We start from the raw sequence: 57671 nt of genomic DNA on the forward strand, positions 1-57671 counted from the left end.
TACTGTACCATTGAAGTTATCTTGTCTGAGTTGATGCTTGGTCTCACTTTGCCAATATTGTGCTGCTAAAAGTTGTAATCGATAGAGTTTTTCAAACAATATTTGCGGAGTGAAGAAACTACTCTCAAGAATGTTCTGTACACTATGAGAGCTAAAATCTATCGTGACCTCACCCGCTAAATAGTCCAATTCAAATTGGTTAAAGAATTCTTCTGAAGTTTTGTTTAATCTTGGTAATGTTTTAAATGAAGAAGAATGTATTCCACCTAAGCAATTGATTAATTTTGCTATATCTAACAATGCACCAGCATCATGAGTGAACTTACGTAAGTCATAACGAAGTGTAACTGAGTGAATTTTATTAAAGCGCTGTTTTCCTTGCCATATAGCCTTTTGCTCTATATCTGGCATCATTCCCATACTTGCCAACATTAATGCTGTAGTGTCTTGATCAAAATATTTAAGTCGAGGCAGTGTTGTTGATCTTAATCCAATATTAGGATTATCAGATAAAAATGACTCTTCAGGCAAAGCTGGAAACAAAGCAGGGTGGCGAGCTTGATAGTAGTGATATGCTTCATTAAGTTGCTTATTAAGTAGCTTAATGTCGTCTTCAGTTAGTCGCTTTCCTATGTTATTTTTTAATGTATTAATAGAAGCTAGTCTTTGTTCCCATGAACGCTTAATATTCATTACATCTAGGTATTGAATAGCATTTTTCATAAATGAGCGCTGCAGGTTTTCATTTAAACCGGACGAATAGCCAATAATTTGACTAGGTAAAATCTGTTCTTCGATATCTTTATTTTCAACAGACGTTAGATCTAACCAAGCATCATTACGATAGATATTCACTGTACCATTTTGTTCGATATTTATTGAATAATTATTTGTTTTGGTTTCCGAATCGTAAACTTGGTTGCTATAGCGAAGTTCAATTGCTAAATCAGAGAACCAGTTACGACATTTAAAGTCACTTCGTAAAAAACGTTCCAAATAGCCGAAGGATTCAGCAATCAATTCTAATAACTGAGATTTGCCTGAGCCATTTAATCCAATAAAGGCAATGATGTTTCCTTCAGCTGAATTAAAATTAAAGGTTTGATCCTTCAATCCTTTATATTGTCCTTTTAAGGATAGTGACAATAAATGCATCAGACATTTTTCCTTGTTCGTGTTTTTTTCGCTGCTTCCAGTGCCTTACGTTCAGCTTTAATTTTTTCTAACAAGGATTCAGCACTATTTTCACCACTAACTAAATCTGGATTAGCAGTACGCCAGTCAGCAGTAAGTTCGCCACGGAATGCTTTGGCAAAAATAGATTGAGTGAGGTTGTTCACCCGTTCTAGTGCCACATTGGCTTTTTGCTCTATACTGTCAGCAAAGTCAAAAAACTTTTCAACGTACTGAACGATTTCGGCTTGTTCTTCGATTGAAGGCAAAACAAACTTGAGTGCGGCAAGTTCCTTAGAATTTATATTATTTACACCACTCGTAGATCTTGAACTAATCTCTACGACATCTCTTACTACTCTCGAGTTCATGATATTCAAAAGAAAACTAGGCAATATTTTTTTCTCATTGCATCGGATTCGAATTAGATAACCAGCGTATAAAAAACCTTCATATTTTTGTTCAACTAATGCAGGTTTTCCTACTAAATCAAGGCTTCCATTCGATCTAATTACTAGTATATCTCCAACTTTTAGAGCTAAGGTTTTCAACTCTTTTTCTGTAAAATCAGCATACTTTAGATCTGAGGTATTTAGTTTTCTGTCACTAATATTTGGAATTCTTATAACGGGGGTTTGCCCGCCATTGTAGTCACATTTTTTAGAGGTTCCATACCGTATATCAGTGGCTATTTCTCCAACTGTAACTGTAATGGGATTGTTTACTGAAACTAATTTCCCACTAACTGCTGCGGATAGAACCGATTGGCGGAAAGCTTTCATAAGCTCGGAAATGCGTTCGAGACGAGCTTTGTTTTTTTCTACCTTGGTTAATAGGGCATCAAGTTTGTCAGCGATGACTTTTTGTTCTTCCAGAGGTGGAAGTGAGAACTTATAAGCTTGTACATCTGAAGATTTAGCCGCTGGATATAAGGCCCCTTGCACTGCGCCGCTAATCGAATCGATAAAATCTTTTGAGCGAGTTAATGCAAAAATATAACGGCTATCAACCCATACCGATTTAATAACTTCAAATCCAGTTGAAGCTATTTGGTCGTTTAGATCTTTTGGAACTAGTGCAACAGCATTTAGGTTGGGCCTTGTAAGAGAAACAAGAACATCTCCTGTATTGATAACTTTTCTAGCTCGACTTGGCGCATTTTTTCCTGTTATTTTTAGGGGCGATTCGATACATTTCGAGTCTCTATTAATACTTCCGATATCAACATAGATAAACTCCTTATCTCCTGACGGTTTCCGTTGTTCACCTTTGAAGGAAATCTCGGAAATTTTGGAAATACACCACCCTTGAGGTAAATGAACGTCACCCATTATTTCCCCCCTTCCAATGCAACTAGCAGCTCATGCAACTCACTTAGAGCGGCTTCCAATTCTTCTTTTGCTTCCTGCGCTAATATACTTGGTTCAGGTAAGTCCTCAGCATCCACACTGTTTTTATCTCTTAGCCAGCTAATATCCAGTGAATCATCTTTAGTTTTGGAAATCCACTCGCGGCTAAAACAGCGCCAACGTGAATAGGCTAGACGGTCATCGACACCTTGGTTCTCTGCTACAGTTTCTTTATCTACTTCGATCTCTTGGACATTAAAGCTATATTCACCTTCAGTTCGTTTACTGGTACCGTCTGAGTTGTCACCGAACACTTTTTCAAATGCCCCTAGGTGTGGATCTGTACCGAAGTCTTTTGACGTAAAGCCAATGTTCGAATTACCAAACGGAGTGCGTTTACCAAAGCTAGGCATATTAGTTCGTAGATCGTAGACCCAGACATTCTCAGTGCAATTTTCTTCCTGATATTTGTTTTTGACGGAACCTTTGGTGAAAAACAGAACGTTGGTTTTAACACCTTGAGCGTAAAATATACCCGTAGGTAAGCGCAGTATGGTATGTAAATTACATTTGTTCATTAAATCACGGCGTACATCTGTGCCCACACCAGCTTCAAACAAAACGTTATCAGGCAGTACCACTGCAGCGCGGCCACCAGGTTTAAGGTTACGATAGATGTGCTGCAAAAACGCTAATTGCTTATTGCTGGTTTTATAAGTTAGGTCATCACGGGTATTAGATGCCTCACCGCCTTTGCTGGTACCAAAAGGCGGATTTGCTAAAATAACATCAGCTTGTTTTAATGATTTACCTGCCTCACCTAAGGAATTCCCTAAGTGAACTACGCCTTCGTTATCGCCTTCCATGCTATGGAGTAAGCAGTTCATTAAAGCTAAACGTCGGGTGTTGGGTACCAATTCGACACCGACAAAGGCTTTGTTTTTTTGAAAATCGGCGTCTTTTGCGCTTAAATCCATATAGTCATCGGTTTGTTCACGCATGTAGAGATCTGCCGCAACCAAGAATCCAGCTGTACCTGCTGCTGGGTCTTGTATTATTTCTCCAACTTGAGGTTTGATACAACGCACCATGCTGTTGATCAATGCACGGGGTGTAAAATACTGGCCTGCACCTGATTTGGTTTCACTTGCGTTCTTCTCTAAAAGTCCTTCATACAAATCACCCAGACCGTCTTTCTGCGCGCTGAACCAGTCGATTTGGTCGAGAGTTTTGATCATTTGCTCTAAGTGACGAGGTTCACGCAAGCGTGTTTGTGCATCGGCATAAATAGCACTAATTAGTGGGTCTTCGTGAACCTGAACTTCGATGGTTTTACCTGGCTCGTTTGGGTCGGCTTCAGTACGCTTACCTGTAGATAAAGCTAATAGCATAGTTTTATAGTCATTGAGTAGGTTAATACCTGACTTAGCATTGATATCAGTCCAACGGCATCCTTCTGGTAATGGATGTTTTTTTAATGTCCCTGCTTCTGTATTTTCGTGTACCATTTTAACAAATAGTAAAAGTACTAATTCGGTTACATAATCACTGTAGTTGATTCCATCGTCACGCAGTACGTCACACAGATTCCAGAGTTTTTGAACGATGTCGTTGTTGGTCATAATTGTCTCTTCATTAAATTTTTATGTCTATTGAGCTTAGGCTATTTTCTGTGGCCAAATGGCATCACTGAGCTCATTTAATACGGTATCAAGTTGATTACCGAGTATCTTGTCAAATTGCTTAGCACCACCTTGCTCAGAAAAACGATTGTTCACAAACTCATGGTCAATGATAACTTCGTGTACTAGTTGTTTTGCCAAGCGATCGAGCCATTTACGCTGTGCAGGGCTCCAACTATGGCTTTGATAAATACATTGCATTGCTTTGGCTACTCGTTGGTCAAAGGGCACTAGTGGTTCCCCTAGAGCTGCTCGGCGGATATGACCAATAATACTGGCGGCAATGTCTTGATTAGTCTGATTACGTACGGCACTTTGTAATTTGGCTTCTGAGTAACCTGCGCTATCCAGCAATAATTTTATTTCCTTCAATTGCTCTCGGGTAAGATCTCTCGGTTTATTTATAATGACAGAAAGAGCAGCACTTTGGTTGAGCTGTTCTTTAATAAATTGATTGAAGCTATCCAAATAGTCTTCCGGTTTTTGGTGTACACCGTAGCTTTGTGTACGTTCACGAAGCTCATCAACGTGTTCTGAAATCAAAGGTTGGCGTTCACTACCCAGTAAATGATTAACTTCAGCCAATTGGTTTAGCAGGCCACTGTGTTGAGTGATAAAGATTGCGGCTTGTTTGGGACCTAGTTCCTGTAAGTGTTTATGCAGGTTTTTAGGCTCTATCCCCCATAAGTCTTGTAGCTCGTTCAGTTTTTGTTTTAACGTTGGTTTGTTTTCCGCTTTTTTCTCTGCTTTACGTAAAATGCGCATAACTTTTTGGCTGAGTTGACTAAGAACAACATCTGCATGGCTTTGCTCAGGTGTATCACCTGGTGCATTCAAAGCTCGTTCCAATAGTTCTGGGGTGGTAATTTCATCAATCAATTGTTCTAGTGTGATGTTAGGGTCTTTTACTAATGGTTTCATGGTATTGACATCAGCAAGGGCTGCGTATATATCAACAGGATCGTAGATACGAAATACAGTTTTCCCTATATCGTCACAGCGTCTCGTAGCACGGCCAATCATTTGCTCGTACAAAATTCGTGATTTAACGCGGCGCATAAAAACCAAATTACTAATTTTAGGTACGTCAATTCCGGTAGTGAGTAGATCAACAGTAATGGCGATATTTGGGTAACGCTCATTTTTGTACTGCCGAATTAGTTTGTCTACTTGAGGACTTTCACCTGTGATTTTGGCTACAGCCGCTTGATTATATTCACCGTTGTACAGTTCTTTAAAAGCGTAATCGAGTAAGCGCTTGACCATGTCAGCGTGTAGGTCTGTAGCACAAAAAATGAGGGTTTTCTCATCACCAAATGGGTCAAGCTCTTGAACCAATTGCTCACAGATAACTCGATTAAAGTTTTCGTTAATCACTCGCCGGTTGAAAGCATCTACCTCGAAATTAAGTTCATCATCCAGTTCCGCACTCTGTACTTCACCCGTTTGAGTATTGATTGCACTGACTTTTTCACCTTTGGCAAAAGTAATACCATTCTGGGTGAGTAGTGTTTCATAGCGAATTGGAGGTTCGTGGTCAATCAACCAGTCATCTGCGACAGCTTCACGGTAGGAGTATGTATAAACGGGCTTACCAAAAATCTCGCTAGTATGTTTTGCGGGTGTGGCTGTTAAGGCTATTTTGACTGCGTCAAAATATTCCAGTACTCGGCGATAGCTGGAAAGATATTGGCTGGTATCACGTGTGGCTAGCTCTCCATCAGTCATTTCTTGGTCCAGAGTATAACCCCTATGCGCTTCATCGATAATGATGCAATCAAATTGATCAACTGGTGGTGGAGTATCGCTGATAAAAATCCGATGAACCATGGCTTGTACTGTCGCAACCTGAATACGAGTTTCAGCCTCTGTAGCCATATCACCAAGCTCTGCTACATTATAAATTTTTGATAATGTATGGTTTTGCTCTAACGGTGCTTCGTTAAATGCATCAATCGCTTGTTGTCCAAGAGCTGTGCGATCAACTAAAAATAAAATACGCTTGAATCGTTCAGTTTTTAGAAAACGATACATTAAACCAATGATAGTTCGTGTCTTACCTGTTCCGGTTGCCATAGCCAATAATGCACTACGTATTTCTTTAGCTAATGTATTTTCTACTGCGATAATAGCTTTTTGTTGATAATCACGTAGCTTAAGGTAACCAAATGGCTCTGTCTTAAGTTTTTGCTGAGCGGCTTCCTTACTACGTTTAAGTTGGTCAATGAGGCCTTCCGGTGTATGGAAACCTGGTAATGCGCGCTTGGTATTAGCGGAATCGCGTACATCTCGAAACCATGTACCGGATTGCTCGGCTAACTGTGGTACATAGGGACGTCCGTTACAGGAGTATACAAATGGAATTTTATAGTGGCTATCATTCTCATCTGGCCAAGCAATAGTCTCTCCAGCTAGTTCCCATGCGCCTTGCATAGGTGCAGTTATGTTAAAGCCTTTACTGTAGCGTTCGGCTTGAGAGATCTTACCTGCGACATTAGTATTTTCTTTTTTCGCTTCAACGACTGCGATTGGTGTGAGGCCAGCAAATAGCACGTAGTCAGCTCGACCTTTTTCGTTCTTATGATTGGTTGGCCATTCGGCTATGGCGATATTTTTCCCTTTCTCAGGACGGGTGCCTTTTTGAAAGGTAAGAGCTTCGCTATTAGCTTTCCAGCCAGCTTCTGTTAATTGCTGGTCAATAAGAATCCGAGTTAAAGCTTCATCTAAGACAATATGTTGAGTTGCAGCATGTGTATTACGGTTCAGTTGTTGGCGTTGTGATGCTTGGACTTTTTGATCTTGGCTCGCTAATTGAGCGAGAAGTGTCTTGATTTTTGTTTCATAATTTTGTCGTTGTTGATTCAGAGCTTGTTCATTAGCTGCTGCTTGCTGAGCCAATTCACGAGATTCTTCATCCATTGCGTGAGCAAGGGCTTCATACTCATTTTTTTCTTGGGCGATGAGTTCATTAAGCTGTTGACTTGAATCAAGGTCGATGTTGGCTTGCTGCAATTCATTTTTGAGGCGTGTGATTTCATTTTGTAAATTGCGTAGCTGTTCGCTGGGATCTGTTGGGGGATGGAACGGGCCTGGTTTGAATTGGGTTCCCATTTTACCAAAAGACTGATGAAACCAGATAGCTAGTTTGCGAGCGACGATTAAACCATTAATAGCTTCCCGATGCTGAGTCTTGAATTGGTGCGTAGCCTTATTACCTTCTATGCGTAGAGTATGAAATAGTTCCCTTACAACTGGTTCTAGTTTCAGCTCACGATGTATTTTATAGAGTAGGTCAGCTTGTGTAGTTTGTGCATCGAAAGGTATTCCTGCCAAAGCTGCAATATGTTGAGCTAGAGCTTCTCCCAACTGACGAAGTTTAATGAGCGTTGTGTTAGGGTCACTAGAAAATGTTTGTTCTGCAGAGCGGGTTAGCTCGACAAATAATGGGTCATGTTCATCAAGGAATTCAAAGTTGCTGGTTTGATTGGGGAAAATCATAATACAGAAACTCCACTTTACTTATTGGCCAGTGTCACTTGGGATTCGTTCTAACAGGTCACTCAATTGGCAATCGAATAGTTGACACAATTTATCAAGTACTTCCAGATCCACTTTTTGAGCAGTCTCTTTATAGAGTAATGTTACTGTAGCGCGACTAAGCCCCGTTTCTCTGGCTACATCTGCAATTCGTAGCTTATGTTCACCCATCATGCGGGCTAGGTGGCAGCGGATCATGGTTGCGGCTCTTGCTGAATAGTTCAAATATAGGAAGAATATAAATGTATCACAAATTGCTAATTAACGTGGTAATTTGTAATTTTAAATTATATTTTTTAGCTTAAACTCTCATTTTTAATTGCTGGGGCTAAATTAAATATTCAAGAGAGAGCAGTAAACAAATTTTCCTCAATAATCTAATAACACATAATCATTCATTATCCTCGTCAGTCCCCAGTTCTCCATCTGCCTGCCAATTATCCATTCCACCAGCTGTTCTTCAGTTTTCATCTTTAAGGCATTCAGCCAATCATCTAACGGAAAACCCAACATCAAATCATACCAGCACAGCCACATCAATTTATGGCGTAGATCAGGGTCATTAAACTGGTTAAATAGGCTAATCAGCTTATTCGCAAATGAACGTTGCCCAAGGCGGACGCACTCGCTGAGAAGAATCCCTTCTAAAATGGGGTGATAACGCAGTAGGCGGTTATCAATCATTAAACTGACTCTATATCAGATTGTACCGATAAAGGCTCAGGAAACGTCCTACAGTGGATTAAGCGGTACGGACATGAGAGGAACTACAGCGGGTACGCTGTCGTTATCTGGAAAGCGTATATCCGCCACCATCAGCTGGTGGCTATTCTTGATTAAGGGATGGCATACTCCCTGGAAAACGGCGAGTTTGGTAAAGCTATCCAGCCAGTATTAGTAATGATGTAGCAATACCTCATGGCGGGCATGATACTTCTTTATAGTTGAAATTCCGATGTGATTTAAATGGTGGTGTTGTCAGCGCAGAAAGGGTAGTGGTGTGATGGTTTAGCTCTGGATTGGCAATACGCTCCTGCAATCAATTTTCAATTTCACTCTTCAGTCATCGAGAACTTTGACCCTGTTTTATTGGCTTTGGAAACTCACATCTTAGAACCACTTGCCCCAATTATGGGGCTCATATTACATAGCTACATTCTTAATATGAACAGTTTTTGGTAAATTGATCTGTATTAACGATCGGTTCATTTATTTCAATAGATTAAATCTATTAAAAGTTGGTTATCAATCGATTTATTGATAGGTTTTACAGATCGATTCTATAATTTTGATCGTTTATAACGATTTTAATTCTAGCTCTCGTTCCTTTATGCTACTTGCGATAGTACATATCACTGTTTAATTAAATCAAGGCGACTCATCATAGAGGAAGTCATTATGTCAGAGCGTTTCGAAGATAGTCCAGAATATGAAGATTGGGTTGAAGAAACTGGCGGGTGAGATGAAGAACGCTCAGATTATTACAATAAATGGATGAGAAGAAAACAACGAGAATCTTAGTCGTAATGACGTCAATTTTATTAATAGAGTAGAGCTATAAATTTGACTGGCTCTTTTTCTTTGAGTCAAGACTATTACCATGCAAATTATCTTATTTTTATTATTCATTTTTATTGCTTTACCTATTGTTTTTAAATTTCCCAATTTAATCAAATCACTCTTAAGTGGTGTTTTTAATTTCGCTATTTATTTTATTAAACACCTTCCTGAAATATTAAATAACAATAATAAAAGAAAATAAAAAATAACTTTATAAGTTACTGAGTTAATACCAGAGAAATTTTTATCCTTTAAACAAGGATATCTTCTATTTTTCTATTATCTCTATACAAGGATTTTATAATGAAATTGATTAATTATGTTCGTGCTGTATTGCTTGTGGGTAGTTTTCTATTCTGTAATTCAATGGCATTTTCCGCTAATCCTCCAATTAAGGTCGATGCGAAAGGCGATAGACTTCGAGCCGGACAAGCTTCTTTTCCAGTATGGCGTTATACGATTACTAGCCTTGATGACAATATTACGTTGCAGTCATTAGTGTTGAACCGTGGTAACTGTGTTATTTCGACAAATGATAGAGGAAATAATATGAATGCTAGATTGAAATTTGGCCAGTCTTACACGTTTACCACTCCAAGTAATTCATCCTATACTGAATGCAAACCACTTGAATTGATTGTAAACACAGACAAAGGGGAATACACCTTTACATGGTGATAGTACTAATATCGTTAGTTCCATAAACTGATTTCTATTCATCAATGTGTTTTAAAGGGCTTGGGGTGATAAGATACTCTTTAATAGATTAACTATTGAACTACAGAATCCTTCAAGCCCTCTATAATTATTTAATGATTACTTGGTAAATCAAAAATATGCTCTCTAAGATTATCGACTACAGTATTAGGTATACAATTTATCGTAGTGATTAATTTATCTTTTTGGTACACATCTACTTGTGCTTCGTGTTTTGAATCAAAATAAGAAGAGGAAATGGTGTAAGTATAATTACCATTTTGAAAATCCATCTCATAGATTTCAGCAGCTCCATTATCTCCTTTCGGAGTTAAATAGCGTCCCTCTAATTGATCAGGTTTTTTCGTGAGGGTTATGTCAGGTTCTTGATTGAGTTTACCAAATTGGTAGACATATTCTCCATTCACAAGACTAATATTAACTTTTTTTTGGCTTTTATTGACACATTGAAAAACTGTTACAGTATAGTTATCGGCAAGAGCAATGGGAGAAAGTAATCCCGTAGAGAAAAGAAAAAACAATGTATTACGAAAAGTTAGCATGATGACCTCTTAATATCATATTGTAACCAATCTACAATTATTGTAGTGCAGTTTATTTCAATTGTCATATTGATACATTTAGCTTTTTTACTAAAGCATAATAACCTTTCATTTTGTGATTATTGTACGGGTCTATCTATACTAGTATCGCCAGTTCCACTTCTAACCAACTTTTCCTGTGTTATACAAACCTGTGACATGTATCGTGAATCCAATAGTGTCTGATGGACATCCTGTGTCTACAGCACCTATTCTTGACTGCCATCACAAATGAACTAGTACTTTGAATCTTTAGCAAATGACGTAAAATCTTCCCGTAATAGAACAGTACTAAAGGTTTTGACCATAAATAATTCCCTTCAGCATTTTATCTCTTCTTAACTGGCACACGAAACCTGACGGAGTGCCGTCTAATATGTAGTTAAGTATGCCGTTAAGTGCTATATGATGAATGCAGAAAAAAGATGATTAGCAAGTAAGTGGAGAATTAAGCGCGAGATTCTAGAATACGGCTAGTTAGCCACAGTTCTACATCACTTTTAAGCCATCGTGAACTACGCCCGAATTTAATTGGTTTTGGAAACTCACCATCTTGAATAAGTTTATAAAACCATTTATCTGTTAGACCTGTTAATTGAGTTATAAATTTCATATCAATAAACTGATTATCAAGAAGAGATATAGGTGAAGGCATTGAACTTGTCATGATGAATAATCCTGTCTTTAATGGATAAAGTCAGAAGTGATATTCAATAAATAAAATTGATATCACTTCTGTTCATGACATTCCATCTCCAGTAATTAATTATCGACTGCATCCCACTACTCTATGCCCATCGTTATAAGGTTTGCTAAAGTCCTTAGCTAAATAGGTTAAAAAATCAATCCATTTATTCTTTTTTTCTTTAAACTCTGGATCTTTTTTATTTAAATACTTTATTTCAAAAGGCACATAATGGACTAAGCCTGAAGTAATTCTATCAATACCTATTGCGCTAAACCAAGCCGAGTTAATCATTGAGTAAAGGTTATATGTATCTTCAAAACTACCGAGAGAAAAGAAAGCATCTTTATTAAAAAATAAGACACAATGATAATGCTGATGTTTATTAATAGGACCAATTTCTCTGACCCAAACATATTTTAGTTTATTAGGATATATTCTTTTTTTATCTTTTTTGTTCCGTTTTTCGTGAGCTTTTAGCTTTGATTTTAATGATTCAAAGAATCGAGATATAACACGGGAGTCGTTTTTATGTTTAACCTTTAGAGGAAACCTTAGATCTATCCTAACGATAAAATTTCTGGAAGATTGTTCTAACACAGAGTCTAACGTCTTAATTATCTTCTCTTTGATTTCTAAGTTTACCGAGGTCATTTTTGGATTAGTTAAATGAATATTTATTTTCATGTACGCACCTTTTAGTCATGAGATTTCATAGATTGTAGAGATACGTATTAATTTATTTTTTCTAGATTGTTATTTTTTCGTTTCATTATCTTTAAACTAAGGGTAGTAATATAATTCTAATACTACATTGCGATGTAATAGCCTATCTGTAGGTATGTTAGATATATATAATACTATACCAACATGCTTTTATATGTATGGGTATCTAATTTATTATAATCATTTTGTCTATTTCACTCTGACATTAAATTGATTTGTAAGTGTATGGTAACTCTATTGTATCGCTTGTTTTATTTTATTTTTAAATTAATATTTACTTATGATACATATGTTTGTATGATTTTGCATTTTTAAGGATTTTAATATGAAGAGATTTACCGTTAATGTTGAATCAAAAGAAATAATTGATTATTTGAATTTTAAAAAAAGACTAGATAAGAAATCATATTCTGAAATTATTGAAGATGCATTAAAAATGAAAATGAATGCAGACATTGATTCTAGTAATGTTTTCGATAAGGTCAGGACTAAGAAAACAATAGATTTAACTTGTGGATTGAGGCGTTGCGGTTTTCGTGATAGAAATGGCGATTTAGTTGAACATTATAAAAGACCACTAGATAGAGTGATTGATTTAATAATTAGCGTTAATGCTTTTAAAAATTTAACTGAATTAAGAAAAAATATTCCAAAGTTAAATATCAAAGAGTATATTTTAAAGTATCTTAAAGAATATTCTTTAGAGTTGCCTCATAGCAGATATATAGATATAAATTTAATACTAATATCTAGTATCTATGTTTCTGTTGTTAATATTTTTTATAAAGATGATGAATCTCTTCCTTCTTTTGAAGAAAAATATAAAGTTATAGATAATATTAATTCTAATGAGAAGGTTAAGGTGTTATTGAATATTAAAATAACAGGGATGGTTTATAGAGTAGATGCATTCAATGATGGTGTATTAAATTATGATATTTATAATGTAAAGTATATTCGCTATCATGATTTAATTAAGCTTAATGAGGAAAATGATATAAGTAATAAAGTTTTTCTTTTGCATTGTAGGTATGGTGGATTTTTTGTAAAAAAACACAAGAGCGAACCTCATAATTTTAAAATAAAAGAAGATAAAAAAGGAAATGTTGAAATAAAAATAAATGATGAAGGGTTTAATATAAGAATAGAACCGGAAATAACTTTTAAAATTAAAAAATAACATGCATTATATTATAAATAAATATTATCTCTTTGTTATTACACAAGGAGATAATTTATTTATGTTAACATCAACGCTTATTTCTGCCACATTAACTAAAGTACTTCCTCAGTCCCTTTCACATTTACATTCTCAAATTGAGAGAAAATTATCTGCCCTAATTCATTATTCTCCCACCATTGGTTTAATGGGTAAAACAGGTGTCGGTAAATCCAGTCTATGTAATGCCTTATTTCAAGCCAACATTTCCCCTGTGAGTGATATTCACAGTGGTACACATGAAGCTAAATATTTTGAAATGCAGTTAAGCACACGAACATTAACTTTCGTAGATTTACCGGGTATTGGTGAAAGTATCGCAAGTGATGAGGTTTATCAGGTTCAATATAAACAACTGTTACCTAGACTTGATTTAATTATTTGGGTATTGAGGGCAGATGAACGAGCATGGTTATCTGATGAAATGACGTATCGATTTCTAACAGAGCAATGTGGTTATGATAAAACACAGTTTCTTTTTGTTTTAAATCAAGCAGACAAAATTGAACCTTGTCGAGAATGGGATACAGAGCATTGTAAACCTTCAGCGATACAACATCAGAATCTACAACAGAAAGTCGCCATTGTTCAGCATACTTTTTCACCTCTCCATCCTGTTATTGTTATTTCAGCGAAAGAATCTTATCAATTGAATTTGTTTGCTGAAGCATTGATATCAGCATTACCTTCACACGCTAGTAGCAGTGTAGTTAGTCAGCTACAACGGAAATATCGAACTGAGCCTGTTGAATATATCGCTCGACAGAATTTTGGCCAAAGTGTAACAGAAACTGTTGATTCTTTAATTCATGAACTTTCATTATCCACGTTACTAAAAACTGTATTGCTGAAAACAAAAGGCATCTTAGTTGATGCAGTAACTTCATTATGGCGATGGTTATTTTAGCGTTATTAAAATAAAGCAAATTTCCTTCAAATAGTATGTTTTGTACATATATCGTTCAATGTGACTAGACAGGGTGTGTCGTTCTTAAAAAATCCGAAGTGAATGGATTTAATATGCTTATAAATCAATGTATTATCGATTTTAATTTCTGAAAAATCTTTTCATTTAATTTTAAATTACGACATAACCTGTCTGATGCATTTCTTATACTGAGGCTTGTTTGATATGGCACAGGAGATGAGGGATATGCAGGGAAATGAAGCTCGCCATGACCGCTTAGCTATGCGGTTATCGCTAATCATTAGTCGGTTATTAGCGGGGGAAACATTATCTCTAAAAGCACTCTCTGATGAATTTGGTGTGTCAGAAAGAACTCTTCAACGAGATTTTAATCAGCGATTATCTCATCTTGATTTAGTTTCAGATAAAGAAGGATATCGTTTATCTGGGCGTTTAACAGCTTGGCGTCCACCCGATATTTTTACCTTTCTACAAAAAGTAGGGCTATCTCGTTATTTTCTGGGGTTAACACGTAAGGCGGTAAATCACCTGCTTAATAGTGATATTCATTACCCTTGCTTAGCTTGGCACACTTCCATTGAGACTCACCCCACCAGCGCTGAATGTTTTTATCGCATTATTACTGCGATTACGTCAACCGTTGATATTCGTATCCAGCAGACAGATAGCGAATGGCTACAACTCACACCTTATCGACTAGTTCTTCAAGGTGCCCATTGGTATCTCATTGCGTGCATTGTACTGAGATTAGTCGTTATTCCTTTGGATAGGATTCAAACTGTTCACATTACAGAAATAATGAGTTGTTGACGACAAGATATCTGTCAGTTATCACAGGAAGATGATTTTATTCAAGGATTACCTTATTTCGATAGTTTTCAACGAACAATGAAAGGTATTGATTATTAATACCTATTTTTCTTTATATTAATTAATGGAATATAATCATGATTTTTTCAAATGTACTAAATAAATTAAAAGAGTATTCAAAAACCTTAATAATATTGTTTTCCGTATTTGGGATTATAGTTCTCTATAAAGGTTGTAGTGGGGAGGAAAGAACTTACTATCGTATAGGGGAGATTAGAGCTGTTAATTCCTGTGGGCAGTATGACTCTCGTAATTATCTTTGTGGCCTTGATATTTATGATACAAGTACAAAACAGTCATTATCAAACGAAATGGTAGGGCTTAAGTCTCAACCTTATGTCGGTAATGTGTTGTTTAGTCAATGCATAGTGAAAGGCTCAAGTGTGTCTTGTTTAAAAGAGTGGAGAGATATTCGCTCATAACTCATCTACCAATCTGATGTATTTATTTTCACATACTCATTCCTAGATTTAACTCTTTTCTATTTCAATGAATAAGCTTGTCGGTTATCCGACAAGCTTATTTGTCTTTATTTGAAGGAAATACATAATGAATTCAACAATGTTAGCTAAAGATGGTTTTGAATATATTCAAATCAATAAAGTATCTGTGTCAGAAAGGCTCGATTTCTGGCAAAGCCACTTTGGCACAGTTAAAGGTTTCGCCACGTTTGAAGTAGTAATATTTACTATTATGGGGCAGTTCTGTGATGAGTACACAGGCGGCTATTGGGAATACTGCACGTTACCCAATGGCGGTGCATTTATTTATCCTGATTTGGACCATGAAAAACTCACGCTCTTCAATATGCACAATGGCAACGAAGCGCTACTTAGTCCTGAAGCAGCTGGTGTTGCAGTTTGCCTAATGTTGTACAGCCAGTGGTCATTTAGAACGGAAAGTGAACTACTCGTCGAGCGTTTCTATCAGCTTCGTGACTATGCCATTCAACATCCTGAAAGTTCAGCTATTTTTCTTCTTATCGATTAACGCCTTTCTTAATTCATTCTTTCAGTTTTACCTATCTTATTTATATTCAAGGAAATTCATTATGACTCGTTTAGCTTCCCGCTTTGGTGCGGGGAATAGCATTCGTCGTGACCGGCCGTTAACCATTGAAGAATTATTCCGTACTGTACCCAGTGTTTTCTCTGAAGAAAAACATGAGTCGAGAAGTGAGCGTTACACCTATATCCCAACCATTACATTACTTGATAGCCTTCAAAAAGAAGGCTTTTATCCCTTCTTTGCTTGTCAAACTCGAGTGCGTGATGTGAGTCGTCGGGAGCATACCAAGCATGTGTTACGCCTACGTCGTCATGACCAAATTACAGGAATACAAGTGCCTGAAATCATCTTACTTAACAGTCATGATGGCTCAAGCAGTTATCAAATGTTACCGGGCTTATTTAGAGCAGTATGTCAGAATGGTTTGGTTTGCGGCGATACCTTTGGTGAAGTACGTGTACCCCATAAAGGAGATGTCGTCGGTAAAGTGATTGAAGGCGCTTATGAAGTACTAGAGACCTTTGATGCGGTTGCTGAAAAACGTGAACAGATGCAATCTCTCATGTTACCTCCACCAGCACAGCAAGCCTTAGCACATGCAGCTTTGACCTATCGTTTTGGTGAGGATTATCAACCGATTACAGAAGAACAAGTGTTACAACCTCGTCGTTGGGAAGATAAAAAAGATGATCTGTGGACGGTGTATCAACGTTTGCAGGAGAATCTAATTAAAGGAGGTCTATCAGGACGTAATGCTAAGGGTAAGCGTGCTCGCACGCGTTCTGTGAATGGCATTGATGGGGATATCAAATTGAATAAGGCGCTATGGGTGATGACTGAAAAAATGTATGAATGTTTTAGGTAGTGTGAATTGTTTATAATAACTCAGTGTTATTAGTGTATGCTTCAAATATATTGGCACCGAGTTGGATATTGAGTATCAGTGCCAATTCATTTATCGAAAAATTATATATTAATTTTTACGGGGTATCCTAATGCTCTAAGTGCTTTGTTTGTTCTTCCATTTCTAGGTGGAGTATCTTCAGGTTTAGCCCATCCTGCAACTTCAGCAATAGAGTTAATTCCATAATGAGCAAATTTATAATCTTCATCCTTTCCTGCAAGATATATTCGTTCCCATATGTTTTCAGCTTTATCGCCATATAAAACAAATTCAAGAAGTTCAAAAATATTTTGACCTTTTTGATTGCGTTGGCTTATCAACCATTTCGTATATAAAGGTAAACGTTCATTTCTTGTCAACGTTTTCTTGTTTGGTTCCCCTAGAGATTCTGAACTCATTTTTATCAAATGATCCATTGTCGCATGGGTAGAATGTATAATATTCAGAAGATCATTTTCTTTCAGGCTTTGAATATTACTACGCTGTAAGCTTTGACGTATTAGTGGTGCCTTGATTTGCAGATTATCATTTTCATTTGATGGTGGGGCAGGTAAATTTTTCCACCATGATAGCATATCTGTTAGCGCTGCCTGAGGATTTCTACTATTCATTTGGTAGAGTTCCTCATAAGGATAGGTATTATCATTCTGTTTTACTTTATTATAATAGTACGCATGTAGAAATTGATCTGTTTGCCAAAAAAGTGGTGTGTCTTCTGCAACCCAAGTAGGCCGGTACTTATCAATTTGTGCTGCAATATTTTTAATTATAAATAGTGCACTTTCCCATTCTTTTTTGAAATTCTCTTTCAATTTATCTTTTGATTTTTTTTTATCAATAAAGCTTACACCTTCCCAAAAAGGCATTTCTCTTTTTGATTTTATTTTTTCTTCTTCATTTTTTTTCTGCTTTTCAAGTTCTAAAAATTTTTTCTGTTCTTGAATTATATTTTCATTTAAATCAAAACATACATCCAAAGATTCTAGATTATCAAAAAATTCTGTTAATTGTTCTAGCATACCAGAGTTAACTAGATCACTTTCGGTAAAGAAAACACCAGCTTCTATATTTGAATACCATGCACGGTTAGTGAGATTCGCTGAACCTATATAAGCACCATATCCTTTCCACCAGATAATTTTGCTGTGTAATGCGTCCGGGACTAGTTTACAAAAAATATTGTTTTTTGTATTTTTCAGGAGCTTTGTTAGGAAACTGGGAGCAACTGGTACTGTGTGGTCATAACGCATCCAGATATCTAATCGAAACTTGTTATCTATGCAATGTTGCAATAGTTCTGTTCTATCATCACCATACGCAATTGCTGCAACGACACCATCTAGCTCAGTTCCTGAAGGAGGTAATAATGATTTGAAAAATTGCTTATTTAAGCCATTTGCAACTAATTTCATTTTGACCCTTAATTTTTACTTTGAATAAGTTCATACTGCCATATTTCGCTATAAATATCGGGTCTAAATAAATTATGTCTATCAGTGTCTGAATTTTTTCTTATCTCATGTAAAACCACTGAGTATACATTTAAGTATACAAAAAATTATCTTTAAATTTATATCAAATAAAAACAATGCATTGCCTATAAAAAGCGAGTCCGGCCTTCGCACCAAAAATCAGAGGTTAAAAGCGTCTTTTTTTATGCCTGAAATTTATGTTTTATAGAGTGTTACCTACCTTCCAGTTATTCAAAGTATCTCCAGTTGAACGTGAAGTGATATTAAGGAGTTTAAATACTCTCATTGAAGATCAAAAATATACACTCCTTATTTAGCATTTTTAAGCTGACAAGCTATTAAGATCTTAAAACACATCTATCAGTTCAGAAGTCTAGAACACCAATGAGAGAAAATACGGTGAACAATGCTTTATGTGTGGTGGATTATGATACTAAAACGGAAGTGTGTAGGTATGTTTTTAGAATCATGTAGTGTGTTTTATTACTGAATAAAATAAAATAAAATAAAATAAAATAAAATAAAATAAAATAAAATAAAATAAAATAAAATAAAATAAAATAAAATAAAATAGAAAAGAAAAATCAGTCATCAAAAGGTTAACTTAGTAAAAGCTACTTATATTCATAGAGTACAACGCGTTACGATAATTCTATTTCCACAATTAGTTACTCAACTAAACCCACATTAACAATATAATCCCTACTAAATTCTTTTGAGGCAACAATCATACTTGGATATGTGGCACCACCAATAGTGACTTTTATCATTCCAGCATTTGTCGGTGTTCCATATATTTCTACGCAATTATAATCATGAGTTATAGTGTCAGTATTACCTACGGTAGAAGATCTCGGGCGTTCACAATTACGAAGGAAAAGACCTGAATTATTGGGTGAGATAAAACCAATATTTCTGTGCACACCACCAATAACTGGTCCTCCTAATATAGTAATTTTTTGAGAATAAGGTACTCCAACCATAGCGTCATTTAATATCTCATTATCAGGAAAATAAGTTATTTTATTGCCTGAAAAACTGCATGAAGTTAGTAAAAAAAAATTAATATAAAAAATAATCGTCTAATAATCATAGTAATAAAGAAAAATGAGTAAGTTATTGATTAGTTTATCGTGACTTTATAAACATTGTCGATTTTTTACCTAAATACATAGTCTCTAAGGATGAGTGAAATACAGAGATTGTAATGACACCTTTTTTATAGGGGGTGCCATAAATTGTAATATTATGAAGATCTTTATCTTTTTTAACTTTACTTCCTCATTTTTGATAAGAAACTTTAGGTTTCCACTCTAAACCGGAGTTTTTTGGGGTTATTATAATTTCTACGCATTTTTTATTTAATGCACCACCAGATATCTGAATTAACTCAGAATAAGGATGATCCACAACTGCGTTAGGTAATTTATTAGGTATCACTTTAGGTGTTGGATTGCCATAACCAATTAATAAAAGGAATAAAATGTAAATAATAAATCCCATATTAGATTATCTTCTTAAAAATAAGTGCACCAAATATATGTTCTAAGATATATTTAATGTTTTTCCTTTTTTTACGTGCCATCTAACTTCCTCCCAAGAAAAAGATTTAAAATTAGCTATTGTATTAAGACTATTATCTAAATTTATATTTTTACCATTTTCATCAGAAATAGGACCAGCCAAAAAAACAATGATTCTTCCATGAAGTCTCACCTTAAGCTCTTTCAAACACTCCAGAAATTGGCGGGTCTTAAGTATTATGAATATTTAAGATGAATTGAAACTCTACTTATATCATGAAAAAGTTAAATTATTCATTCAACATTTATTTCATAAAGTTTATTAAATTCTTTTCCAGCATACATTGTTCCATAGGTAAATCCTTCGATATTAATTTTAATTTTTCCTTTTTGAATTGGTGTGCCATGAATTGATATTTGGTGAAAATTTTCACTTTTTTCAATATCATTACCCCATCTGTAGTAAGTGATTTTTGGTGTCCATGTTAAACCTGAGTTGCCAGGTGTTATGACTATATCTATTGTTTTACGATCTATTACTCCATTCGAAATATAAACTAACTCAGAATAAGGATGATCCACAACTGCATTAGGTAATTTATCAGGCGTCACTTTAGGTGTTGGATTGCCACAACCAATTAATAAAAGAGCCAAAATAAAAATTATATTTTTCATTTAAATTATTCTCTTAAATATTAAGGCGCCATAAGTGTGTTGTAAAAAGTACGCTAACGTTTTATATGGTAATACTTGTTTTTGTACCTCTCCCCAAGAAAACATATCTAAATTAACAAAAACATTAAGATCTGTATCTAATGTTACATCTTGTGTTCCTGTATCACGGAGTACATCATTCCAAACAATCCAATGATTCTTCCATGAAGTATCACCATCTGCCCTGTCAAGCATTCCAGCAGAAATTAAAGATACAATTGTATACCCATCTTTGAAATAGTTATTTAATTCTATAATATCTTCAAGATTGGAATGTGAGAGGGTGGTTTTATTATCTATTTTGGTATATCCAGCTTTTTCGAACCAATCAAATAATGTGGCAGGAAATGTGATACCAGCAGCTCGATCACTAACTTCGCTATAACTCATAATGCTATTTTCAGAATCTCGTAAACTAGCTAATGTAACCCAGTCCAACCCTTTGATGCCATTAATTTTTTCCCCTGAATGAAATCGACCTCTTGGCTTTTTACATCCTTTACTTGGTATTATTTTTAAGTTGCCAATCTTAGTTGTACCATATTGCCATAGCTCTTTTGCTGCTTGTTCATAGATATCAGGTCTATCTCTTAGCAGACAATAAAAAAATGCAGCAGGCCCACACAAGCTTGTTCCTCCTTGATTGGGATAATCAAAATGATCCATTCGCTGAAGTAATTCAAATTCAAATAGGCTTTTTTCAAACGGATCTTTAGTACTTCCTATGGGATATTCTTTTGCAATAAATTGCCTTTCAGGCACAGTAAGTTGCAATTTAATGGTGTTATCACCTTCATTAGCTGGTTTTGTTTGCCCACTTGATTCGAAATAACAAGCATTTTCTCTTTTTTTCTCTGAACAAGCTTTGCCTGATGCTAAATCGTCTAAGGTATATAACCGTCTAAAAGGTTCTTTAAGGGCTTGCTGAGTTAGAAGCATATTTTTTCTATATAGCATTATCTCAACGATATAAGTAGTAATAAGGGGATCGTCAGTATCCACTGTTTGATGTTTTAATGTCTCATAATTGGATTGCAGAGATTGTTGTGAAACGAGGGGAAGTAAATAAAATTTCTTTTTATTTTCATCCATTCGATAAATAGACAAATCATAAAGTAAATTATCGGCAGGAACATTTGATTCGATTTTTGTATATATAGAATATACGGCCATATTTAATCCTTTAATATGTGTATAAAGACATTATTGGCAGATTTTGTTTGATGCCATGAGGTATAACCTTCAGAGTCAGTGATACCTGTAACAGACTGATTGTCATCAAGGTAGAGGTGATACTCATAATTTGCTAATGGAAGATTGTTATCATCAGTACAGAGATACCGGATATGATGTGGCTGTTCTGTTGTCGTGTTAGCTTCATTGGTCAGACTGTTTTCTGTACGAGTGCTAGGTTTTCTTGATGATTCGGTTATATAACAATCTTGAATAGAATTAATGAGTTTTGCTTTGCAAGGGCAGGAACTAAAGCTGTCTATGGTTCCCGCAATACGGCGATTATTTCCCAAAACATAACTAATACCACCCAGTATTTGGTAAGTTCCAGAATGTTTACCACAGGTGACTAGATCGCCTTCGCGTGCTGCGGAGGCACCATAAAACCTAAAAGTATCATCACCTGTTATTATTTGACCACCACAGGTTGTTTTATCACCTACCCGTAAAAAATATCCAGTAGCCATGTAAATTCCTTTTTCTGACTTAAGTGAAATTTTATTATTGGCTGGATAAAGATAATTAACAAGTTATTTTTAACTATTTGGTTAAATAACACTCCATTTGAGTGAGTGGTTATTTCTAAATAATATAAATGATAGTGTTTAACATACAGTTAAAAATAAAACACCAACATAATTACTAATAAAAAAACGCCATTAAATCTAATTTAATGGCATTATTAATCTGTGCGTTTAATTTTTAACTTGGCTTGCTTATCGTGTATTTAATTAATCAAACTCCAACACAAAGTTTGCGGAAGCACTGAGTTTGCCGGGTTTTACCTCATCGCCATAGCGATAATATTCAGCTTTTAATGGAACGTTATTAATACCACTGGCTAAATCAGCAAGTTTTACAAACTGATTATTAATTAAGACGGTATCGCCACTGGAAGGAGATGAAACCACAAAACCGACACCTTTGGCATTATCACTATTACCTTCATTATCGGGTTTGATAATTGTCTTTTGCCCCTCATAACTTGTGGTGTTGTGAGCCATTAATTTTATTTTAGCGGAGGCATCACCTGTGCAATTTATTCTGAGATGATCTTCAGCATATTGATTATCGCGTGGAAAACCGATATCAGAAAATGCAGTAATAGGCATCTTAGGTAAGTTCATCTCAAGATCTGTATTTTCAGCACTGCAAGATGTTGGCGCACTAATAATATTTACAGATAAACGATAACTAAAACCAACTGCCGTTGTTCCACCACCAGAATTAAAGCGATTAATTAATATCGAGCCAATATATTGAGTCGTAAAACGCTGTGATTTAGGGTTATCTTTAGTCGCATAAACAATTACCGTAGCATCTCTTGTATTAAGTTTGGGCGCATTTACAGGGACTTCTTGTCCTGGTTGGCTTCTAAATGAAAGACCAGATTCATTCTCAATAAGAACATAAGCATAATCATCTAAACCGGTATTAGGTTTGCGTACAACATAATATGCAGGTCTGCCGTCAATATCCATATAGTAACTTGGTATAACCCCGCTAGCTTCGCTATATGTTGCATAAGCATAGAACTCAGCACCATCTGGGCAATCTGCGACTGCAACATCAGAGCCATCACGCTTAAATGTAAAACGAGCTACTTCTTGATTCTTTTTAATCATTCCTTTTAGTTCAATGGTGCCACCTCTGGCATCCATCGTGCCATGTTTAATCCCCCCGTTATTGACACAATCAGGAGCCGCATGGCTGTAAAAAGAGAGAGAAGATAAACTAAGAGTAAAAATTAGAAATAGTAATTTATTCATCTTATTTTTTAAGTTAGTCATTTTATTTCCTTATTTACACTCAGTATCTAAAATATATAAGCCATTAACGGGAGTTTTATTATCAATATCATAGGTTGCATGGCAGCTTTTTTGCTCGCCATTAATTGTCCATGAAACTTGAATATTGCCCTGCGGTTTATTGGCAACAAAATAGAGTTGATGGAAGCTTGCGACTAATTGCGTATCATCGTTATCAATTTCGGCTTTAGCTCCCATTGGGATGGTACTCTTATCCGGAGTTTGTAATGTCAGTAGGAATTTAAATCCTTTTTTAGCATCGAAATCTGCTAACACTAATGCCCCTTTAGTCGGAATAATATTACTAATAATATTGTTCGAGATTTCAGTATTACTTGGGATTGAATTAGTGTTAACGCTAATACTATTTTTTTGGTAAGGAGACATACCAGAAACAACAGCTAATCCAATATTATTAGTTTTAATAGATTGACCATTAATCACTTCTACACCTGAAGTATCTTTGGTTAAAATTAACGCATTCGTCTGTTGTAATGACGGTGCAAACACCGCGCCATATTGTGTTGCAACTAATGCACCACTAATACCATAGTTGATATTTTGCTTATCTTGCGTATATGAGTAACCGGCATTAACAACAGCACTTTGGGCTTTATAAGAGCCATTTAAACCACCACTATAATTAACACCTTTATTGCCATACCCTTGATAAACATCCCAATTTGCTTGGTTTTTATCACCATAGGTGCCACTTAAACGCGCGGTTTGTAATACTTGGTTATCATTATTGGTCGATATACCGTAATTTGCCCAAATGTAGTTCTCATGCAATGAAAAAGGAATGCTGATATTCATGCTTAAATCGTGGCTATTTTTATTATTATCGTTATAGCGACTGCCATCATAATAAGTGTAATAAACACTATAGTTAATTTTATTAATCGCGCTGTTAAAGCCTGCATTATAAGAATGAACAGTTTTGCCACTCACATACTTATAAATAACAGAATTTAAATTAATTGAAGCATTATTAGAAAATAAAGGCTGGTTAATAGAGAGTGTATACTCATTTTTCAATCCATCGCGTGGATTGTATTTTGTATCCTTGTGCTCCATCGCTTGCGCAAAGTTAAGAAAGTTAGCATCAAAATGACGATAACCAACTAACGAAAGCGTTGTATCGGTTATTGATATATTTTTAGAATAATTTACTCTAAATGCGTTGCCATGCAATGAATCATTGCCATTGTTAGTGGAAGATTTGGCGTATAGTAAATCGGTAGTGATCGCGCCATAGCTCCCTAAATTTACCCCTGTACCAACACCAACAGATTGATATTTTTCGCCGAGAAGTACACCACCATAAAGAGTGACGTAATCAGTTAAACCATAGAAAGCTTCGGTTTGAACAACATAAGCCCCATCACCACTGTTATTGCCGTCATATTTACCAGTTGAAAAGCTATATTTTATTTCACCTTTTCTTTCAAGATTGGCAATAGAAGAAAAAGGCACAATGAAATTCTTTTCAGAGCCATCGGCTTCAATCACGCTGACATATAAATCACCGCCACTGTTCATTGGGTAATAATCGGTGATATTAAAAGGACCAGCAGGTACGCTACGCTTATAAATCACTTGGCCATTTTGGGTGATAGTGACAACGGACTCTGTATTGGCAATGCCAGAAACACTAGGTGCATAGGTTCTGTTTTGTGTCGGTGTCATCAATCTATCAGTGACGAGTTTAATACCTCTAAATTTTACTGAATCAAATAGTTGTGAAGAGGAATAGAGATCACCAATCATTAATTCACTATTAATGCTGGTAATTGCTCTAGAAAGAACATTACTTAATGTATTCCATTTTTTATCGCCATTTTCATTTTTCGTCCATGTTGAATAATTATTAAAACGCCAAGGACCTAAATTAACTTGGGTTTGAATATTGCCATAATAACTGTCTGTTGTATTACCATGACTACGGCTATTGAATGAAGATAAGGCATAGTTAACTAATAATGCAGGAATACCTGAATCCCAATTTTTTATTTCATTCTCTTTTAATCTATCTTCGTTAACATATAACTGTGGCAGTGTTAAAACATACTGTTTTCTATTTAAATCTAAATAACCACTTGCATTGTTGATATCGTTGAGATTAATAAAATCACTATTTTTGTTTTTATTAATCACATCATGAGGAAGGTCTATGCCTGCTTTATACCACTCTTCAGCTGAAAGACGAGGGGCTAATATTTTATTATTACCCTCATCTTCCATGAGAATAAAATTAAGTTCACGGGTTGATATACGATTGTTATTTACAAAAAGTGTTACTGTATAGAGCCCTGGAGCGATGCTATTCTCTCTAAAGACATTGAGATCTTCATTAGTGACTTGTTGTGTGCTTCCTTCAATATTTAATAGGTTGGCTGGATAATAATCGTTTGCTGATATGTTAAAAGAAGCTAATAAAGTACCAACAACAAATAAATGAAGTGATGATTTTTTAAAATAATTATCCATTGTCTTTTTCATATTGAATAATATCTCTTATTATAATGAGAATTCCATTGTCAGGCTTTTTCCAAAATCATCGATATAAAATAATTTTATTTTTTCTTTACCAGAAAGTGTTTTATTTACGCTAATGGATGTTTCTGATTTTGGTGATAGAAAGCTAGGTATTTTTTCAATCTCTTTTCCATCAATAATAAGTTTTCCAATATTGATAAAATAAGGTGAGTTGTTTGATACCACAAGGCTATTATTTTTCGCGTTCCATTTTAACTCTTTGATTTCTTTTTCAATATTTACATCTTTAAGGGATTGAGGTCTGTAAATTAGCTTGATCCTATTGGTTAGGGAATAGCGAAGAACATTCTCTAAATTTTCATTACTTGGTGCGACAAATTTAACATTTATCCAATACATAGATTCAATATCATTAGGCAAAGTGGTATTTTTAGTCACTTGTAATGTATTTTTTTGCTGTGCCATTAATTTAATTAATGGTGGAGTAATAACAAAATCTTGAGTGAGTTTACCATTAAGATCTTCGACCCAAGACTGTAATAAATAATTAGTATTTTTATCGCCATTAAAGGCGACAAAACCTTCATTATTATTTGTTTCATTATAAACAACACGTGTTGTTTCTAATCCAAATCCAGCAAAACAAGATGTGATTGAGCTAATTATTAGCCCTAATCCTAAAAGTGTTTTTTTAAATAGCATCGATAAATACCTCTTTAATAGATGCAGGTTAATATAGTAATTAACCTGCATTTATTTATTATTGATAAGTCAGGGTGTAATTTAATGTTGCATCAGCACGACCTGCTTCAACGTCATCATCAGTACTAACATATTTGGCAATAAAAGAGAGAGTTTTGGATTTAAGATCGCCAGTATCTTTAATCTCATACTCTTCAGTAAAATTGATGCGGTAAGGATTAGCCAGATCGTCATAATCATAAAGATGGATACCGACATTTTTAGCGGTATTAGGATCATTTGGATTATCTAATGCTAAAATTTGATCGGAACTATCATCAGCTTTACCTGATAATTTTAATTTAACTTTACCTTGTGGTGGGCAATTAATTAAAGAGATATCTAATTTACCATTACCCGCTGTTCCACCAACTTCGCTACCTGCGTCATCAAATTCACTGGTCGCGTAACGCCCCATATTAACGTTACCATCAGAACCTGTGCCATTAATATCAATAGTACAAGTCGATGAATAAATTAAGCCAGTAAAAGAAATCTGACCAGTTTGTTCTTCAGCAGAAACTGTAGCACTTGCCGTTATTGCAGAAATAACGAAAGCCATTGGAAGTAATTTTTTTGTTAAAATAGGCATGTTAACCCCTAGTGATTGATATAAATAGTATTTAATAAATCATATTAAGTGCTATTTATTCTAAGATTAGTTTATTGTTACAGTATATAAATCCACTAAAGTCACCAGGTAATGCAAGCACTTTAAATAGATAAAACTAATAAAAATATAATCTTAAATAAAATAGCTTTTAGTATTAATCATAAAATTCACAGTCAATTTTTATTACTTTGTTTTTTATAATTAATACTAATTCTGGATATATAAAATGACTTCAATTTTGTGTACAAGCGAATTCTATGGTGTTTATTTGGCTATGTCTCATGCACAGTGTTACAAAATTCTCTTATGTAATAGGTAAAATTCATTAACAAGATAATAAAAGATAATTTTTTTCTTGTTATTTTTCATTTGATTATGTTTTTGAGGGGAATTAAGGATAAGAGGGGATAGTTTAAATTTACTTTAAGGAAAATATATTTTGTTACAAATAGAATTAAAATTAAATTGTATTAATGACAATACTTTATAAAAACCAATCATTAAAAGAAGAGTTCCTAATAATAATGAAAACAGTATTAGTGGGAATAATTATTATTAATAATTTCCTTTGTCCGTTTTTTATTTAACCCCATATTCGGTGTCTTAAATATGAAAACACTCATATTAAATACATTTTACTGAGCTTTCATTTTTCTATATAGAGTCGCAATGCTTATTCCTAAAATTTCAGCTGCTTTTTTCTTTCCTTCTAATGTTGTTCCCGTTTTTTCTAATATGCTCATAATGGTTTGATATTCTGATGTTAAGCTTTTAGTTTTGAGAAGTTCTTGTGTGTGTAATGATTGAGTTTTATTTCTATTGTCTGTTTTAGCTTCAGTATAGATACCACTGGTTTTTTCTTTTTCTAAAGGATCAGAATGAGGAGTTTCTAACAAATAAGGTGGAAGGTGACTGAGATTTAAATCAACGGTATCGCCTTGCATAACATACATATATTCAATCACATTGCGTAGCTCTCTAATATTGCCGGGCCAATCATAGGAATATAAGTAGTTAATAATAGAGTTAGGGATCTTCGCCGCAGGCCGCTGGTAAGTTAATGCTAAATCGTCGGCAAAAAATTGCGCAAGCTCTGCAATGTCTTCCCGATGATCACGTAATGCGGGAGTATGGATCGGAACAACATTCAGACGATAAAACAGATCTTCACGAAATTGCCCTTTATTTACCATTTCACGCAGATCTTTATTGGTGGCGGCAATGATCCTCACATCGATATTGATCATATTATTAGAGCCAACACGAGTGATACTTTTTTCTTGGAGTACACGTAAAAGCTTGGCTTGTAGATGCAAAGGCATATCCCCAATTTCATCTAGGAATAGGCTTCCACCATGTGCTAATTCAAATTTACCAATACGCCCCTTAGGATCAGCGCCACTAAATGCACCACGTACATAGCCAAAGAGCTCACTTTCTAGTAGTTGTTCTGGAATAGCTGCACAGTTAATGGTAATAAAAGGCTGTTTTGTGCGTAGGCTTTGTTGGTGAATAGTGTAAGCAACCACTTCTTTACCTGAACCGCTTTCTCCGGTGATAAGTACGCTGGCGTGACTAACGGCGACTTTGCTTAACATGCTTTTTAATTGAAGCATATTTTGTGAGTTACCAATTAAAGGGGAGTGGGGATTTTCATCAACAGAGAGGGTATTTATTTGTGTCATATAATCACGAGCATCATGAAAAATAACCATGCTGAGTTGGTCATTATCAACCGATGAAAACGTAATTTTTTTACACAGAACATGATAGCGTTGTTGGTTTAATATCAGCCATGCTTCTTCATCGCCATAAAGAATATCGCCTGTCATCTGAATATCGAGAGATTGACCAATCAATTCACAATCAAAAAAGCGCAAAGCAGAAAGATTGGCGTGCCAAATTTTGCCTTGGCTATCGATCGCAATAACACCTCTATCCATTACATCAATCAAGTTACGGAAAGTGCCAAATCGTTCTTGCTCTCTAAGCCTTTCAAGGCATTCAAAAACGCGACTTGAGATCATCTCTGAAAATTGTTCAATAAAGGTAATAAAAGCCTGTTTTTGTTTCATCAGAAATTTTTTTTGTTCCCGATTAGAGCAGATAATGCCAATAACACCAATAACTTGATTATTAAGGAAAATTGGCGCATTTAGATCAAGCTCTTCGGTACAAGTCAGGCGATTTTGACATAGTTGGCAGAGATCGTTCTCTTTTGGATCTTCAATTAGAATGGTTTTTTGAACTTGCAGTACATGGCGATAAATATACCCATTACTGGAGACATCTTGATTGAGCATATAGCGATAACGACCTGTACCAGCAATACGAATTAAGTTGTTATCAATAATTTCAACATCGGTACCAGTGATACCCGCAATGGCATCGGTGTATTTGCTAATTTCATCTTGTAGGGTACTGAGCAACGAGTGCATCACATTCTCACCTTAAATTATCAATATTGATAATAAATTATCATCACCTGTTTTGGGTGTTTAATTTAATTGTTATTTATTAATTAGTTATTTGATTTTTGTATAAAGCTCACACAGTTTATTATTATTGATAATTTATCACTTAAATAAAACCGCCTAGATCACAGCTTTTCTGCATGATTAATTTCATCTCTTAATCGTTAAAACAATAAAAATATTTAAAATCAAATTGTTATGTTTTTATTCAATGCTTTTTGAGTGAGTTGGCATACATATTGCGATATAGGGGATAACCCTATGTATTCCGATTAATCGCGATATTGGGTTATCGCGAATTTTAAAGTGTGATTAAGAGGTAATTCCATGCAGGAGCAATTGCAGTACCTGATTAACCAAAGTTCATTTACGCGAAAACCAACCGCTGAGCTTGCCCCTTTCCGTTATGAAGAGTTAGCCAAAGCGTTGGATTTTCACAGAACTATTCCAGGATACGCACCTACACCGTTATTTCATTTACCCCAGTTAGCCAAAACTTTAGGGGTTGGTGAGTTATATCTCAAAGACGAATCTTTCCGTTTTGGTTTAAAAGCGTTTAAAGCGCTAGGCGGTGCTTATGCGATGGCACGCCATATTGCTGACTTCCTCGAAATGGACATAAGTGAATTACCTTATGAGGTAATGATCAGTGATGAGATCAGGAAAAAGTTAAATGGCGTAACTTTTGCGACAACCACTGACGGGAATCATGGACGTGGTGTTGCTTGGATGGCAAGACAGTTAAAGCAAAAAGCTGTGGTCTATATGCCCAAAGGATCGTCACAAGAACGTTTGGACGCCATTTTGCGTGAAGGTGCCGTCGCTGAAATCGTTGATATGAACTATGACGATGCAGTGAGAATGACGGCTGAAATGGCTGAAAAATACGGCTGGATAGTGGTTCAAGATACTGCATGGGATGGTTATGAAGAGATCCCACTTTGGATCATGCAAGGCTACGGCACTTTAATGCTGGAATCTCTCGCACAATTACATGAAGTACCTCCGACGCATATTTTTGTGCAAGCCGGTGTGGGCTCTTTTGCAGGTATGGTGCAAGGCATGGTAACTGCGGCTTATGGCAAACAAGCACCGAAAGTGATTGTGGCTGAAGCGCGTATTGCCGACTGTTTATATCAATCTGCAGTATCAGGAAAAGCGGATGCTATTCCTGTTGGTGGAGATCTACAAACAGTGATGGCAGGGCTTGCTTGTGGTGAAGCGAATAGTATTGGTTGGAATTTATTACGCGATTATTCAGCGGCATTTTTCTCTTGCCCTGATGCCGTCGCGACTAGGGGAATGCGGATTTTAGGGAACCCTTTACCTGGTGATCCGCACATCATTTCTGGTGAATCTGGCGCAGTGACAACAGGCTTGCTCTCTATTTTGATGCAATCACCTGTTTATCAGAGTGCGAAAGAAGAGCTGGGATTAGATGAGAATGCAAGAGTGCTTGTGATAAGCACTGAAGGTGACACCGATCCTGAGCGTTATCGCGATATCGTGTGGGATGGCGAGTTGCCTAGCTTCAAACAATTTTAAAAAACAAATAAGTCTTTTGGAGTGAACAGTATGTTATCAGCAAACCGATTTGATGAAGTTATTAAGAATTGCCAATTATTAATCCAACAAAAAAGCTATTCAGGTGAAGAAGGTAACGTTGTTAAGGTCATAGAAGAGATGATGAAAAACTATGATTTTGATGACATTCATATTGATAAATACGGCAATATTATTGGCGGAATAATAGGTCAACACCCAGGGAAAACCCTTGTTTTTGATGGTCATATCGACACTGTACCGGTTAGTGAACGTGATTGGAAAGAAAAGCCTTATGGTGCAGAAATAAAAGACGGCAAGATTTATGGCCGTGGCACCAGTGATATGAAAGGTGCTGTCGCAGCCATGATTTCGGCGATAGGTTTTTACGGTCAAGATAATCAGCGTAATTTTGCTGGTCGCATTTATGTCTCTTGTATTGTGCATGAAGAGTGTTTTGAAGGTGTTGCCGCAAGACTCGTTTCTGAGCGCTATAAACCAGACTATGTGGTGATTGGTGAAGCCTCCGAATTAAACCTCAAAATTGGGCAACGTGGTCGTGCTGAAATTGTTGTTGAAACCTTTGGTAAACCTGCTCACTCTGCTAATCCAGATGCAGGGATCAACTCTGTTTATAAAATGGCAAAACTGATCGAGAAGATCAGAACCTTAACGCCATCAGTTCATCCTGTATTAGGAAAAGGGATCTTAGAACTAACGGACATTAAATCATCACCTTATCCGGGTGCTTCGGTTGTACCTGAGTATTGCCGTGCCACTTACGATCGCCGTTTATTAGTGGGTGAAACTAAAGAACAAGTGCTTGCACCATTACAAAAAGCGATTGATGAGCTTGCTTCTCAAGATGCTGATTTTAAAGCTAAAGTCTCTTATGCCTATGGCACTGAAAAATGTTACACCGGGGCTACTATTGAAGGTGAACGTTTCTTCCCTGGTTGGGTATTAGAAGAGAGCGATCCTTATGTACAAAGCGTTTTAAAAGGGCTGCATGAATCAGGCTTTAACCCTACCGTCACACAATATTCTTTCTGTACTAACGGTAGCCACTATGCAGGTGAAGCGGGTATTAAAACCATTGGTTTTGGTCCATCCCGCGAAAACTTGGCGCACACCATTGATGAATATATTGAAATTGAACAGCTAACAGGTGCTGCGAGTGGTTATTACAGCATTATGAACAGCCTTTATCACCTTTAATTCTTACGAAATAAATCCTTACTAGAAGAGTATCTGACAAAATCGTCAGATGCTCTTTGGAGAAATAACAGAATGAAAACAATATTTAAAAACGCCACTGTTATTGATGGAACAGGGGCAAGTGCATTTCAAGCTGATGTTGTGGTTAATGAAGGAAAAATAATAAAAATCGGTCAGTTTGATGCAAAAACAAATGATCAGATCATTGATGCAACAGGGAAAATAGTCTGTCCCGGTTTTATTGATACTCATACTCACTCTGATCTGTCTGCTCTGCTTAATCCTGCTTTATCCGCCAAAATCCGCCAAGGGATCACGACTGAATTGTTAGGGCAAGATGGTGTCGCGTTAGCACCATTACCAGAACAATATATTTCAGCATGGCGCAAGAATATTGCGGGTTTAGATGGTGATTCTGACAGCATTGATTGGCATTTTAAAAATACCGAAGGTTACTTGGGGATGTTGGAAGCCAGAGGCTCTGCAACGAATCTTGCCTACCTTGTTCCTCATGGCAACATTCGAATGGAAGCGATGGGATTAGAAGGTAATCCTTCTACTCGCGAAGATGTCGCCAAAATGTGTGAGATCTTAGAGCGTGAATTAAAAGCAGGGGCATTTGGTTTATCAACAGGATTGATTTATATGCCTTGTGCCTTTGGTGATACTGCTGAAATGATCGAACTTTGTAAGGTGACAGCAAAACACAATGGTATTTTTGTCGTTCACCAGCGCAGTGAAGCTGACGATATTATTCAATCGACTCAAGAACTTATTGATATCGCCAAAGCATCAGGTGTTTGGTTGCATATTTCCCATATGAAGGTTTGCGGTAAGAAAAACTGGGGATTAATTGACGAAATGCTCGGTATGTTAGAGCAAGCACAAAAAGAGGGTATCCGTATCTCTTTTGACCAATACCCATATGTGGCAGGCAGTACCATGCTTGGGGTAATTTTACCGCCTTGGGTTCACGCAGGAGGTACAGAGAAACTATTAGAACGCTTAGCTTCTCCTGAACTGCGTAAAAAGATGATTGAAGATATCGAAAAAGGCATTCCGGGTTGGGATAACTTTATTGATTTCGCAGGGTTAGAAAATATTTATGTCACTAGTTCTAAAACAGAAAAAAACCAAGATGCCGTTGGCCTTAGTCTTGTAGAGCTAGGCAAATTGAGAGGAAAAGATCCGTATAACGCAACTTTCGATCTGCTATATGAAGAAGAAAATGCGGTAGGAATGGTGGATTTTTACGGTACAGAAGAACACGTTATCAAATTCTTATGTCGTCCTGAACAAAACGTATGTACTGACGGGCTAATGGGCGCAGGTAAGCCTCATCCCCGTGTATTCGGTGCCTTCCCTCGTGTTTTAGGGAAATACGTCAGAGAAGAAAAATGTCTCACTTGGGAACAAGCTATCCGCAAAATGACAGGTAAACCTGCCGAAGTCCTTCGATTAACTGATAGAGGCTTAATTAAAGAGGGATATGCCGCAGATATTGTGATGTTTGATCCTGAAACCATTATTGATAAAGGCACGTTTGTTGAACCAAACCAATACCCAGAAGGGATCGACTTGGTGATGGTTAATGGTCGTATCGCATTAATTAATGGGATCGAAAGTTACGCTTGTAGCGGTCATGTTTTAAGAGCATAGCCGCACAATAGCGCTCTTAAACGTTAAACCTTATCTCTGTTTATCACGGTTGTTTTTCAACCGTGATGGTTTCCCCTTACCTGAGGAACAGGAAAATGAGTTCAAATATTATTCCAGACCTTCATCAGAAGAAAACATGGAAAGCTCGTTATACCGTTTTATCCTTAATTTGGTTAGCATGGTTACTTTCATTCTTAGATAGAATGGTAATGAGTGTTTCATTACCCTTTATTGGACGTGATCTTAATCTTGATACCACCCAACAAGGCTTAATAATCAGTGCGTTCTTTGTCGGTTATGCGGCATTCCAAATCCCCGGTGGTTTCTTAGCTGACCGCTTTGGTGCGCGTAAAATCATGGCGATCGGTATTGCATGGTGGTCAGTCTTCACCAGCTTAACAGGTATGGTGTTTACATTACCGTTAATGCTTGCTGTGCGATTCTTATTTGGTATTGGTGAAGGCTGTTTTCCATCCGCCTCTTGGAAAATGATCTCAACGTATTTCCCATCTAAAGAGCGTGGTCGCGCAACGGCAATTCAATCAACAGTAAATACCTTAGGACCAGCATTAGCTGTCATTGTTGCAGCGAGTATTATCGGTGCTTTTGGCTGGCATATGGTGTTTATTGTTTTAGGTATTCCGGGTTTATTAATTGCAGCCGGTATTTATTTCTTCACTCGTGATAATCCAAAAGATCACCCAAGTATTACTCAGCAAGATCTCGATGAGTTAGCGGCGGATGGTACATTAACGGATAAACCTGTTGAAGCGGTGCCTTTTAAAGACGTTTTAAAGATGCCAGTATTGTGGCAAATGGCAGCGATTTGGTTTCTATTTGATATTACCTTCTGGGGATTCTCAACATGGTTACCAAGTTATTTAATTACTGTTCGTGAATTCTCTTTGGCTAAAACTGGAGTAATGGCGGCTATTCCATTCTTATTTGGTGCTGGTGGTACATTATTAGGTGGTTATGTTTCTGATAAATGTAAATCACAGCGTAAATGGTTATATATGGTTACCGCAGTGATTGCAGCAGGCTTCTTATATATGACATATACCGTTGAAAGTGCTGATATGGCTGTTGTATATCAGTGTATTTCAGCATTATTTATGTTCTTCGCTATGGCAATGTTCTGGGGTATTTTAATGGATACTATCCCGAATAAAATCATGGGTCGTGCTTCAGGGATTGTTAACTTCGGTGGTCAAATGGCGGGTGTTGTTTCTGCACCTGTTATGGGCTTCTTAATTAAAGCCAGTGGCGGTAGTTATGACAGTGCATTTATGTTTATGATCATTGCATTGGTTGCCTCTGCTGTTGTGACGTTCACTGTTAAAATGCGAAATACACCCGCAGAAATTTAATTAATCAGTATTCATAATATTTATATTTAAATAAGTGTGATGTTATTAAAAAAAATAAGATTAATTAAATAAAATAAATGTATTAACTGTAAGATTTATTTATTAAAACTCACTATACGCTTTATTGATTTTTTAATTTAAAAAATCTTATTGCAGGATACTTTTGTCTTAAAAAAAGCCACGATTAAAAATCGTGGCTTTGCTTTTGTTAGATTAATAACATTATTTGCTTATCAGAACAAAGTCATTACCACTAAAACAGAGTGTGGCATCGCCACGAATAACTCGGTGATGAGCAATATGGCGTTGGCTATTTAATGAGGCATGTTGCTTCATCATATAAGCCTCTAAATGCCATGCAATAAGTTGCTTAGCGAGCTTTTTATTGGCGTGCTGACTACGCTCTGATTGCACTTTTACACTAATGCCAGTGGCAATATGTGTTGCTCTGACCGCAGATTCTGTTTTGTTAACATGCTGACCACCGGGGCCATTGGAACGCATGGTTTCAAAGACAATTTCTTTGTCATTAATTTCATCAGGTTGTTCAAAACAAGCAACACCAATAAACCAGTTTTTACGTTTATGTCGTGGTCGTAATGTACTTGCACACTGCCATTGCACTGAACCCGCCCACTGTTGTGCAATAGCTTGTGCATCACTACCTTCAAGAGATACTAATGCAGATTTTAAGCCATGACGTGAAGGTTCTTTTTCAAGAACAGTAACATTCACTTGTTGTTTTATCGTTGATTTCAAAAAGTAATTTAAGGCTTTTTCAACGGCTAAACAGCACTCTTCAGGGCCTTGTGCGGAGGTGAATTGTAATAACATTACGCCATCTCCCCACTTGTTTTATAGGTGATCACAGGTTTTAAACGTGCAATAACTTCGATTAATCCAATACTCACCATACTTTCAATCACAGTTTCAATTGATTTATAAGATTGTGGTGCTTCTTCATAAATCAGTTGTTTATTGGCACAAATAATACGGCTACCTAATGCAGTTCGTGAAAGTTGTAAGGGGGTAAAACGGTGTGATAAACGACCTTTACACTCGGTACGCATCCATTTTCTGCCTGCACCATGCGGTAATGAATGAAGGCTTAATTCAGACACAATGGGCTTAACAATATAACTGTAGTCACCGCGTGAACCCGGAATAACGACCATATCGTGATGTGCTGGTGTTGCACCTTTACGATGTAACCAACCTTGTTGACCATGTAATTCGCAAGGCTCTACAAGATTATGATTTACATCAGAAATAACTTCGCCTTGAGTGCGAATTTGGCGCATCATTCTTTCACCAATAAGGCGACGATTAATCTTTGCATAATCAAGTGCATTATTGTGAGCTTGCAAATATTTATTTGCATCTTCGGTGTTAGCAATCAGTCCTTTATGACCAAACTGTTCTGTATGGGCACGTAAGATAGATTGTCCTAAACCTCTCGATCCGCTGTGAACGAGTAGCAATAACTGTTTTTTATTGATACCACTTTCAGCAAAAAGCGTTTCATTGATCACTTGGTCAATTTGTTGGAATTCAGCAAAGTGATTACCACCACCAATAGAGCCTAAAGAGCCAGCAAAAGGGTGGTTTTGCATTTCAGTCGGTAGATGTGCTTCTAGCCATTCTGAAGGTGCGATATCACTCATTTCACTCAACTGTTTTTCTGCTTTATCTAAGTTAAGTTTGCTGTTTTTAAATTCAGTTTGAAAGAGTGTCATACCACAGCCAATATCATTTCCGACTAAAGCAGGGTAAAAACGATTAACAGAAAAAAAGGCTGCACCAATAGGATAACCGCGACCTGGGTGTAGGTCTGGCATACCTGCCACATAAGCCATATCAGGAAGTTGAGCCGTTGTTTCTAGTTGTTGGATTGCTTTGCTTTCAATCCAAGTATTATCCGATGCGATATAACAAACGCTATCAGATAAATAATGAACACACTTGTCCATATACCAATCCATATAATGTAAAGGATAAAAAATAAATTGATTGGCGGACAGCAAAAAGAAGGAAAAAAGGATTACTTCTGAGATTGTCCGCAAAGAGTATTCATATTTGTAGTTGTCATGGGATACCTCCTTGCGTTAATTAAAATGGGTGAGAAATAATAAATCGCGGGCATAGTAACCACTTTTTTTTGCCTTGGCAATCAAAAAGTGGCGTGAGTTTTCTTTATTTTTATAAAAGAGAATAAATATAATTTATTTAATTTAAGGCTAACTTTTCTTTATTATCTATTTTAGTTAGCACTTTATTTTTAATTAATAAATCACTTTTACTGAGCTTTTTCGGCAATAATCTTCGTAATCATCCGTTAATTTTCTATCTGTGATAACAACATCAAACTGAGCTAAATCGCCCATATTGCCTGTCGCTGTTTCATCAAAATAGTGATATTTGGTGAGTAAGATTTTACGAATAGATTTATCCATCGCTTTTTTCTTCATATAAAGATCGTCGATGTTATAACAGGTAACGCCAAAATCGAGATGAACACCTTCAGCTGAAATAAAGGCTTTCTTAGGATTAATGCTATCAAGATAAGAAGGTTGGGTAGGATTGTAGAATGAATCACTTTTAGAGCGATATTCACCTCCGCAGAGTAATACGGTGGCATTTTTCTTCTGACTTAATGCCAAAAATACGCGGTGAGAATAACAAATTCCGGTGAAATGTAGGTTATCGGGAATAAGCTCAATCAGTGTAGGAATAAATTGCCCATTATCAAAAAAAAGAACATCGCCGTCAGAGACCATACCTGCGGCAAGATTAGGAATATGAAGTTCTTCGGTTTGATCCGGTGTAATAATATCAGAGGATGTTGAGATTAACCCTGAATGAGGCTGGGCTAATGCAACAATGTAACCACCTAATAATGACATCGGAAAAGGGTTTTCGGCGTCAGAACTAAGGTCGCGCCTAATTGTCATTTCAGAAACTTCAAGGATCCTCGCGGCGTCTTTAAGATGTATGCGACCTGAGCGTTTAATACATTCACTGAGGCGGCGCAAACGTTCGTGCTGTTTGGTCTCTATCACCGAAGGGTCCTTGTGTTATCGAATAGCGTACTCCAAGAAAATATACGCTAAATAATTAGTAGTTTGATTCAGGTGCATCTGAATCTGTTGCGATAGCGACACTTGCGCTAGCACCGATACGTGTTGCACCTGCTTTGATCATGTTTAATGCTGTTTGACGATCGCGAACACCACCTGATGCTTTCACGCCAACTTCATCACCCACTGTTTTGCGCATTAAAGCAACATGATGTTCTGTTGCGCCCATTGTACTGTATCCTGTTGATGTTTTCACAAAATCAACGCGGATCTCACGACACATTTCACAAACTAAACGTACTTCGTCGTCAGTTAATAAGCAAGTTTCTAAAATAACTTTCAGAGTTGTATTACCACAAGCTGCTTTTACTGCTTCAATATCTTGTTTTACGAAGTCTAAACGACCGCTTTTTAACATACCGATATTGATAACCATATCGACTTCTTGTGCACCTTGACGAATAGCTTCAGCCGCTTCGAATGCTTTTGTTGCTGTTAAACCAGCACCAAATGGGAAGTCGATAACACAACATACTTTTACATCGCTTCCTTTAAGGCAAGTTCTTGCTAAAGGGATGTAAGAAGTGTTAATACAAACAGAGAAGAAACCGTGTTCAGCTGCTTCAGCACACAATTTCTTGATTTGTGCTTCAGTTGTATCTGCAGCAAGAAGGGTATGATCGATATAATTAGCTAATGGACGCATAGTATATTCCTTAATAAGAAGATTGTTATTTATCACTCATGTTAGTTTGGCAACATATTAGTGCTGTTTTAACGAGATAACAATCACAAATGATATTTAAATAACATGATACTGTTATACATCTATCAAAATGTCACTATTTTCACATTTATAAATTTCACATAAGAGTAAGAGGCGCTATGGATATCGCAGTGATTGGTTCAAATATGGTGGATTTGATCACCTATATAGATAGGATGCCAAAAGAGGGGGAAACCCTTGAGGCGCCGGCATTTAAGATTGGTTGCGGTGGTAAAGGGGCTAACCAAGCGGTTGCTGCTGCTAAATTAAATTCAAAAGTGATGATGTTAACAAAGGTTGGCGATGACATTTTCGCGGATAACACCATCATGAATTTAGGATCTTATGGCATTAATACACGCTATGTTGAAAAAGTACCCGGTACAACAAGTGGCGTTGCACCTATTTTTGTGACTTCTCAATCATCAAATAGCATTTTAATTGTTAAAGGTGCTAATCAGCATTTGTCGCCAGAAGATATTGATAGAGCGGCAGATAGCCTGAAAAAATGCAAAATAATTGTACTGCAATTAGAAATCCCGCTTGAAACGGTCTATCACGCTATTGAGTTCGGTAACAAACACCATATTCCTGTGTTATTTAACCCTGCGCCCGCTTCAAAAGCATTAGATCTTAATATTGCTGCTCGTTGTGACTTTTTTGTTCCTAATGAAACAGAACTGGAAATTTTGACGGGTATGCCAATCACCACAATGGATGAAATTCGTGAAGCCGCTTGTTCTTTACTACAAAAAGGCTTTAAGAATGTCATCGTTACATTAGGTGAAAAAGGTGCATTATGGATGAATGGCGACATTGAGAAGTACATTCCTGCCATCGAAGTTGATGCAATAGATACCAGCGGAGCGGGTGATGCCTTTATTGGTTGTTTCTCTCATTATTATGTTCACACCAATAATATTGAAGAAGCATTAAATAAAGCAGTGATGTTTTCAGGCTTAAGTGTTGCCGGAAAAGGCACACAATCTTCTTATCCAAGCATTGAAGAATTTGGGCAGTTTTTAGCGCAAGCAAAGTAGTACACCTCCGCACTATCATATCTTTATATTCCACTTGCTATCTTGTTTAGATAGTAAGTGGAATTGATTTAAAATCAATTGATTACCTTATTTTTATAATCACTATTGCATTTCTTATAAAGACAAAAGCTGAGCTTAATGTGACTTATCTCACAAAGTGATGACAAGTAAGATTGAAATATAATTTCATAAGATGTAATTTTGATTGAAATTTGGTTTCATTAAGGTTGTTGTGATGAAAGAAGATGCATTGAGCGAATGTCTTAAAAATGAAAGCAATCAAGAAACAGCACAGTTTTCTGAATTAAGCGCTTTAGAGTTGGTTACGCTTATCAATAGTGCAGATATGACTGTTGCCAATGCCGTTAAAAAAGAATTGCCCGCTATTGCTAAGGCAGTAGAAAAAATTACTGAGCGTTTGCAAAAAGGTGGGCGTATTTTTTATGTCGGTGCAGGAACAAGTGGCCGATTGGCGGTATTAGACAGTGCGGAATGTCCTCCTACTTTTGGTGTATCTCCTACATTAGTGCAGGCGATTATTGCAGGTGGTCATGATGCAATGCTAAAAGCGGTCGAAAATATTGAGGATAGCCAAGAAGCGGCAATCGAAGAACTTCAACGCCGTCATGTCAGCCATAAAGATGTCGTTATTGGTATTGCTGCAAGCGGTCGCACACCCTTTACTGTCGCTGCTTTGCAATATGGTAAAAAGCTAAAGGCGTTGACTGTCTCTATTACCACGCGTGGCAAAAGTATGATGAGTGAAATTGCTGACTTATCTATTGCGCCAGATGTGGGCGCTGAGGTGTTAACAGGCTCCACAAGAATGAAAAGCGGCACAGCCCAAAAAATGATTTTGGGTATGTTAAGCACCAGCGTAATGACTAAGCTTGGAAAAGTGCATAAAAACCTTATGGTGGATGTGATCGCGAGTAATGAGAAATTACAACGTCGTGCTGAAGGTATTGTCAGCGAAGTGTGTGGAATTTCCAATGAAAGAGCCAGAACGCTGTTACAAATGGTTAATTATCATCCTAGAAAAGCCATTTTAATGTATGAACTTCACTTGAGTGTGGAGAAAGTTGATCAAATTACACAGCAATATCCTTATCGTTCGCTACAACAGCAACTTGCCCTATTTAATTAATAACAATATGAGTAAACACTCTGAACTTTAGCAGGCACACATATGGCTAATAAAATAGAACATCTCGACACGTTAGCAATAGAAATAGAAAAACACGCTGGTGGGTTTCAAAATGTGGCAACCCTAACACATTGTATGACTCGTATTCGATTGATTTTAAAAGATAGCTCGCTATTTGATGCAGACGCTTTAAAACAAGTCGAAGGCGTTAAAGGTGTTGTATTTAATGGCGAACAGCATCAAGTGATTGTAGGAATGGGAACTGCGGCAAAAGTTTATTCCATCATGAATAAGCGTATGCAAAACAGCTCTACAAGTAGTGAAGATGAGCCTGCGTCAACACCAGTGAAAAAAGGCTTCTCCATTCGCCGCATGTTAAATACATTAGCGGCTATTTTTGTTCCAACAATTCCCGCTTTAATTGGCTGCGGTTTGATTATGGGGCTAATTAATATTATCCGTTTAGCCGCACCGGGCTTAGTTGAGCAATTCCCCGAGCTATTTAAATTATTCAAATTAATTGGTAGTACGGTATTTGCCTATCTTTCTATTATGATTGGGATAAATACAGCTAAAGAGTTGGGAGCGTCAACTTCGATTGGTGCGGTAATGGCGGGGTTATTAGCCATGCCGGGACTTGCTGATATCACTTTATTTGGCGAGAAATTACAGCCAAACAGTGGCGGTATTTTTGCGGTATTAATGGTGGTGGTGTTCTCTTCAAAATTAGAATTATGGTTTCGTAGTATCGTTAAAGAGAGTCTCGATCTTATCTTAACGCCGTTTGTGACTATTTTAGTCTCTTCACTTGTGGCGATTATGATATTCCAACCAATCGGTCATTATCTTAATCAGTTATTAGCACAGGGCGTTTCACTATCACTTTTAAATCAAGGTGGTGGCGCAGTTGTAACGGGTGCAGCGTTAGGGGGAAGTTTCTTATTTTTACTCTTAACGGGATTACACCAAGGGTTAATTCCTATTCATACCGAAATCTTAAATACTTTTGGTTTAAATTACCTATTCCCTATTTTAGCTATGGGTGGAATGGGGCAAGTAGGCTCTTGTTTTTGGGTTTATTTACGTACTAAAAATCAGCGTTTAAAGAAAACATTAATGGGTGCATTACCTGTTGGTATTTTTGGTGTTGGTGAGCCTTTATTATTTGGTGTTTCTCTTCCATTAGGAAAACCGTTTGTCGCAGGATGCATTGGTGGCGCTGCTGGTGGTGCATTAATGGCATATTTCCAAGTTGGGATCATTATTCCATTTGGTACAGCTGGGTTATCATTAATTCCGTTAGTCGGTGATGGGCAAATTATTAAGTTCCTGATCGCAGTATTAGGTGCATGGATTGTCGGTTTTATTGCCAGTATGCTAATGGGATTTACTGATCCAGAGAAATAAGTCAGAAATAAAAAGGATAACAGAATGTCGACACTGACCAAAAAGCTTGAAAGTTTGCTAACACAAGGCAAAGGCACAGAACAACGTATTGCTCATTATTTATTGGAGAATAGTGAGAATATTGCCAGTATGAATGCCGCTGATCTGGCACTTAAAGCAGGTGTAAGTAGTGCTTCTGTTATCCGTTTCTCTCGTCAAATGGGATATCGCGGTTATCCTGAATTTAAAATTGATTACCTTTCAGAAGAAAAGCAACAAAAAAGCAGTGGCGATATTCTCTATGGCAATCTTGCGAAAACAGACTCGACAGAATTAATTATTTCCAAAACAGGGCATCTGTTTACCAGCGCTATTTTAGATTCATTAGCTTTGTTAGATCCCAGTACCATTGATGTGTTAGCTGAAAAAATGGTATCAGCAAAACGTATTGTATTGTTTGGTATTGGCGCATCGTCGGTTGTGGCGAGTGATATTTTTCATAAATTAATTCGTGTAAATAAAAACACATTATTTAGTCCAGATCTTCATGCTCAACTGGCTTATTCCGCTAATTTATCTTCTGATGATATTGCTATTGCTGTCACAGCTAGAGGAAATACGGCGGATATTAATCGGATGCTGAAATCAGCAAAAGATGAGGGTTGTTTAACGGTGGCATTAACGCGTTTTGGACAAGATGAAGCAACTCGATTATCCGATTATACATTGCCCTATTTTTATGACGAACAGCATTCTCAATTAGGGGTGATCACGCCACAAGTTTTACAAATGGTCGCCTTTGATGTGCTGTTTTTTAAATATATGACATTAGCCAGTGAGTCAGCAGAAAAAGCATTATTAAAAGGGCGGGAAGCTGTTATGCAAGGAAATCAATAATGTTACTTATCACCACATTAGCGGTGGGTGCGGCTATTGGTTTAATTATAAGTACGACGGGTGTGGGTGGCGGGGTTATTGTTTTACCTGTATTGACCTATTTCTTTGGCATGAATGCATTAATGGCAGTCGCAACGGCTAATTTATTATCCATGTTGATGAAAGTCACTTCATCTTATATGCATTTTCGCCTTGGAAATATTCCCTTTAAAAGGGCGATGATTGTATTAGGAATAATGCTACCAAGTACCTTTTTAGCCAGTGTTTTGGTTAATTACTTAGGTTCACTAGAGCAGTATCAGCAACAAGTTGAATGGGGAATTAATGCGCTTGTTGTTAGTGCTATTGTTTTTTCTCTATTTCTCTTTGTACAGAGAATGTTTTTCTCATTACCTCCGGTTGTCGTTGAAAATACAGCGTTAGCGCCTTTAAATATAAAAGCACTATTACTTCCTGCAATTGCAGCCGGTGTTGTTTTAGGTGCGACAGGGGTGGGTGGTGGCGTAGTTGTATTACCGTTATTGCTGCGTTATGCAAACCTCTCGATTAAGCAAGCCATTGGTACTTCTATATTTACCACGACATTATTATCGGGATCTTCAGCACTCGCCTATATGCAAGATGGGCATACAGATATTCATTTGGCTCTGGTGTTATTTTTAGGTTCGTTGATCTCTATTCCGCTGTCTAAGTGGCTGTTAATCAGAATGCCTGACAGGGTGTTTCAGTATGCGACTTTGATCTTAATTATTTGTAGTGCCGTGATGATGTTAGCTAAATTATTCTAGTATTAAAATGTATCATTAATGTTAATTATAAACGCATAATTTAAATAATAGCCAAATAAAAATAATTTTTTATTTGGCTATTATTCTATTATCTCATTAATTTAATTGAGGTCATTATTAATATAAAAATGATCAACCACTTTTTTATTGTGTGTTAATGGAATGTATTTTTGATAATTTATTTTTACTGATATATGGTTTTTATCGTAAATAGATAATTGAGATGATAGTCACATTAATGTTAATTCCTATATGTTTCACTGTAACCCTCATTTAATACCTATAAGTGAAGGTACTAGTATTATGGAAAATAATAATAGGAAAACACCTCATATTAGACGTATTGCCCACATTATGATGTATAAACAACGTCAGTGCTTCCATTTCTCTGTTTTTAACGGATAAGTCCTCTTTCTATGCTCTAAAAATATAAAGCATACTTCTTAATAACCTAGGTTATTGAGGAAGCTTCTCTATTATTATTTAAATAACAAACTATTTTTTAACTCTATTATTATCAGAATAATTAGGAGATAGGATTATTATGTCTATTAATATTAAAGGTAGAAGTTTTTTAAAATTACTCGATTTTTCATCAGCTGAAATTCAATATTTATTAAAACTTTCTAAACATTTTAAATCATTAAAAATGGCGGGTATTCCTCATCGCTCTTTAGAAGGTAAAAATATCGTTTTATTATTTGAAAAAACCTCAACACGTACACGTTGTGCCTTTGAAGTTGCAGGTTATGATTTAGGAATGGGGGTCACTTATCTTGATCCAGGCTCATCACAAATGGGGAAAAAAGAGTCTATTGAAGATACTGCGCGTGTGTTAGGGCGTTTCTATGATGGTATTGAATATCGTGGTTTTGATCAGTCATTAGTTGAAGAATTGGCAGCGAAATCAGGAGTACCTGTATGGAATGGTCTTACCGATAAATTCCATCCAACTCAAATGTTGGCGGATATGCTAACAGTTGAAGAAAATTTTGGTCATTTAAAAGGGCTTAAGCTGACTTTCTTTGGTGATGCCCGCAATAACGTTGCTAACTCTTTAATGGTGGTTTGCGCGAAATTAGGCTTACATTTTACCGCATGTGGCCCAGCATCTTTAATGCCAGAAGAGCAGCTTGTGAAGGAATGTCGTGCAATCGCAGCTGAAAACGAAGGCTCTATCACATTGACAGAAGATATCGAGAAAGGGGCAAAAGACGCTGATGTTCTCTATACCGATATTTGGGTTTCAATGGGTGAGCCAGACAGTGTTTGGGATGAGCGTATTCGTTTATTAAAATCCTATCAAGTTAATGAATCTATGATGAAAATGGCAAATCCACACGCTATTTTCTTACACTGTTTACCTTCATTCCATGACCGTTTAACAACTATTGGTGAAGATATTTATCAAAAATTTGGCTTGAGTGAGATGGAAGTGGCAGACGTTGTTTTTGAGTCTCGCCAATCAAAAGTTTTCGACCAAGCTGAAAACCGTATGCATACCATTAAAGCCGTTATGTTTGCGACTTTAAGCTAAAGCAAGGAGTTAACAATGCCTAAGAAGGTATTTATTGCTTTAGGGGGAAATGCACTGGGCAGTACGCCACTAGAGCAAAAACAGATAGTACGGAAAACCGCAAAACCGATTGTAGATTTGGTTGAGAAAGGTTACCAAGTCATTATTGGTCATGGAAATGGTCCACAAGTTGGGATGATCAATTTAGCTATGGATTATGCGTCGCAACAGAACATAGGCACCCCTTATATGCCATTTGCTGAGTGCGGTGCAATGAGCCAAGGCTATATCGGTTATCATCTACAACAGGCGATTAATGATGAATTATGTACGAGAAATCTGAATAAAAATCATGGCTGTGCAACCATTGTGACGCAAGTGGTTGTTGATAAAAATGATCCTGCTTTTTTATCACCCACAAAACCAATTGGCGCGTTTTATACTCAACAGCAAGCTGAGGCTATTGAAAAAGAGCATGGCTTCCACTTTATGGAAGATGCAGGGCGTGGATATCGTCGAGTTATTCCATCACCCAAACCGTTAGAAATTGTGGAATCACCAATTATTAAACAGTTAGTTGAACACAATATTGTGGTGATCACGGTTGGCGGTGGTGGTATTCCTGTTATTCGAAAAGGGGAGTTATTAGAAGGCATTGATGCTGTTATTGATAAAGATAACTCTAGCGCTAAATTAGCTGTCGAATTAAAAGCAGATATTCTATTAATATTAACGGCTGTTGATAAGGTCGCTATTAATTTTAATAAACCAGAGCAAATGAATTTAGATAAATTAACACTTTCTCAGGCTCAAGAATATATATCTCAAGGGCAATTTGCTAAAGGAAGTATGTTACCTAAAGTCGAAGCTTGTCTTAATTTTCTAAAAGAGAGTGATAAAGGTGTACAAGCAATTATTACTTCTTTAGATAATGCATTATCTGCTTTAGAAGGAAAAACAGGTACAACAATTATTTCCGATTAATATCATACTTATCATCATTCTAAATTTAATTCTAAAAATAAACACTGCCAGTTAGATATTATTTCTACTGGCAGAGTTACCTCTTATTTAAGTCGAGGGCGCTTATGAAACTTAAAAAGTTTGCGTTTCCGACCGCATTTACTATTTTATTTGCAATTACAGTAATTGTGGTTGGCTTAACGTGGATTATTCCGGCTGGCGAATATCAACGATTAAGTTATAACTCAACAGAGCCATCATTAGTGGTTGCGAAAATAGATGGTTCCCATGAAGTGTTACCTGCAACTCAAGCCACATTAAATGATTTAAATGTCTCTATTGAGATTGATAAATTCACGGATGGGACAATTAAAAAACCGATAGCGATACCCGGAACCTATGAACGTGTAGCACAGCAACCTAAAGGGATAATGGATATTACCGAAAGTATGGTGAAAGGGACGATAGAGGGAGCTGATGTTATTGTTTTTATTCTTGTATTGGGGGGACTTATCGGGGTTGTTAATAAAACTGGCGCATTCAATGCAGGTTTAACAGCACTGGCAAATCGAACCAAAGGCAAAGAATTTTTAGTGGTATTTGGTGTCACGATTATATTATCCATAGGCGGGACAAGTTGTGGGATTGAAGAAGAAGCCGTCGCCTTCTATCCCATATTAGTCCCTATATTCTTAATATTGGGCTATGACGCTATTGTGTGTGTCGGGGCTATTTTTCTTGCCTCTTCAATGGGGGCTGGTTTCTCAACTGTAAATCCTTTCTCCGTTGTTATTGCATCAAATGCTTCGGGGATCAGTTTTATTGAAGGGATCGGCTTTCGTACTATTGGGTTAGTGATTGGTACGATTGGTGTTTTGGTTTATTTATATTGGTATTGCAAGAAGATCAAAAAAGATCCGACTTTCTCTTATAACTATGAAAATGCCGAAAGTTTTAAACAGCGCTTTTTAAGTAATTACGATCCTAATGAGATATTAGAATTTTCATGGCGTCGTAAAGTGATCCTCTGCTTATTTGTTGCTGCTTTTCCTATCATGGTTTGGGGCGTTATGGATATGGGCTGGTGGTTCCCACAAATGGCGGCTCTTTTCCTTGCTATCGCTATCATCATAATTTTCCTTTCTGGATTAAAAGAGAAAACAGCCATTGATGGATTTATTCATGGGGCTTCTGAACTCGTTGGCGTTTCATTAATAATTGGTTTAGCTCGTGGTGTTAACCTTGTGATGGAACAAGGTAAAATTGCCGATACTATCCTTGAGTTTATGTCTCATATGGTTGCAGGAATGCCGCCAAGCCTATTCTTATTAGCGCAGCTCGTTGTTTTTATCTGTCTAGGTTTTATTGTTCCTTCCTCTTCAGGTCTTGCGGTTTTAGCGATGCCAATTATGGCGCCATTAGCTGACGCAGTTGGTGTTCCTCGTTATATGGTGGTATCAGCATATAACTGGGGGCAATATATTATGTTGTTCTTAGCACCTACCGGACTGGTGTTAGCGACATTGCAAATGCTAGATATCTCCTATAACAAATGGCTTAAATTTATTATGCCGATGGTGATATTTATGTTTGTACTTTCAGCAACACTGTTATTGGTTCAAGTCGCTTTTCTATAAAATTAAATTGATGTGTTTACGTTATTAAATGGATTTTTAGTTATTCTGTAATGTGAAATTAATCTAGTTTTTTATGCTGCAATCGGAGTTATTTTTTGATTTTCACTAGAAGTGATCTAGCTCTCGTTTTTAGCGGTGATAAAAAATAAACCGAAAAAAAAGGTTGTTAATTTGTAGAAGTTATGTTTTTTTAAATACAGATAACACGTAAACACATCATTAAATTAATTGATAGGTAACCCATGATCATCACTAATCTACTACAAAGCCTACGACTAACAGCGCACATCGCGGCTGTGGTTGTCGTGCGTGTGGTGGTGGTCGTCGGCAAAGCGCCGTAACGGGTCCGAATCAACACAATTTCGAAACCCCGCCGGCGCACTAACCGGGCGGGGTTTTTCTTTTCTACCTGCCCATCAAGTCCGGCTTAAAACAAAGGACAGATAAAAATGGGTGATCAACAAGAAAACGCCACAACAAGTAGAACGTTTACTGGTGCGCAATTAATCGTTTATTTACTGGAACGGCAAGGTATTACGACGGTTGCAGGTATCCCTGGTGGTGCAGCGCTTCCGTTGTATGACGCATTGAGCCAAAGTAAATCTATTCGACATATCTTAACTCGCCATGAACAAGGTGCTGGTTTTATTGCACAAGGTATTGCCCGTGCAAATGGTAAACCTGCTGTTTGTATTGCTTCGAGTGGACCGGGTGCGACAAATTTAGTCACAGCAATTGCCGATGCTAAGCTTGATTCTATTCCTTTAGTTTGTATTACAGGTCAGGTATCTTCAGCAATGATTGGAACTGATGCTTTCCAAGAAGTTGATACTTACGGCATGTCTATCCCAATTACTAAACATAACTATTTAGTTCGTGATATTGCTGAGTTACCTGAAATTATTTGTGATGCGTTTCGTTTAGCGATGTCAGGAAGACCGGGTCCTGTTTGGGTTGACGTACCAAAAGATATTCAGCAAGCCAAAATTACATTAGAAGTGTTACCGCCTATTCCACAAAAAGATCCTGTTCCCGCATTTAATACTGATTTAGTGATACAAGCGGCGCAAATGATTAATCAGGCTAAAAAACCTGTTTTATATTTAGGTGGGGGGATCATTAGCTCGGAAGCCTGTAAAGAAGCAATTGAATTAGCAGAGAAAAACAACCTGCCAACAACAATGACCTTAATGGGGTTAGGATTAATGCCACCTTCGCATCCACTGTATTTGGGGATGTTGGGTATGCATGCGACTCGTAGCACCAATTTTATTTTAGAAGAAGCCGATCTGTTGATTGTATTAGGGGCTCGATTTGACGATCGCGCCATTGGTAAAGCCGAGAAGTTTTGCCCTAATGCCAAAATTATTCATGTTGATATCGATCGCGCTGAAATTAGTAAGATCAAACGCCCTGATATTGCGATCCACGCCGATGCAAAATCAGTGTTATCACTGTTACTACCATTGATTAATACAAACAAACGTAATGAATGGATAGAGCGTGTTACGACACTGAAACAAGAATATCCATTAGAGATGAAAAACTCTGAAAATATCCTAAGTGGTTATGGCATCGTATTAGCGGCTGCAAATTGTGTTGATGATGATGCCATTATTACAACGGATGTTGGGCAACATCAGATGTGGGTAGCACAAGCCTATCCGTTAAATCGACCTCGACAATGGTTAACGTCTGGCGGTTTAGGTACGATGGGATTTGGTTTACCAGCAGCAATTGGTGCCGCATTAGCTGAGCCAGATAAGAAAATCCTCTGCTTCTCAGGGGATGGTAGCATTATGATGAATATCCAAGAATTTGCTACGGCAGCTGAGCATCAATTAGATATCAAAATTATTTTGATAAATAATCAGGCGTTAGGATTGGTTCACCAACAACAAACACTGTTTTTTGAAGAGCGCATTTATGCTGCGGCTTACCCTTATCAAACAGATTTTATTCGTATTGCACAAGGTTTTGGTTTAGATACCTGTGATTTAAATCAGGAAGCAGATCCTGCGAGTGCGCTAAAAGCAGCGATTGAAAAACCGGGTCCGTGTTTAATTCATGTAATGATTGATATTCATGAAAAAGTATTTCCAATGGTACCGCCAGGGGCGGCAAATATTGAGATGATAGGAGCTTAATTTATGTCACAACAATCACAACCTATCGCGCTGGAATTGATTGTTCGCAATCACCCCGGTGTTATGACCCATATTTGTGGGCTATTTGCTCGCCGTGCATTTAACGTCGATGGTATTTTGTGTTTACCGATGAAAAATAGCGATAAAAGCCGGATTTGGCTATTAGTGCAAAAAGATGATCGCTTAATGCAGATGGTGAGTCAGGTAGAAAAGCTTGAAGATGTAAAAGAAGTCAGATTTAGCGATGATTTGCGAGTTTTTGAGCAAATGGAAAGTTATTTAAATTAATGTAGATTGGCTCTCTCTTTATCATTAAGAGCGAGCCAATAAATATAATGCTTAAGGACGATGGTGGTAATGCTGTTGATTTGGGCTAGACATAATCACAGAGGCGCGCAAATGGCCTTCTACACAAATATAAGAGTGGGGCGCATTACCATGAAAAGCATAAAAATCACCGGTTTCTAATAAAACCGTTTCGTCGTTATCAAAACGCATCATTAATTTACCAGAATAGACCATGATGTGTTCTTGAGTACCATCTGCGTGAGCAGGGCTATTAATAATCGCACCATGCTTCATTTCGATATGCCAAATCTCAGTAATATTGCCGATACCAATACGGAATTTAAACTCTTGAGCATAATCCCCAACGATAGGTTTATGTCGTTCTAAACGGGGATATTCTTCACGCGTGAAACTAAATAAATCTCCCAAAGGAAAGCCAAGCGCTATCGCGATAGCCTCTAAGGTATCGATTCTAGGATTAGAATCACCGGATTCTAATTTTGACAATGCAGCCTTGGATATTCCCGATTTTCTTGATAACTCATTAAGTGACAAGTTTCGAGATTGTCTTAACTGTTTGACTTTATTACCAAGGTATTCATTCGTTTTTTTAGGAGGTTGTGGGTTCATTGCCAATTCAAAATATCGTTAGTTTAAAAGTGTCATTCCGATTAGATAATAACACTAATTAACCGTATTCGGAAAAATGAGATCCTGTTTCTGCTGTATTTTGTGAATAGTCTTACGATCACTGTTCGATTTTTAATAATTACGCTAATATCCTTCATTAAATGATAATTATTCAAGGTTTATTATGATGGACTTACTTAGTTGGTCTGATCTTTTTATTTGCCTACTTACCTTATTTTTTGCTTATGTTATTTTCGGTATGGCTGGGTTTGGCTCGGCGTTAATTGCAGGCCCAGTATTAGCACTTTATTTGCCTCTTTCAATGATAGTGCCTTTATTGGCATTAATCGATTTAAGTGCTGCCGTAGTGAATGTTTTAAGAGATGGTAAACAGGCTGATTTTAAAGAGATACGCTATCTTATTCCGCTTATTATTATTGGTAGTCTTGTCGGTGCGACGATTTTATTAACTACACGACCTGATTTGCTCTCTCTTCTTTTAGGTATCTTTGCTGCTTGTTATGCAATCTATGCACTATTTTGGAAAAAACAAGAAAGCCAATTTTCTCAACGCTTGGTTTATCCTTTTGGGTTAATTGGTGGGGTATTTAGTGCATTGTTTGGTAGTGGCGGTTTTTTATATGCGATTTATTTATCAGGCAGAATTGCAGACAAAAATAAGTTTCGCATTACACAAACCACATTGATTGGTTTTAGTACACTAACGCGAGTGGTGATTTTTTTATTTGCGGGTATCTATTGGCAATTGGACATTCTTAAGTTAGCCGTTATTTTCTTACCTGCCATGTTTGCTGGTGTATGGTTAGGGCGAAATTTAACATTACGGATGTCAAAAGCACGATTTATGAGTGTGATTTATACCATTGTATTGGCATCAGGTACTGTGCTTATCTACCGTTACTTTTCTTAAGCGTTGTAGGATAAATGACGGTGAAGTGAGAATATTGTGAAAGGCAAAGATCTTCGTGAATCAAATGGAGATCTTTCTCTGATTTACGTTACTTTTTAAGCATGTTTATCTATTTCTTATCCCCTATAATACAACAATATTTTATTTAACCACCTTCCTTTTATTACAGAGGTTTCTGTTATTCACAGAAACAAAATAACATGTCACATCAAAATTATCGCCAATCCGAAGTTTTTGCGATAACAACTATCACGGTAAGTATTGGCGTTATCGGGATTGTTATCGGATTAACTATTCCTATGGTTGCACTGCGCCTCAATTTAGCGGGTATTAGTGAATCTATCATTGGACTTATTTCCGCAGCGCCAGCTATTGGGATGTTAATTATTTCACCTTTTGCTCGGCGTATTGTGCAATGGATTGGTAAACGCTTTGCGATGCTTTTAGCAACCATTATTTCTGCAATCAGTTTATTACCTTTAATGGGAAGCTTACCTCTAGAGTTGTTATTTCCTTTACGACTTATCACTGGTATTGCCAGTGGTGTGATGATTTGTTTAGGAGAGACGTGGATTAATGAGCTTTCACCAGATAATAAACGTGGGCGAATTTTAGCGGTATATACCACGGTATTTACTATCAGCCAGTTATTAGGGCCTTCAATTATTGCGCTTTATGGCGTCGCAGATAAAACACCTATTTTAATTAGTGTCTTTATTCATATTATCTCTATTGTCCTGTTTTTAATGATGGATCAGAAAACAGGAGATAAATTACCAAAAGATACACAAGAGCCTAATTTTTCTATTATTCGCTTTGTTAAAGTTGCACCCGCAATCTGCGGCGGTATTGTTTTCTTTGCTTTTTTTGATGGCACCGTACTTTCAATGTTTCCTATTTATGGCCTAAGTGTGGGACATACTGAAGCTATTGCAGCAATGATGATAAGCGCGATTTTAGCGGGTGACGCCATTATGCAAATGCCGTTTGGCTGGCTTGCTGATCATATGAACAGAACGCGGTTATACCGAATTTGTGGTGTGGTGACTTTACTTGCAAGCTTATTATTACCGATCACGATGTCTCATACATTTTTGATTTGGCCTTTATTACTGGTGTTGGGTGCAACAGCCGGTGCGATATACACCATTGCGTTAGTACAAATAGGGCAATATTTCTCAGGTAATGATCTGATGGTTGCAAACGCGTCTGCGGCGATGTTATGGGGAATTGGTAATTTATCTGGACCTTTGCTGGCTGGCGCATTGTCAGAAATTTCTTCATCTTCATTACCATTCTTATTGGTTGCCATGACAGCCTTGTTCTTAGTATCAACGATGGAACGTTGGAATCTAGGCGTTGAAGCACTCAATAGTAGCTCATCTTAATATCATTTCTTCTTTATCGTATTCCATTTAGAGGATTAGGAGTGCGATAGAGGAAATCCCTCTTTTCTTTATTTCTAAATGTTTAATTTTATCTTATTGTTTTTTATAAATGATTATAATTATCTTTCGTAATTGTACTTATTTTAAAATTTATTAAGAATAATCTAGAAATGCCTATGTTGAACAGAAAGTCGTTTGCTAAAACAACGTTTATTCATCTAACGTTAGAAGTAGAAGATGACATTATCTTCAGATAAAAATAACGAATACTGCAAACCATTAATCGCCACACATAGGGAACGGGAGGTATTATTTATCTAGGCAACTTATTAAGGTTACTAATAATAGATAAATATACCTAGTTATTATCTTGTTTAAAATAAGTTCAATAAAAACAATTGATTATTTTGTTTTTCTACTGTGAGATAAGCATGATATTGGATGATTGTACAAAAGTAGAATGATGAGGAAAGTAGATAGTTGCTTTCCTCTTTTTCTCTTTTTCTGACTTTAAATTATCTTTTTATGACATTTTTATTAAAAATGCATTTTTTCGCTTGATTCTTACCCTAAAAGCACCAGATAATCGTTTGCGTCAAATTCTCTCACTTAATCCACACGAAAAACCAAACGTTTGCTTTGACTCCCTCTTAAGATTTTTATCGGTAAGAGGTTATTTTAATTGATACGTAATCGTTTTCGTTTTTTGGAGAGTGAACCGTTTTTATGTCAGAGGAATGTAATGTCTGCTAATCAATCAGCAACCACAGGTAAACTGGATAGCTATTTTAAACTTACAGCTCGCGGCACAACTGTTCGCAAAGAAATGATCGCCGGTTTGACGACATTTTTGGCAATGGTGTATTCCGTGATTGTTGTTCCTAGCATGTTAGGGCAAGCCGGTTTTCCACATACAGCGGTTTTTATCGCAACCTGTTTAGTCGCGGGATTGGGCTCTCTTCTAATGGGATTGTGGGCAAATCTTCCTATGGCAATTGGTTGTGCTATTTCATTAACAGCATTTACCGCTTTTAGCTTGGTCTTAGGACAAAACATCTCTGTGCCTGTTGCTTTAGGTGCCGTGTTTTTAATGGGGTGTTTATTCACCGTATTCTCATTAACCGGCATTCGTACTTGGATCTTAAAAAATATTCCAATCGGTATTGCACATGGTGCAGGAATAGGGATAGGGCTATTTCTGCTTTTAATCGCAGCAAACAGTGTTGGGTTAGTGGTGAAAAACCCATTTGATGGTTTACCTGTTGCAATGGGGAAATTTACATCATTCTCTGTTCTTATGTCACTTGCTGGATTAGCCGCTATTTTCGGATTAGAAAAACGTAAAGTGCCGGGTGGCGTGCTATTAGTGATTGTGGCTATTTCGATTATTGGTCTTATTTTTGATCCTAATGTGAAATATCAAGGCATCTTCAAAATGCCTCAATTAGGTGAAGAAGGGCTTTCTTTATTGTTTGCGATGGATATTAAAGGTGCTTTACAACCTTTAGTTTTACCAAGTGTTCTTGCGTTAGTAATGACAGCGATTTTTGATGCAACAGGGACTATCCGTGCCGTTGCTGGTCAAGCAAACTTATTAGATAAACGCGGACAAATTATTAATGGCGGAAAAGCACTAACTTCTGACTCTGTCAGTAGTATTTTTGCAGGTGTGATTGGTGCCGCTCCTGCTGCGGTTTATGTTGAATCAGCCGCAGGAACAGCCGCTGGTGGTAAAACAGGATTAACCGCAACTGTGGTTGGTATTTTATTCTTACTGATCCTTTTCTTATCACCTCTCTCTTATTTAGTTCCAGCTTATGCAACGGCACCTGCATTAATGTATGTAGGTTTATTGATGCTAGGCAATGTCACTAAGCTAGATTTCAGTGATTTTGTTGACGCAATGTCAGGCATGGTGTGTGCTGTATTTATTGTTTTAACGTGCAATATCGTCACAGGCATTATGTTAGGTTTCGGCTGTTTGGTGATTGGTCGTGTATTTGCCGGAGAATGGCGTAAACTCAATATTGGTACAGTATTAATTACTATTGCTCTAGTGGCATTTTATGCGGGTGAGTGGGCAATTTAATTAAAATAATCGGTTTTAAAGACAAAAGGCGGAATATATTTTTATTCCGCCTTTTTGCTATTTATTTATCTACTTTTATTCGCTATTGTCGAAATTAAACCTAGTTATTAAATAGTTGGTAGAATATATGCAAGAAATAAAAATACGCCACGGTGAACCTGACGACGCATCAGCAATTCAACAGTTATATACACATCCTGATTTATATATTTGCACTTGCCAATTTCCTTATCCTTCAGTCACGATGTGGAAAAAAAGATTACTTGAATTTTCAGAGCAAAATATCCCTAATTTTGTTGCAACCATCGATGGTCAAGTTGCGGGACATTTAGCACTGATAATCGATAATCACCCTCGTCGTCGCCACATTGTCAGTTTTGGTATCGGTGTTGGCGCTGAATACTCTGGGAAAGGTGTCGGTAAGTTACTCATCAATACAGCAATTGATTATGCTTTCAATTGGTTAGCCGCCACACGATTAGAATTAGAAGTGTATTCAGACAACGAAAGAGGTTTGCATCTCTATAAGAAGTTAGGCTTTGAAGTTGAAGGTATACGTCGTAAAGCCGCCTTTAGAGAGGGTAAATATTGTGATGTTGTTATGATGTCGATGTTAAGATCAATTGAATAATCATTAGTGTTACGAGTTAGCTCTCAAATTTAATTGCTATTGTCATTTATCTATTATTTTTTATTTAATTACTTAACGTTTTACGTTTTTATACGGTCTATTACATTGCTTAGACTGAAAAAGAGAAATAAAAACGTATGCTTTCTATAATTAATGCCGTTAATAAATAGAGAGCAATAATTTGCATACAATGTGCGGTGTTAGATACGATTAATCTTAATTTTTAAATATTCTCACAGAGTCTGTGTGGGATCTGTTTAAAATAAGCGTGGATGCATAGATAGAGATAAAGAAAGATATGATGCGCAAATTTTACATAATGTGTTTCTTTATCATTCGGTAGGTTTTCCTTATGACAAGGAAAAGATGCTAGGTTTTCAGGATAAAAATAGGCATGTAAGGGTAACATGGAAATTTTCTTTACTATTTTGATTTTAATACTGGTGGTTTCAGTTTCGGGAGTTATCACAAAATTAATTCCCTTTCGTGTTCCGTTACCATTAATACAGATTGTGATAGGGGCTTTATTGGCATGGCCTCAGTTT

The 57671-nt window shown here is 36.7% G+C and carries 54 protein-coding genes (2 of these 54 running past the window's edge); 28 read left to right on the forward strand and 26 right to left on the reverse strand.

What is annotated here, in order from left to right; all coding sequences use genetic code 11:
- The 6 genes from AB4J89_RS17230 to AB4J89_RS17255 form a co-directional block, all read right to left on the reverse strand.
- On the reverse strand, positions 1 to 1155 hold the 5' portion of the coding sequence (locus AB4J89_RS17230; protein WP_131680040.1) for an AAA family ATPase. It extends 561 nt beyond the left edge of the window; only the first 1155 of its 1716 coding nucleotides appear in the window; it begins with the start codon at positions 1153 to 1155; its stop codon lies beyond the left edge, outside the window.
- Positions 1155 to 2504 carry a restriction endonuclease subunit S gene (locus AB4J89_RS17235; protein ID WP_131680041.1) on the reverse strand — a complete coding sequence of 450 codons (1350 nt, stop codon included), beginning with the start codon at positions 2502 to 2504 and terminating at the stop codon, positions 1155 to 1157. Before AB4J89_RS17235 ends, AB4J89_RS17230 begins: the two co-directional genes overlap by 1 nt.
- Positions 2504 to 4144: an N-6 DNA methylase gene (locus AB4J89_RS17240; protein WP_368470061.1), complete on the reverse strand. Its 1641-nt coding sequence runs from the start codon at positions 4142 to 4144 to the stop codon at positions 2504 to 2506. The genes AB4J89_RS17235 and AB4J89_RS17240 overlap by 1 nt, the downstream gene beginning before the upstream one ends.
- A 36-nt stretch (positions 4145 to 4180) precedes the next feature.
- Positions 4181 to 7702: a type I restriction-modification system endonuclease gene (gene hsdR / locus AB4J89_RS17245; protein WP_368470063.1), complete on the reverse strand. Its 3522-nt coding sequence runs from the start codon at positions 7700 to 7702 to the stop codon at positions 4181 to 4183.
- Between the two features lie 21 nt (positions 7703 to 7723).
- A complete protein-coding gene (locus tag AB4J89_RS17250) occupies positions 7724 to 7939 on the reverse strand; it encodes a helix-turn-helix domain-containing protein (protein WP_368470065.1) in 216 nt (71 codons plus the stop codon).
- Positions 7940 to 8110: 171 nt separating this feature from the next.
- On the reverse strand, positions 8111 to 8425 hold the full coding sequence (locus AB4J89_RS17255) for a hypothetical protein (protein ID WP_368470067.1): 315 nt from the start codon (positions 8423 to 8425) through the stop codon (positions 8111 to 8113).
- A gap of 1179 nt (positions 8426 to 9604) precedes the next feature.
- On the opposite strand from AB4J89_RS17255, the gene AB4J89_RS17260 reads away from it, so the two are divergent.
- Entirely contained in the window at positions 9605 to 9979 is a 375-nt protein-coding gene (locus AB4J89_RS17260; RefSeq protein WP_368470069.1) for a hypothetical protein, read from the forward strand.
- Positions 9980 to 10110: 131 nt separating this feature from the next.
- Here AB4J89_RS17260 and AB4J89_RS17265 read toward each other — a convergent pair whose 3' ends face one another.
- From AB4J89_RS17265 to AB4J89_RS17275, 3 genes are all read right to left on the reverse strand, one after another.
- On the reverse strand, positions 10111 to 10560 hold the full coding sequence (locus AB4J89_RS17265) for a hypothetical protein (protein ID WP_368470071.1): 450 nt from the start codon (positions 10558 to 10560) through the stop codon (positions 10111 to 10113).
- Between the two features lie 487 nt (positions 10561 to 11047).
- The gene (locus AB4J89_RS17270; protein WP_368470073.1) at positions 11048 to 11266 is read right to left on the reverse strand and encodes a helix-turn-helix transcriptional regulator; all 219 of its coding nucleotides are present in this window, start codon (positions 11264 to 11266) and stop codon (positions 11048 to 11050) included.
- A gap of 99 nt (positions 11267 to 11365) precedes the next feature.
- Positions 11366 to 11971, reverse strand: a complete 606-nt coding sequence (locus AB4J89_RS17275) for an inovirus Gp2 family protein (protein ID WP_368470075.1) — start codon at positions 11969 to 11971, stop codon at positions 11366 to 11368.
- A 364-nt stretch (positions 11972 to 12335) separates the two neighbouring features.
- On the opposite strand from AB4J89_RS17275, the gene AB4J89_RS17280 reads away from it, so the two are divergent.
- The 6 genes from AB4J89_RS17280 to AB4J89_RS17305 all read left to right on the forward strand — a co-directional run bounded on the left by AB4J89_RS17280 (position 12336) and on the right by AB4J89_RS17305 (position 16900).
- Positions 12336 to 13190 carry a hypothetical protein gene (locus AB4J89_RS17280; protein ID WP_368470077.1) on the forward strand — a complete coding sequence of 285 codons (855 nt, stop codon included), beginning with the start codon at positions 12336 to 12338 and terminating at the stop codon, positions 13188 to 13190.
- 61 nt (positions 13191 to 13251) lie between these two features.
- Positions 13252 to 14136 carry a GTPase family protein gene (locus AB4J89_RS17285; RefSeq protein ID WP_368470079.1) on the forward strand — a complete coding sequence of 295 codons (885 nt, stop codon included), beginning with the start codon at positions 13252 to 13254 and terminating at the stop codon, positions 14134 to 14136.
- Positions 14137 to 14382: 246 nt separating this feature from the next.
- Positions 14383 to 14967, forward strand: coding sequence for a helix-turn-helix transcriptional regulator (locus AB4J89_RS17290; RefSeq protein ID WP_368470081.1), 585 nt, complete (start codon positions 14383 to 14385; stop codon positions 14965 to 14967).
- A gap of 137 nt (positions 14968 to 15104) precedes the next feature.
- Positions 15105 to 15449, forward strand: a complete 345-nt coding sequence (locus tag AB4J89_RS17295) for a hypothetical protein (RefSeq protein ID WP_368470083.1) — start codon at positions 15105 to 15107, stop codon at positions 15447 to 15449.
- Between the two features lie 139 nt (positions 15450 to 15588).
- A complete protein-coding gene (locus tag AB4J89_RS17300) occupies positions 15589 to 16017 on the forward strand; it encodes an antirestriction protein (RefSeq protein ID WP_368470133.1) in 429 nt (142 codons plus the stop codon).
- A 61-nt stretch (positions 16018 to 16078) separates the two neighbouring features.
- Positions 16079 to 16900 (forward strand): DUF932 domain-containing protein, encoded by an 822-nt coding sequence (locus tag AB4J89_RS17305; RefSeq protein WP_368470085.1) that lies wholly within the window; start codon positions 16079 to 16081, stop codon positions 16898 to 16900.
- A gap of 101 nt (positions 16901 to 17001) precedes the next feature.
- On the opposite strand, the gene AB4J89_RS17310 is transcribed toward AB4J89_RS17305, so the two are convergent.
- The 12 genes from AB4J89_RS17310 to AB4J89_RS17365 all read right to left on the reverse strand — a co-directional run bounded on the left by AB4J89_RS17310 (position 17002) and on the right by AB4J89_RS17365 (position 29980).
- On the reverse strand, positions 17002 to 18351 hold the full coding sequence (locus tag AB4J89_RS17310) for a phospholipase D family protein (RefSeq protein ID WP_349420688.1): 1350 nt from the start codon (positions 18349 to 18351) through the stop codon (positions 17002 to 17004).
- 728 nt (positions 18352 to 19079) lie between these two features.
- The gene (locus AB4J89_RS17315; RefSeq protein WP_311755589.1) at positions 19080 to 19394 is read right to left on the reverse strand and encodes a hypothetical protein; all 315 of its coding nucleotides are present in this window, start codon (positions 19392 to 19394) and stop codon (positions 19080 to 19082) included.
- A 298-nt stretch (positions 19395 to 19692) separates the two neighbouring features.
- Entirely contained in the window at positions 19693 to 19914 is a 222-nt protein-coding gene (locus tag AB4J89_RS17320) for a hypothetical protein (RefSeq protein ID WP_368470088.1), read from the reverse strand.
- Between the two features lie 42 nt (positions 19915 to 19956).
- Positions 19957 to 20142, reverse strand: a complete 186-nt coding sequence (locus AB4J89_RS17325) for a hypothetical protein (RefSeq protein WP_368470090.1) — start codon at positions 20140 to 20142, stop codon at positions 19957 to 19959.
- An 86-nt stretch (positions 20143 to 20228) separates the two neighbouring features.
- Positions 20229 to 20609, reverse strand: a complete 381-nt coding sequence (locus tag AB4J89_RS17330) for a hypothetical protein (protein WP_088493936.1) — start codon at positions 20607 to 20609, stop codon at positions 20229 to 20231.
- On the reverse strand, positions 20610 to 21821 hold the full coding sequence (locus tag AB4J89_RS17335) for a hypothetical protein (RefSeq protein ID WP_368470092.1): 1212 nt from the start codon (positions 21819 to 21821) through the stop codon (positions 20610 to 20612).
- A 2-nt stretch (positions 21822 to 21823) separates the two neighbouring features.
- A complete protein-coding gene (locus tag AB4J89_RS17340; RefSeq protein WP_368470094.1) occupies positions 21824 to 22348 on the reverse strand; it encodes a PAAR domain-containing protein in 525 nt (174 codons plus the stop codon).
- Positions 22349 to 22612: 264 nt separating this feature from the next.
- Positions 22613 to 23671: a fimbrial protein gene (locus AB4J89_RS17345; RefSeq protein WP_194951689.1), complete on the reverse strand. Its 1059-nt coding sequence runs from the start codon at positions 23669 to 23671 to the stop codon at positions 22613 to 22615.
- A gap of 9 nt (positions 23672 to 23680) precedes the next feature.
- On the reverse strand, positions 23681 to 26191 hold the full coding sequence (locus AB4J89_RS17350; RefSeq protein ID WP_368470097.1) for a fimbria/pilus outer membrane usher protein: 2511 nt from the start codon (positions 26189 to 26191) through the stop codon (positions 23681 to 23683).
- Between the two features lie 18 nt (positions 26192 to 26209).
- Positions 26210 to 26890: a molecular chaperone gene (locus tag AB4J89_RS17355; RefSeq protein ID WP_368470099.1), complete on the reverse strand. Its 681-nt coding sequence runs from the start codon at positions 26888 to 26890 to the stop codon at positions 26210 to 26212.
- 58 nt (positions 26891 to 26948) lie between these two features.
- Positions 26949 to 27521, reverse strand: a complete 573-nt coding sequence (locus AB4J89_RS17360) for a fimbrial protein (RefSeq protein WP_368470101.1) — start codon at positions 27519 to 27521, stop codon at positions 26949 to 26951.
- A 656-nt stretch (positions 27522 to 28177) separates the two neighbouring features.
- Entirely contained in the window at positions 28178 to 29980 is a 1803-nt protein-coding gene (locus AB4J89_RS17365; RefSeq protein ID WP_368470104.1) for a sigma-54 interaction domain-containing protein, read from the reverse strand.
- A gap of 363 nt (positions 29981 to 30343) precedes the next feature.
- On the opposite strand from AB4J89_RS17365, the gene dpaL reads away from it, so the two are divergent.
- From dpaL to AB4J89_RS17385, 4 genes are all read left to right on the forward strand, one after another.
- Positions 30344 to 31561, forward strand: a complete 1218-nt coding sequence (gene dpaL / locus AB4J89_RS17370) for a diaminopropionate ammonia-lyase (RefSeq protein WP_088493931.1) — start codon at positions 30344 to 30346, stop codon at positions 31559 to 31561.
- Positions 31562 to 31591: 30 nt separating this feature from the next.
- Positions 31592 to 32776: a YgeY family selenium metabolism-linked hydrolase gene (locus AB4J89_RS17375; protein WP_088493930.1), complete on the forward strand. Its 1185-nt coding sequence runs from the start codon at positions 31592 to 31594 to the stop codon at positions 32774 to 32776.
- A gap of 72 nt (positions 32777 to 32848) precedes the next feature.
- Positions 32849 to 34435 carry an amidohydrolase family protein gene (locus AB4J89_RS17380; protein WP_198795194.1) on the forward strand — a complete coding sequence of 529 codons (1587 nt, stop codon included), beginning with the start codon at positions 32849 to 32851 and terminating at the stop codon, positions 34433 to 34435.
- 95 nt (positions 34436 to 34530) lie between these two features.
- Entirely contained in the window at positions 34531 to 35805 is a 1275-nt protein-coding gene (locus AB4J89_RS17385; RefSeq protein WP_088493928.1) for an MFS transporter, read from the forward strand.
- 222 nt (positions 35806 to 36027) lie between these two features.
- On the opposite strand, the gene prfH is transcribed toward AB4J89_RS17385, so the two are convergent.
- The 4 genes from prfH to deoC form a co-directional block, all read right to left on the reverse strand.
- A complete protein-coding gene (prfH, locus tag AB4J89_RS17390; protein ID WP_088493927.1) occupies positions 36028 to 36639 on the reverse strand; it encodes a peptide chain release factor H in 612 nt (203 codons plus the stop codon).
- Complete coding sequence (locus AB4J89_RS17395) at positions 36639 to 37775, reverse strand: RNA ligase RtcB family protein (protein ID WP_368470108.1); 1137 nt, start codon at positions 37773 to 37775, stop codon at positions 36639 to 36641. Before AB4J89_RS17395 ends, prfH begins: the two co-directional genes overlap by 1 nt.
- A gap of 312 nt (positions 37776 to 38087) precedes the next feature.
- Entirely contained in the window at positions 38088 to 38864 is a 777-nt protein-coding gene (locus AB4J89_RS17400; RefSeq protein WP_088493925.1) for a DeoR family transcriptional regulator, read from the reverse strand.
- A 55-nt stretch (positions 38865 to 38919) separates the two neighbouring features.
- Complete coding sequence (gene deoC / locus AB4J89_RS17405; RefSeq protein ID WP_075672244.1) at positions 38920 to 39588, reverse strand: deoxyribose-phosphate aldolase; 669 nt, start codon at positions 39586 to 39588, stop codon at positions 38920 to 38922.
- 179 nt (positions 39589 to 39767) lie between these two features.
- Here deoC and rbsK point away from each other — a divergent pair, with 179 nt between their 5' ends.
- From rbsK to ilvN, 12 genes are all read left to right on the forward strand, one after another.
- Entirely contained in the window at positions 39768 to 40688 is a 921-nt protein-coding gene (rbsK, locus tag AB4J89_RS17410) for a ribokinase (RefSeq protein ID WP_088493924.1), read from the forward strand.
- Between the two features lie 235 nt (positions 40689 to 40923).
- On the forward strand, positions 40924 to 41835 hold the full coding sequence (gene murQ / locus AB4J89_RS17415; protein ID WP_088493923.1) for an N-acetylmuramic acid 6-phosphate etherase: 912 nt from the start codon (positions 40924 to 40926) through the stop codon (positions 41833 to 41835).
- Between the two features lie 42 nt (positions 41836 to 41877).
- On the forward strand, positions 41878 to 43242 hold the full coding sequence (locus AB4J89_RS17420) for a PTS transporter subunit EIIC (RefSeq protein WP_102949418.1): 1365 nt from the start codon (positions 41878 to 41880) through the stop codon (positions 43240 to 43242).
- Positions 43243 to 43266: 24 nt separating this feature from the next.
- On the forward strand, positions 43267 to 44118 hold the full coding sequence (locus tag AB4J89_RS17425; protein ID WP_088493922.1) for a MurR/RpiR family transcriptional regulator: 852 nt from the start codon (positions 43267 to 43269) through the stop codon (positions 44116 to 44118).
- Positions 44118 to 44906 carry a sulfite exporter TauE/SafE family protein gene (locus tag AB4J89_RS17430; protein WP_088493921.1) on the forward strand — a complete coding sequence of 263 codons (789 nt, stop codon included), beginning with the start codon at positions 44118 to 44120 and terminating at the stop codon, positions 44904 to 44906. The genes AB4J89_RS17425 and AB4J89_RS17430 overlap by 1 nt, the downstream gene beginning before the upstream one ends.
- Before the next feature lie 303 nt (positions 44907 to 45209).
- Entirely contained in the window at positions 45210 to 45311 is a 102-nt protein-coding gene (gene speFL, locus AB4J89_RS17435) for a leader peptide SpeFL (protein WP_109372621.1), read from the forward strand.
- 139 nt (positions 45312 to 45450) lie between these two features.
- Complete coding sequence (gene argF / locus AB4J89_RS17440) at positions 45451 to 46443, forward strand: ornithine carbamoyltransferase (RefSeq protein ID WP_368470112.1); 993 nt, start codon at positions 45451 to 45453, stop codon at positions 46441 to 46443.
- Between the two features lie 15 nt (positions 46444 to 46458).
- Positions 46459 to 47406, forward strand: a complete 948-nt coding sequence (gene arcC / locus AB4J89_RS17445; RefSeq protein WP_088493919.1) for a carbamate kinase — start codon at positions 46459 to 46461, stop codon at positions 47404 to 47406.
- A gap of 104 nt (positions 47407 to 47510) precedes the next feature.
- Positions 47511 to 49022: a YfcC family protein gene (locus tag AB4J89_RS17450; RefSeq protein WP_088493918.1), complete on the forward strand. Its 1512-nt coding sequence runs from the start codon at positions 47511 to 47513 to the stop codon at positions 49020 to 49022.
- A 242-nt stretch (positions 49023 to 49264) separates the two neighbouring features.
- The gene (gene ivbL, locus AB4J89_RS17455) at positions 49265 to 49363 is read left to right on the forward strand and encodes an ilvB operon leader peptide IvbL (RefSeq protein ID WP_088493917.1); all 99 of its coding nucleotides are present in this window, start codon (positions 49265 to 49267) and stop codon (positions 49361 to 49363) included.
- 108 nt (positions 49364 to 49471) lie between these two features.
- The gene (gene ilvB / locus AB4J89_RS17460; RefSeq protein ID WP_088493916.1) at positions 49472 to 51169 is read left to right on the forward strand and encodes an acetolactate synthase large subunit; all 1698 of its coding nucleotides are present in this window, start codon (positions 49472 to 49474) and stop codon (positions 51167 to 51169) included.
- 3 nt (positions 51170 to 51172) lie between these two features.
- Complete coding sequence (ilvN, locus tag AB4J89_RS17465; protein ID WP_069368073.1) at positions 51173 to 51457, forward strand: acetolactate synthase small subunit; 285 nt, start codon at positions 51173 to 51175, stop codon at positions 51455 to 51457.
- Positions 51458 to 51508: 51 nt separating this feature from the next.
- On the opposite strand, the gene AB4J89_RS17470 is transcribed toward ilvN, so the two are convergent.
- On the reverse strand, positions 51509 to 52087 hold the full coding sequence (locus AB4J89_RS17470; RefSeq protein WP_069368071.1) for a helix-turn-helix domain-containing protein: 579 nt from the start codon (positions 52085 to 52087) through the stop codon (positions 51509 to 51511).
- A gap of 184 nt (positions 52088 to 52271) precedes the next feature.
- Between AB4J89_RS17470 and AB4J89_RS17475 the strand changes: the two genes are divergently transcribed.
- From AB4J89_RS17475 to AB4J89_RS17495, 5 genes are all read left to right on the forward strand, one after another.
- Positions 52272 to 53018: a sulfite exporter TauE/SafE family protein gene (locus AB4J89_RS17475; protein WP_088493915.1), complete on the forward strand. Its 747-nt coding sequence runs from the start codon at positions 52272 to 52274 to the stop codon at positions 53016 to 53018.
- A 200-nt stretch (positions 53019 to 53218) separates the two neighbouring features.
- Complete coding sequence (locus tag AB4J89_RS17480; RefSeq protein ID WP_311755596.1) at positions 53219 to 54406, forward strand: MFS transporter; 1188 nt, start codon at positions 53219 to 53221, stop codon at positions 54404 to 54406.
- 742 nt (positions 54407 to 55148) lie between these two features.
- Complete coding sequence (locus AB4J89_RS17485; RefSeq protein WP_088493913.1) at positions 55149 to 56495, forward strand: NCS2 family permease; 1347 nt, start codon at positions 55149 to 55151, stop codon at positions 56493 to 56495.
- Positions 56496 to 56622: 127 nt separating this feature from the next.
- Positions 56623 to 57126, forward strand: a complete 504-nt coding sequence (locus AB4J89_RS17490) for a GNAT family N-acetyltransferase (protein ID WP_088493912.1) — start codon at positions 56623 to 56625, stop codon at positions 57124 to 57126.
- 407 nt (positions 57127 to 57533) lie between these two features.
- Positions 57534 to 57671, forward strand: the start of a protein-coding gene (locus tag AB4J89_RS17495) for a Na+/H+ antiporter (RefSeq protein WP_088493911.1). 1512 nt of this gene lie beyond the right edge of the window; only the first 138 of its 1650 coding nucleotides appear in the window; the start codon lies at positions 57534 to 57536; its stop codon lies beyond the right edge, outside the window.

Origin of the sequence: Proteus sp. STS61-E (assembly GCF_040932335.1) — a bacterium.
GTDB lineage: Bacteria > Pseudomonadota > Gammaproteobacteria > Enterobacterales > Enterobacteriaceae > Proteus > Proteus mirabilis_B.

Excerpts from the sequence above, each read along its gene's own strand:
- AB4J89_RS17235 (WP_131680041.1), bottom strand. The coding sequence starts at position 2,504 with ATGGGTGACGTTCATTTACCTCAAGGGTGGTGTATTTCCAAAATTTCC.
- AB4J89_RS17240 (WP_368470061.1), bottom strand. The coding sequence starts at position 4,144 with ATGACCAACAACGACATCGTTCAAAAACTCTGGAATCTGTGTGACGTA.
- hsdR (WP_368470063.1), bottom strand. The coding sequence starts at position 7,702 with ATGATTTTCCCCAATCAAACCAGCAACTTTGAATTCCTTGATGAACAT.
- AB4J89_RS17250 (WP_368470065.1), bottom strand. The coding sequence starts at position 7,939 with ATGATCCGCTGCCACCTAGCCCGCATGATGGGTGAACATAAGCTACGA.
- AB4J89_RS17255 (WP_368470067.1), bottom strand. The coding sequence starts at position 8,425 with ATGATTGATAACCGCCTACTGCGTTATCACCCCATTTTAGAAGGGATT.
- AB4J89_RS17260 (WP_368470069.1), top strand. The coding sequence starts at position 9,605 with ATGAAATTGATTAATTATGTTCGTGCTGTATTGCTTGTGGGTAGTTTT.
- AB4J89_RS17265 (WP_368470071.1), bottom strand. The coding sequence starts at position 10,560 with ATGCTAACTTTTCGTAATACATTGTTTTTTCTTTTCTCTACGGGATTA.
- AB4J89_RS17270 (WP_368470073.1), bottom strand. The coding sequence starts at position 11,266 with ATGACAAGTTCAATGCCTTCACCTATATCTCTTCTTGATAATCAGTTT.
- AB4J89_RS17275 (WP_368470075.1), bottom strand. The coding sequence starts at position 11,971 with ATGAAAATAAATATTCATTTAACTAATCCAAAAATGACCTCGGTAAAC.
- AB4J89_RS17280 (WP_368470077.1), top strand. The coding sequence starts at position 12,336 with ATGAAGAGATTTACCGTTAATGTTGAATCAAAAGAAATAATTGATTAT.
- AB4J89_RS17285 (WP_368470079.1), top strand. The coding sequence starts at position 13,252 with ATGTTAACATCAACGCTTATTTCTGCCACATTAACTAAAGTACTTCCT.
- AB4J89_RS17290 (WP_368470081.1), top strand. The coding sequence starts at position 14,383 with ATGCAGGGAAATGAAGCTCGCCATGACCGCTTAGCTATGCGGTTATCG.
- AB4J89_RS17295 (WP_368470083.1), top strand. The coding sequence starts at position 15,105 with ATGATTTTTTCAAATGTACTAAATAAATTAAAAGAGTATTCAAAAACC.
- AB4J89_RS17300 (WP_368470133.1), top strand. The coding sequence starts at position 15,589 with ATGTTAGCTAAAGATGGTTTTGAATATATTCAAATCAATAAAGTATCT.
- AB4J89_RS17305 (WP_368470085.1), top strand. The coding sequence starts at position 16,079 with ATGACTCGTTTAGCTTCCCGCTTTGGTGCGGGGAATAGCATTCGTCGT.
- AB4J89_RS17310 (WP_349420688.1), bottom strand. The coding sequence starts at position 18,351 with ATGAAATTAGTTGCAAATGGCTTAAATAAGCAATTTTTCAAATCATTA.
- AB4J89_RS17315 (WP_311755589.1), bottom strand. The coding sequence starts at position 19,394 with ATGGTTGGAGTACCTTATTCTCAAAAAATTACTATATTAGGAGGACCA.
- AB4J89_RS17320 (WP_368470088.1), bottom strand. The coding sequence starts at position 19,914 with ATGGGATTTATTATTTACATTTTATTCCTTTTATTAATTGGTTATGGC.
- AB4J89_RS17330 (WP_088493936.1), bottom strand. The coding sequence starts at position 20,609 with ATGAAAAATATAATTTTTATTTTGGCTCTTTTATTAATTGGTTGTGGC.
- AB4J89_RS17335 (WP_368470092.1), bottom strand. The coding sequence starts at position 21,821 with ATGGCCGTATATTCTATATATACAAAAATCGAATCAAATGTTCCTGCC.
- AB4J89_RS17340 (WP_368470094.1), bottom strand. The coding sequence starts at position 22,348 with ATGGCTACTGGATATTTTTTACGGGTAGGTGATAAAACAACCTGTGGT.
- AB4J89_RS17345 (WP_194951689.1), bottom strand. The coding sequence starts at position 23,671 with ATGACTAACTTAAAAAATAAGATGAATAAATTACTATTTCTAATTTTT.
- AB4J89_RS17350 (WP_368470097.1), bottom strand. The coding sequence starts at position 26,191 with ATGAAAAAGACAATGGATAATTATTTTAAAAAATCATCACTTCATTTA.
- AB4J89_RS17355 (WP_368470099.1), bottom strand. The coding sequence starts at position 26,890 with ATGCTATTTAAAAAAACACTTTTAGGATTAGGGCTAATAATTAGCTCA.
- AB4J89_RS17360 (WP_368470101.1), bottom strand. The coding sequence starts at position 27,521 with ATGCCTATTTTAACAAAAAAATTACTTCCAATGGCTTTCGTTATTTCT.
- AB4J89_RS17365 (WP_368470104.1), bottom strand. The coding sequence starts at position 29,980 with ATGCACTCGTTGCTCAGTACCCTACAAGATGAAATTAGCAAATACACC.
- dpaL (WP_088493931.1), top strand. The coding sequence starts at position 30,344 with ATGCAGGAGCAATTGCAGTACCTGATTAACCAAAGTTCATTTACGCGA.
- AB4J89_RS17375 (WP_088493930.1), top strand. The coding sequence starts at position 31,592 with ATGTTATCAGCAAACCGATTTGATGAAGTTATTAAGAATTGCCAATTA.
- AB4J89_RS17380 (WP_198795194.1), top strand. The coding sequence starts at position 32,849 with ATGAAAACAATATTTAAAAACGCCACTGTTATTGATGGAACAGGGGCA.
- AB4J89_RS17385 (WP_088493928.1), top strand. The coding sequence starts at position 34,531 with ATGAGTTCAAATATTATTCCAGACCTTCATCAGAAGAAAACATGGAAA.
- prfH (WP_088493927.1), bottom strand. The coding sequence starts at position 36,639 with ATGTTATTACAATTCACCTCCGCACAAGGCCCTGAAGAGTGCTGTTTA.
- AB4J89_RS17395 (WP_368470108.1), bottom strand. The coding sequence starts at position 37,775 with ATGGACAAGTGTGTTCATTATTTATCTGATAGCGTTTGTTATATCGCA.
- deoC (WP_075672244.1), bottom strand. The coding sequence starts at position 39,588 with ATGCGTCCATTAGCTAATTATATCGATCATACCCTTCTTGCTGCAGAT.
- rbsK (WP_088493924.1), top strand. The coding sequence starts at position 39,768 with ATGGATATCGCAGTGATTGGTTCAAATATGGTGGATTTGATCACCTAT.
- murQ (WP_088493923.1), top strand. The coding sequence starts at position 40,924 with ATGAAAGAAGATGCATTGAGCGAATGTCTTAAAAATGAAAGCAATCAA.
- AB4J89_RS17420 (WP_102949418.1), top strand. The coding sequence starts at position 41,878 with ATGGCTAATAAAATAGAACATCTCGACACGTTAGCAATAGAAATAGAA.
- AB4J89_RS17425 (WP_088493922.1), top strand. The coding sequence starts at position 43,267 with ATGTCGACACTGACCAAAAAGCTTGAAAGTTTGCTAACACAAGGCAAA.
- AB4J89_RS17430 (WP_088493921.1), top strand. The coding sequence starts at position 44,118 with ATGTTACTTATCACCACATTAGCGGTGGGTGCGGCTATTGGTTTAATT.
- speFL (WP_109372621.1), top strand. The coding sequence starts at position 45,210 with ATGGAAAATAATAATAGGAAAACACCTCATATTAGACGTATTGCCCAC.
- argF (WP_368470112.1), top strand. The coding sequence starts at position 45,451 with ATGTCTATTAATATTAAAGGTAGAAGTTTTTTAAAATTACTCGATTTT.
- arcC (WP_088493919.1), top strand. The coding sequence starts at position 46,459 with ATGCCTAAGAAGGTATTTATTGCTTTAGGGGGAAATGCACTGGGCAGT.
- AB4J89_RS17450 (WP_088493918.1), top strand. The coding sequence starts at position 47,511 with ATGAAACTTAAAAAGTTTGCGTTTCCGACCGCATTTACTATTTTATTT.
- ivbL (WP_088493917.1), top strand. The coding sequence starts at position 49,265 with ATGATCATCACTAATCTACTACAAAGCCTACGACTAACAGCGCACATC.
- ilvB (WP_088493916.1), top strand. The coding sequence starts at position 49,472 with ATGGGTGATCAACAAGAAAACGCCACAACAAGTAGAACGTTTACTGGT.
- ilvN (WP_069368073.1), top strand. The coding sequence starts at position 51,173 with ATGTCACAACAATCACAACCTATCGCGCTGGAATTGATTGTTCGCAAT.
- AB4J89_RS17470 (WP_069368071.1), bottom strand. The coding sequence starts at position 52,087 with ATGAACCCACAACCTCCTAAAAAAACGAATGAATACCTTGGTAATAAA.
- AB4J89_RS17475 (WP_088493915.1), top strand. The coding sequence starts at position 52,272 with ATGATGGACTTACTTAGTTGGTCTGATCTTTTTATTTGCCTACTTACC.
- AB4J89_RS17480 (WP_311755596.1), top strand. The coding sequence starts at position 53,219 with ATGTCACATCAAAATTATCGCCAATCCGAAGTTTTTGCGATAACAACT.
- AB4J89_RS17485 (WP_088493913.1), top strand. The coding sequence starts at position 55,149 with ATGTCTGCTAATCAATCAGCAACCACAGGTAAACTGGATAGCTATTTT.
- AB4J89_RS17490 (WP_088493912.1), top strand. The coding sequence starts at position 56,623 with ATGCAAGAAATAAAAATACGCCACGGTGAACCTGACGACGCATCAGCA.